This is a genomic window from Streptomyces sp. NEAU-YJ-81, assembly GCF_017592595.1.
In the GTDB taxonomy this organism is placed as follows: domain Bacteria; phylum Actinomycetota; class Actinomycetes; order Streptomycetales; family Streptomycetaceae; genus Streptomyces; species Streptomyces hygroscopicus_B.
This window is the reverse complement of record NZ_JAGFNO010000031.1, coordinates 57,672-114,728: the sequence shown is the minus strand read 5'-3', so window position 1 is coordinate 114,728 and position 57,057 is coordinate 57,672. Positions and strand designations below refer to the sequence as shown.

Genomic DNA, 57,057 nt, shown 5'->3' with positions numbered 1-57,057 from the left:
GGCGATGGGGCGGGCTTTGCGGCCCGCCCCATCGCCGTGTCAGATCACCTGTAGAAGACGGCGACGCCATCGTGATGCGAGCACGCGCCCTGGTGGTGGGCGGCGTAGGAGTAGGTGCCGTCGTTGCAGAGTGCCGTGGCACCGCTGCTCGATCCGCCCGTGCTGCTGGACGAGGAGCTGCCGGACGACCCGCCGCCCCCGGAGCCCGACGAGGACGATCCGCCGGATGACGAGCTGACACCACCGGTGGAGGAGGACGAGTCGTCCTCAGTACTCTTCGTCGCCTTGGGTGCGGGCTTCGGCTTCGGCTTCGGCTTCGCCGTGACGGTCTTGGTGACCGTCACGGTGGGTGTCGGTTCGGCGGTGTCCTTCACCCGGGCGGGCTTGGCCGTGACGGTGACCGTCACCTTGGGCGTGGGCTTGTCGCCGTCCGCCGCCTTCGCGTCCTCGCCCCGGGCCGACCCTATGCCGACTCCGGCGAAGAGCAGGATGGCCGCGACCGGGATGGCGACGCGCTTGCGTGCCCATCCGGGGCGTCTCGGTGTCGGTGATGGCTGGTTATTCCCGGACATGGTCCCCCCTTGAGTGATACGTGAGGAACCGACCCTAGCCACGCTGATTGAAAAGTGAAGAGGTTGTGTGTGCTTGGTGTTCATATTGTGACCGGGCGTCACGGGCCCGTGAGCGCATAGATTGGGGCTCACCCACCGAACGACGAAGGCGGTTGATCCCATGAGCCTGTACGACATTCCCCTGCACACCCTTACCGGCGAGGCGACCTCTCTCGGTGAGCATCGGGGTGCGGCGCTGCTGGTGGTCAATGTGGCGTCCAAGTGCGGTCTCACCCCGCAGTACGAGGGGCTCGAGCGGCTGCAGCAGCGTTATGCCGAGCGCGGGTTCACCGTGCTGGGGGTTCCGTGCAATCAGTTCGCCGGGCAGGAGCCGGGGACGAGCGACGAGATCCAGACGTTCTGCTCGACGACCTACGGCGTGTCCTTCCCGCTGCTGGAGAAGATCGATGTCAACGGCGAGCAGCGGCATCCGCTCTACGCCGAGCTGACGCGGACGTCGGACGCGCAGGGCGAGGCGGGGGATGTGCAGTGGAACTTCGAGAAGTTCCTGATCTCGCCGGACGGTGAGGTCGTGGGCCGGTTCCGGCCGCGGACCGAGCCGGAGGCGGACGACGTCGTCGCCGCGATCGAGGCGCAGCTGCCCCGGTGAAAGCGACGGCGGGCGAGGGGCCGGTGGCCCCTCGCCCGCCGGGTCGATCGCGTACCCCGGTTCAGCCGCGTTCCGCGGCAAACGCGGTCAGCCACGCCAGCGGTGCGTTCCAGTTGATCGCCACCTCATTGGTGGAGTACGAGCCGATGTCGTCGATGTAGCACGCCGCGGGCGCGCAGCCCGGGAGCTTCTCCTGTGCCACCGGATCCTGCAGCCCCGCGTTGGCGCCGCCCGCGATGGATCCGGCGGGCGGGTTCGGCAGCGAGGCGTCGTACTGGTGCGCCCAGAAGCGGTGGTGCTGGTTCTGCGCGGCGCGCTCGCCGTAGCCGGTGATGTACGACTGGCCGAGCGCGTTGCGGCCGAGCAGATAGTCCAGCGTCTCCAGCGCCCCGGTGCGGTAGCGGCGCTGCTTGGTGAGTTCGTAGGCGACGGCCATGACGGTCCCGTTGTTGGCCACCTGGCCGTTGGAGCCCCACACATAGCCGTCCGCCGGCAGCGGCACCGCATAGCCCTGGCCGGCCATCGTGCTCAGCCGTGCGTCGGCGGCGGAGACCACGGAGGCGCGGACGCGGGCGAGGTCGCTGGCGGGCAGGCCGTTGGGCACCGTGGCCAGGACGAGCCGCCCGAGGGACCCGGTGGCCTGCCAGCTGAAGCCGAACGGCGTGAACACATCGCTCGCGGTGTGGTACGGCGAGGAGGTGACCGCGTCCCGGTACCGCGCCTCCCCGGTGGTCGCGTACAGCTCCGCCGCCGCCCAGTAGAACTCGTCGCCCACCTCGCTGTCGTCGTACGCCCCGCCGCCGGTGGAGTCGGCACCCGGCGCGAGCACATCGGGATTCGCCTGCGCGGCGGCCCAGGCGCGGCGCGCGGAGTCCAGGCAGCGGGCGGCGAAGGCGGTGTCGTACGGTGCGTAGACCCGGGCGCACTGCGCCGCCGCGGCGGCCAGATTGAGGGTCGCGGCGGTGGACGGCGCGTGCAGCTCGCGCGGCTCGGCGTCCTGCTCCGGACGGGTGGGCAGCCCGGTCCAGGCGGCGTCATGGACCTTGTGGAAGGCCATCCCCGCCCGTGGCTTGCCCTCCGGGATCTGCATGCGCATCAGGAACTCCAGCTCCCAGCGCCCCTCGTCGAGCACATCGGGCATCCCGTTGCCGCGCTCGGGGACGCGCAGCGTGGAGTCCCCGAGCGCCGCCGCGTGCCCCGTGCGCTTCGCGCGCTCGAAGGAGTTGACGAGCTGCCAGACCGCGAGCCCGCCGTTGACCACGTATTTTCCCTGGTCACCGGCGTCGTACCAGCCGCCGCGCACATCCCGGGTGTAGTCGCACACCCCGCTGACGCAGGGCACGGCGGTGTCGCCCCGATTGGGGGCGACCCCCAGATGGCCCGCCGGGCGTGCGTATGCCGTACCGGCCAGGGACGCCTCGATGGGGATACCGCTGCGCTGCTGGTAGAAGAAGGACATCGCGTCCGCGCGCAGCCCGTCGTAGAGGTTCGCGCGGATGTCGAAGGGATGGCTGGTCCGGCCGTCCACGCTGAGCGTGTAGCCGGTGCCCGTCCCCTGGTACGAGGAGAAGTCCACCAGATGGGCCGACTGCCCGGAGGCGGCGTCCGCGCCCCGCACGGTGGTGGTGCCCGAGGCGGCGGTGCGGCCCGCCGCGTCGCGCAGTTGCCAGGGCAGGGCGGTGGCGCTCGCGCTCACGACGGTGGCGCGTTTGGGGCCGTCCGGCAGATACCCGAGCTGATTGACCTGGACGGCGGACGGCGCGGCGGAGGCAGCGGTCGGGGGTGCGGGTGCCGCGGGGGAGTCCGCTCCGGCGGGCGCGGACTGGGCGGCGATCAGCAGCAGTGCGCCGGTCAGCAGCGCGGTGGCGGTCCGCGCACCGCGCGGACGGGGTAACAGGGGCATGGGCATGACGGACCCTCCTTGGGGAGGCGTGGAAGATGTGGGAGATGTGGGAGCGCTCCCAATTTGTGTAATGATGTGATCGCAGTGCGTCAAGGGACTGGACGGGTGCACGGGCCCGCACAAAACATTTCCGTCCCCTCCGTCACATCGCACCCGGCCCATCCGTCAGCACGGTGTGGCCTGCGACGGTGTGGCCTGCGACGGTGCGGTCTGCGACAAGGGGATGTGACCGATGAACGAGAACCACCTTCTGGCGGAGGGCTTCGAGGCCCACCGCGGTCATCTGCGGGCGGTGGCCTACCGCATGCTCGGCTCGCTGAGCGAGGCGGACGACGCCGTCCAGGAAGCATGGCTGAGGCTCAGCCGCTCCGACACCGCCGCGGTGGAGAACCTGGGCGGCTGGCTGACCACCGTCGTCGGCCGGGTCTGCCTGGACATGCTGCGCTCGCGCACCGCCCGGCGCGAGGAGCCCCTGGGGGTGCACCTCCCCGACCCGGTCATCAGCGGTGAGACCGGGCCCGGCCCCGAGGACCAGGCGCTGCTCGCCGACTCGGTCGGCCTCGCCCTGCTGGTCGTCCTGGAGACGCTGGCCCCCGCCGAACGGCTGGCCTTCGTACTGCACGATCTGTTCGCCGTGCCGTTCGACGAGATCGCCCCCATCGTCGACCGCACCCCGGCCGCCGCCCGTCAGCTCGCCAGCCGCGCCCGCCGCCGGGTGCGGGGAGCGGCCCCGGTCCCCGACGCGGACCTGGCCCGGCAGCGCGAGGTCGTGGGCGCCTTCCTCGCCGCCGCGCGGGACGGCGACTTCGAGGGGCTGATCTCCGTACTCGACCCGGATGTCGTCCTGCGCGCCGACTACGGCTCCGCGCCTGCCCCGGCCCCGCGCGAGGTACATGGCGCGGCGGCCGTGGCGGACCAGGCGCTCACCTTCTCCCGCCTCAGCGGCGCGGGCCTCCTCGCCCGGCCCGCGCTCGTCAACGGGGCGGTGGGTGTGGTCAGCTCCCGGGAGGGGCGGCCGTTCTCGGTGCTGGCCTTCACGGTCACGGACGGCAGGATCGTGGCGATCGACATCCTGGCCGACCCCGAGCGGCTGAGCGGGCTCGATCTGACGGTTCTGGACTGACGCCACCAGAGGCACATAGCCGCACGAGCCCCATAGCCGCCTGACGCCGAGTCGGGCAGGCGGCGTCAGGTTCGGTCGATTGGGAGCGCGTAAGCGGTCGGGGTCGAGGGCCTTCGTTGTTTTCGGGGCCATCGGGCTGTCAGGCGCGCAGGTAGGTGAGAACAGCGAGGACGCGCCGGTGTCCCTGGCCGTCCACGCGGAGGTCGAGTTTCTGGAGGATGCTGCTGACATGCTTGTTGACCGCGGCCTCGGTGACATAGAGGTCGCGGGCGATCTCGCCATTGGAGCGTCCCTCGGCCATGAGGGAAAGGACCTCGCGCTCCCGGGGGGTGAGCTGTCGCAGGGGGTCATGCCGTCGGCGCAGGAGCTGGCGCACGACTTCGGGGTCCATGACCGTCGCACCGGCGGTCACCTCCTCGACCGCGCTCGCGAACTGGGTGACGGCACTGACCCGGTCCTTGAGCAGATAGCCGATGCCGGTCTCGCTGCCCAGGTCGAGCAGATGAGTGGCGTAGGACTGCTCGATGTACTGGCTGAGCACCAGAATGGGCAGGGTGGCGCGGTGATCGCGTAGCGCGACCGCGGCGCGGAGGCCGTCGTCGGCGTTGCCCGGTGGCATCCGTACATCGGTGATGACGATGTCGGGGTCGTGCTCGTGGACCGCGGCGATCAGCGCGTCGGCGTCGCCGACAGCCGCCGACACCTGGTGGCCGACCCGGGTCAGCACGCTGACCAGGCCGTCCCGCAACAGCGGTGAGTCTTCGGCGAGCACGATGTTCAGCGGCACGGGAGCTCCACGCGCAGCAGTGTAGGGCCGCCCGCCGGGCTGGATATCCGCAGTCTGCCGTCCGCCGCGGCTACGCGGTCGGCCAGGCCGACCAGCCCGGTGCCCGCGGCCGGATCCGCCCCGCCGACGCCGTTGTCGCGGACCGTCAGCGTCAGGACATCCGCTTCCAGCCGGGCGTGGACCTCGGCCCGAGTGGCCCGGCTGTGCTTGGTGGTGTTGGCCAGGGCCTCGGCGGCGACGAAGTACCCCGTGCTCTCCACGGCCATGGGCAAGCGGTACGGAAGCCGGATGTCGACGGTGACCGGCAGGGCGGAGCGGGTGGTGAGGTTGCCGACGGCCGCGGCGAGTCCGTGGTCGGTGAGGGCCTTGGGGCGCACGCCTCGGCTGAGCTCACGCAACTCGCCCACGGCGAGGGTGACTTCGCTCTGGGCCAGCGCGAGTTGCCGAGCGACCGGCGAGCCCGGCTCGGCGTCCAGCCCGGCCGAGCATGACATTGGTGACTCCACCCACGCGTAACCGCGCGGGCTTCCTGGATCGCTGGCTAAGCAGCGTCGCAGAGGACCAGCCCGGCCCTGTCGAGGACATTCGTTGCGCCGACGTGGTCCGCGTGCGCGGTGAAGCCGCACGCCGTGCATTCGAACTTGGCTTGGGTGACGCGGTTCTCCTTCGCGACGTGCCCGCAGCCTCCGAGGCTGGGCGGGCACGTACGGGAGGTGTTGCGCGCGTCCACCGCGACCACGAGGCGACCGGCGCTCTCAGCCTTGTTCGCCAGGATCGTCAGGAACTGCGCCCAACCCGCGTCGAGGATGCTGCGGTTCAAGCCCGCCTTGGCTGCGGCGCCATTCGGCAGGAAGGTGCCGGGCGCGTCGGGGTCGGGCTTGGGTTTGGGGGCGCGGGTCATGCCCGCCGTGTTCAGCTTCTCGTGGGCGATCACGTCGTGGTCCCGCACAAGGGTGAGCGCGGTCTTGTGCGCGTGGTCCAGGCGCTGGCGCCGGATCCTCGCGTACAGCTTCGCCACGCGGCGGGCGGCGGCCCTGTGCGCCTTGGTGCGCCGCCGGGTGCGCTTGGGGAACGTCGCGAGGTGCCGCTGCGCTTCGGCGAGTTCGTCGGCGGCCTGGTCGAGGAAGCGGGGGCCTGCGACGTGTGCGCCGTCGGAGGTGGTCAAAAAGTGCGTGGTACCCATGTCGACCCCGACGACCGCGCCCATGGCGGGCAGGGGTTCGGCTGGTACGTCGTCGCAGGAGAGGACGACGTACCAGCGGTTCCCCTCCCGCTTCACCGAGATCGTCTTGACACGGCCGCGTACGGGCCGGTGCTGGTGGACGCGGACGTGACCGATGCCCTGGAGGCGTACGCGGGTCTGTGGGTCGTGGGGGGTGGAGTCCCAGCGGCACCCGTCCCCGTCCTTGGGGAAGGTCACAGTGTCGAAGTGGCCGACGCCCTTGAACCTGGGGTATCCCGGCTTCTGACCGGCCTTGACGCGGCGGAAGAACGCTTGGAATGCCTTGTCCAAGCGGCGCAGGGTGGCCTGCTGGGAGGAGAACGACCAGTGGCCTTGACGCTCGGAGTCGAACGCCCGGATCTCCTTGAGCTGGGCAGACTGGTCGCCGTACTTGATGCTCGTCCTGGAGGCGTGCCGGTAGGCGTCGCGGCGTTCCTGCAAGGCTCCGTTGTACAGCGAGCAGTGATCCCGCAGCATCTCGCCCAGCGCGACCGTCTGACGGGCCGTAGGGCGCAGCAGGAACTTATACGCACGCAACAAAACGCAGCCGCCCCCTCACTCGTTTCCCCAGGTCAAAGCAGATGTGGTCACTCTACCGGCCGTCACTGACAACGCAGTGGACTCCGCCGCTTCGCGGCTCCGGCCCAAGGATTCGATTCCTCCCTCGGCCAAAGCCAAGGGTCCCCTCGGAAGAAGGTCTGATGGCACTCCCGTCCGGCGGTATCGCTTCTTCTCTCGGTGCCTATCACTGCGGATCGCGGTGAAACTTATCGGCCGTTGCCAGCCTGACGCTCCGAGCGCGCAGAGGGCAGGCGCGATAGGGGGGCGGCTCCCCCGGAGCGGGGTTCGGTGAGGAGCCCCGGTTTCGGTGAGCCTCGATGCTCGTAAGTAAGTGTTCTGGAGCATACAGGCAGGTCAGCGGGTATGGAGGCGGGAGGCTGAGTGCGTCCACTCTGCGTGGGCGCGTCTGCCCATCGGGCTCGGGGCTTGTCCGGTCGGGAGCGCCGCCGATCCCGCGCGGCCGGAGGCTACGGGGGTGGATCCCCGGCCGTGCGGGCGTCGTCAGCAGCTCAGCCGGTGTCCTGGCCGACTCCGATGAGGTAGCCGCCGAGTCCGGCGGCCACGATGAACGTGGTCAGGACCAGCGGCCCGGCGAATCGCCCCAGCCACGCCACGGTGCGCCGGCAGGCGCCCCAGCGTCCGGGGGCGCGGTGCGTGGCGAGGTTCCGGTCGGCGGTGCTGGCGCTGCGGGTCTGGGGCAGCGTGGCCGTGCCGTGTCCGTCCCGGGGGCGTATGGGGTCCACGCGCCCAGTGACGCTCAACGGTCACGAGGAACTGACCATGGTTCAGCCCGTGTTGCTGGGTGTGGAGGATGGCCCAGCGCGCGACGGGACCGGGGTCGCTGCCCACCCGCCCCGACGTGGCGGGGCAGGTCATGCACTCGGCGTGATAGATCCCGTCCGGCGCTCCCTGCGCGCGTTCGGCGCTGAGTACCAGGTCCGTGCCTTTAAGGATGGTTCGTGTCACTGCCACGCTCCCGGTTCGAACCGGCAGGGGCGGGTGTTGATCTCCCGGTAGGTGAAGTGCTCCGGGTTCGCCTTCAGGTGGCCGGTCGCCCACGCGTGCGCGGCTGCCTGCTCGTCGCTGGGCTGTCCGGTCTGCTGGCACACCGCGCACTGCATGGCGAACGTGATCGGTTCGGCGTCGGGGATGAGCTGGAACTCACGGAAACGGTACGTGGCCCGGTTCATGCCCGCTCCCTTCCAGAGAGAGCGCTCCTCTTGTTGTGGTCGGGGTGGCGCTTGAGTAACACGGCACAGTCGGTGACCTTGCTCAGGTCCCCCGCCTGACGCGCCGCTTCCTTTTCGCGCTCCAGACGGGCGCGGGCATCACAGGCTGCCTTCCCGGGGGTCATGATGACTCCGCCTTTCGGAACGCTTCTTCCAGCCGTCGCCCCATCGGGCACGACCGCTTGCGGGTGCACTGTCGGCATTCCTGGCGGTGCATCAGGTAGGCCGCCTGAAGCTGCTCGATGTCAGCTACTCGGGGGGCCTCGGGGACCTCGTCCGTCATCCCGTTGCCTGCCCCTCGTGGATCGGGCACGGACAGGGATCGAAGCGGTACGTGGCGAGTACCTGCGCACGCCGACACTGTTCCTCCCGCTGCCGCTCGTACGCCGTCACGTAGGGCCGGACCTCGCTCACCTCACCGCCCCGTGTGCGCAGCACCAGAGACATCAGTAATTCGAAGACCCACCCGATAGCGTGGTGCACGTCGTCAACCTCCACGGGGTTGGTGGCCATGCCCCCGGACCGTCGCCACGGTCGCGGGGGTCTCGTGTCCCCAAGACCCTTCCGGGCTACCCTCTGTCGCTCCCATCCCATGGCCCTATAGAGCCGCCCTATATTGGAGGTATGGGAGAGAGTCCCGAGAACCTGTGGTCCCATCCCCAGCTAGTAGCGGCGGTTACCAGTGAGGATTGGGGCGCCGTCTTCCGCACGTACCGGAAGCTCACCGGTCTGAGTCAGATGAAGCTGGGGGAACGTGTCGGGCTTGTTCAACCCGACGTATCCGACATCGAGCGGGGCCGTCGCCGGGTGACCTCTATGGAGGTGCGGCAACGCATTGTGGCGGGGATCAACGTTCCTCTTGATCTGCAAGCCACAGCGGCGCAACTGGCAATGGACACAGCCCCGGTCGCGGGACTGGCCCTCCCTGGAGCTGCTCCGGACGAAGACTTGTTGACTCGGGTGACGAGCGTCGTGAACGAATCACATCGCGTGGACGCCGCAACCCTCGATTGGCTTGACCGCTTGCTTGCCGAGCATCGCAGGGCTGAGGACCGGATTGGATCAAGGCCGCTTGTCGATGTGATGCGTCAGCAGCTCCATACCGTCGTCAACTCGTACGCGGGTGCTCGTGGCCGGCTGACGGGTCGTGTTGTACGGCTCGCCTCCGAACATGCGCAGTTCCTCGCGTGGATGGCACAGGACCAGGCACAGACGGCCTCCGCACTGGCGTGGTACGGCCGCTCTCATGAATGGGCGCTGGAAGCTGGGGATGCCAACATGGCCGCAACGACGCTCAGCATGAAGGCACACATGGCATGGTCGGGCGGGCGTGGAACCCGGTGCGTACGTTTGGCCGAGGCCGCTCGCTGGTCGGCCCCCGGTACGTCTCTCGGCGTACAGGGCATGGCCGCGCAGATGGCCGCCCGAGGACACGCGCTTGAAGGTGAGGCGGACGACGCCCGCCGCCTCCTCGACGAAGCGCAGGCGCTCATCACCCGGGCGTCCGAGCGCCCCGAGGACGAGCCTGTGTGGATGTACTTCTACGACGAGACATGGTTCACCCTGCAACGTGGCATGGCGGCGCTGCACCTACGCGACTGGCGTGAGGCGGTGGATCACCTCACGGTCGGTCTTGGTGCGCTGCCGGACGAGTACCGCCGTGACAAGACCTGGTATCGCGCTTGCCTGGCGCACGCGTTCGCCGGGGCGGGTGAGTCGACGCAAGCCGTGTCGGTGGCTGTGGCGAGCATTCCTGATGCCTCCGCCCTGGGGCGTCCGCACTCATGGAATGAGCTGCATACCGCTGCCGCCGTACTCATGCGACGAGGCGCGAAGGAAGGTCGCCAGTTGGTCACGGCACTCCGTGAGTACGACTGATGTTCTCGGACAGCCCCGTTGCGGTCGGGGGCGTTGCTTTGTTCGACGCCGGTACCGAGCGCCGCCGCCATGTCGTCGGCCTCCCGCTGCCACTCCGGGCTGGTGGTCTCGTCCTTCCGCGCTGACAGCCGGATGCACCGGACCTCGCGCAGGGTCCCAGGCGGCGCCGCCCCCTACCGTCGTATTCGTCTTCATGCCCCGGAGGAAGCGCAAGGGGTGCGAGACTGCTTTGACCTGCTGCGTTACCGCCACTGTCGATCACTCCAGGACTACCTGTCCGGAGCATCGGGAAGGGGCGGGGTGGGGCAACTCCCGCGGCCGTCGTACGGACAGGGGCCCACCGTCACCCCCACCGTGGCGGCCCAGGACTCACCCCCCACCGTGGCGGGACAGGGTGTGGCGGGCCGTTGCCGCCATCGCCTCGTCGACCATCCGGCCCTCGAAGAGCACCGCCCCCGCCCCCTCCGCCTGCGCCCGCTCCACCGCAGCGATCAGCCGGCCACAGCGGGCCAGTTCCTCGGCGTTCGGTGCGAACACCTCGTTGACCACCGGCACATGGGACGGGTGGATCACCGCCATCCCCTCGTACCCGAGGGCGCGGTTCTGCTCGGCGAAGCGCCGCAGCCCCGCGAGGTCCGCCACGTCCGCCCATAGCCCGGCCACCGGATGGGGGCGGTCCGCGGCGCGGGCGTCCAGCAGTGCTCGGGCCCGCAGTTCACGGGTCTCCTCGCCCTCCGGGCTCCAGCGGTAGCCGATCGCCCGCTCCACATCTCCGCCCGGGGCGGTCACCGCGCCCAGGTGGGCGATCCGGGTGGCGGCCCGGCCGATGGCGTACGCCTCGCGTAGCCCGCGCGCCGTCTCCAGCAGCGGCAGCAGGGCGAAATGGCCCTCGGGCAGGCCGTGTTCGCGCTCGCACCAGGCCAGCAGCCGGTCGGCGGTGATCGCGTCCTCGGGGCCGCTCACCTTGGGCAGCACGATGCCGTAGAGCCCGGGACGGGCCACCGCTCGCAGGTCGTCGGCGCCCTGCCAGCCCGTGGCGCGGTCCAGCGCGTTGATCCGTACGAGCAGCCGCATCGGAGCGGGCGTTCCGGCCGCCCGGCCGTCGGCCCCGGATACCGCCCGGCTGTCGGCCCCGGATACCGCCCCCTCGACGGCCCCGGCCACGGCCTCGCGTGCCGCCGCCTTGCCGTCCTCCGGGACGGCGTCCTCCAGGTCGAGGATGGCCGCGTCGGCGCCCGCCGCCTCCGCCTTGGGCAGCCAGTCGGTCCGGCTGCCGGGCACGAAGAGCAGGGAGCGCAGGGGGACGCGATGCGTCGTCACGCCCGTCACGTCCGTCATCGCACCCGTATCGCCGTCAGATGACACCCTCGGCCTCCAGTTTCGCCAGCCGTCCGTCGTCGATGCCCAGCCACTCCCCGTAGACCAGCGCGTTGTCCGCGCCGAGCGCGGGGCCGGTCCGCCACACGGCGCCGGGGGAGCGGTGGAAGCGCGGGATCACCGACTGCATTCGCACCGGGCCGAGGTCGGCGTCGTCCACCGTGATGATGTCCTCGCGTTCGGCGTAGACCGGGTCGGCGGCGATGTCGGCTGCGGTGAACACTCGCGAGGCCACCACTTCGGCCCGTTCGAACGCCGCGAGGCACTCGGCCGCAGGGCGTACCGCGACCCAGTCCCGCAGCGCCGTGTCGAGCCGCTCGCGCCCCGCGTGCTGCTGGTCCACGGTGGCGAACTCCTCGTCGGGCAGGCCCAGCAGCCGCACCACATTGCGCACCGAGCGGGTGGTGGCGGAGGTGACGGTGAGCCAGTCGCCGTCGGCGCTGCGGTAGGTGTTGATGACGGCGGCCGGGGCGACGGCCAGTTGGTTGCCCGCCCGCTCGGGGGCCGCGCCGAGCTGGTCGTACGCGATGATCTGCCACTCCACCAGGCGGTACAGCGGCTCGAACAGCGCCAGGTCGATCCACTCGCCGTCGAAGTCCGGATCGGTGTCACGGCGGTGCAGGGCGGCCAGGATCGCGAACGCGCCCATCAGCCCGGTGACCGCGTCACCGTGCGAGAAACCGGTGTGCACGGGCGGGCCGTCCGGGAAGCCGGTCAGATGGACCACACCGCTGCGGGCCTCGCCCATCTTCCCGAAGCCGGGCGCGTCGGCACGGGAAGAGGTCGCGCCGAAGCCGGAGATCTGCAGCAGGATCGCGGTGGGGTTGAGCGCGTGGACGGCCTCCCAGTCCAGGCCCCAGGCGCGCAGGCGGCCCGCCCGGAGCGTCACGATCACCACATCGGCCCAGGCGATCAGCTCCCGGGCGACCTCCCGGCCCTCCTCGTGGTGCAGATCCAGGGTCACCGAGCGCTTGTTGCGGCCCGCCACCTTGAACCAGAGCGGAACGCCGTCGCGCCGCGGCCCCATCGCCCTCGCCGCGTCACCGGAGCCCGGCGGCTCCACGTGGACGACGTCCGCCCCCTGGTCGGCGAGCATCCCCCCGGCGAGCGGGCCCGCCACCACATGGGCGAACTCCACCACCTTCAGCCCTGTGAGCTGTCCCTGCCGTGTGCTGGTCTGGTCCTCCATGCGGCCAGGCTGCGGGGTGGGGTGTATGCGCGTCCAGCAATGAAAGGGGATCAATTCATGCGGATCTCGCAAAGATCGCTGCTGGACGTCGCCGTTGAACGGCGCCCCGCGGCCTCACCACGGACCGTCGTCCGCCTCCTCCCACACCACCCCCGCCGGCAGGGCATCGGCGGCGGAGCGGAACTCCTCCAACTGGTCCAGGAAGCGGCGCGCCCCCGGCGGCAGGGTGCGGCGCGTCGGCAGGACGACATACAGCCGGCGCTCCACCACCGGCCCGACCAGCGGGCGCCGCACCAGCCGGCCCGGCACCATCAGCGGATGGACCAGGGCCGGCAGCGCGGAGACGCCGAGCCCGGCGGCCACCAGCCCGCCCACCGTGGCCACGTTCGACGCCTCGGCCGCCGGGTTCGCCTCCATACCGGCCTGGGCGAAGGCCGCGTCGGTCATCCGGCGCACGCTGGAGTCGGTGCCCACCGCGAGGAACGGCTCCCGGCCCAGCTCCTCCCAGGTCACCTCCTCCCGCTCGGCCAGCGGATGGTGCTCCGGGAGCACCGCGTCGAAGCGGTCGCGCACCAGCGGCCGCAGCCGTACGCCCGGGGCGCGCCGGGCCACCGTGCTGACCGCGAAGTCGGCGTCCCCGTCGACCACCCGCTCCAGCACCGAGCGCTCCAGCCCGTCCAGCAGCCGTACGGTCATCTCCGGGCGCCGCGCGCGGAAGGCGGAGATCACCGGCGGCAGCAGCACGGCCGCGACCGACGGCAGGGCCGCCAGGGCCACGGCACCACGCTCACCGGCCCCGTAGCGCCCCAGCTCGGCCAGGCCCGCGCGGTGCGCGGAGAGGATCTGGTCGGCGATCCGCAGCGCCTCGGCGCCCGCCGGGGTGAGCCGCACATTGCGGGTGTCCCGCTCCAGCAGCCGCATCCTCAGCGTCCGCTCCAGATCGGCGACCGCACGGCTCAGCGACGACTGGGACACATGCAGTTCGGCGGCGGCCGCGGTGAAGCTCACGGCGCGCGCGACCGCCGCGTACGCGGTCAGCTGGCGCAGGGTGACGTCCATGGTCCGTGAGCGTAGGCGTGGTGGCCGCGCGGCGGAACTGTTGCGCAGATCGCATGGATAGATCTGTGTTCAATGCTGGACGCGGATCTTTCCCCGCTCGGAAACTCTTCGGCAGCACCCGACCGGACGAGGAAGCGAGCGGCCATGCTGGCAGCACTGGGATTCTGCACGATCGGCGGCTTCCTGCTGCTGACCATGTTCAAACGGGTCTCGGTGCTGGTCGCCCTCGTCCTCATGCCCGTGGTCACCGCGGTCATCGGCGGATACGGCGATGATCTGGGCCCGATGGCGCTCGACGGGCTGTCCAAGGTCGCCCCGACCGGCATCATGATCGCCTTCGCGGTGCTCTACTTCAGCCTGATGATCGACGCGGGCCTCTTCGAACCGCTGATCCGCGGCATTCTGCGCGCCGCCAAGAACGACCCGGTACGGATCACCGTCGGCACCGCCGTGCTGACCGTGTGCGTCGGGCTCGACGGCGACGGCGCCTCGACCTTCCTCATCAGCATCTCCGCGATGCTTCCCGTCTATCAGCGGCTCGGGATGAGCCGGCTGGTCCTCGCCGGGGTCGTCGGCCTCGGCGCGGGCGTGATGAACATGATTCCGTGGGGCGGGCCGACGGCCCGCGCCGCCGCGGCCCTGAAGATCGACACGTCCGACATCATCACGCCGCTGCTGCCCGCCCTCGTCGCCGGAATCGCCTGGGTGCTCCTGGCCGCCTACCTCATCGGACGCCGTGAGCGCCGGCGGCTCGAAGCCATCGAGCCCGCCCCGCCGGCCGAGGTGGCGGTCGGGGACGGCCCCGGCACACCCCGGGTCGCCGCCCGCCCCGGCCTCGCGCTCACCGCCTTCAACCTGCTGCTCACCGTCGCGCTGCTGGTCTGCCTGGTGCTGGAGGCCATGCCGCTGCCCGTGCTCTTCGTCTTCGCCTTCGTCCTCGCGCTGCTGGTCAACCACCCCCGCTGGGAGGACCAGCAGGAGTTGCTGGAGAAGCACGGCAAGAGCGTGGTGCTCGTCATCACCATGATCTTCGCGGCCGGGGTGTTCACCGGCATCCTCGGTGGCACGGGAATGATCGGGAAGATGGCCGAGGCGCTGGTCGACGTCATTCCCGACGGGCTCGGCGGGCATCTGCCGGTGCTCGTGGCCGTCACCAGCATGCCGTTGAGCCTCGTCCTCACCCCGGACGCCTACTACTTCGGCGTTCTGCCGGTGCTCGCCGGGACCGCCGACGCCTTCGGCACCGACCACGCCGAGATCGCCCGCGCCGCCGTCCTCGGCCAGATGACCACCGGCTTCCCGCTGAGCCCGCTCACCGCCGCGACCTTCATTCTCCTCAGCATGAGCGGCGTCCAGCTCGGGGAGCACCAGCGCTTCCTCTTCCGCTGGGCGTTCGGCACCACGCTCGTGATGACCGCCGCCGCCCTCGCGACGGGCGCCGTGCCGCTCTGACCCGGACCGCCCACGCCTTTTCAGAGGCTCGGTTCGCCTCCGGGGCGCTCAAGCCTCCCCCAGCTACCGCTGGGAGGGTGCCCCCTGCCGACCGACGGTCGACCGTGCTCGGCTCCTTCGTTCCCCAGGGCCTGGGCGCGCTCTCCCTTTCGACAGCGACGCGCCCCTCGGCTCACTCGCCGGAACCATCGCCGGCCGTTCCGGCGGCGGGGGCGGGGCGGGGGCGGGAGCCGGGGGACCAGCGGGACGGTGTGAGGGCCGCGCCGGGGCGGTCCGTCAGCCTCCGGTCAGCGCCGGGGCGGTCCGTCAGTTCCCGGTGAGCGGCGGGCGGTGCGGTTCGATGACGGTGACCCCGCCTCTGGCCCCGGAGGCCATCGTGGACAGCGCCTCCGGGACCGCGTCCAGCCCGATGACATCGGTGACCAGCAGATCCGGCCGCAGCGAACCGGCCTCGACCATCTCCATCATCGGGCCGTAGGCATGGGCGGCCATGCCGTGGCTGCCCAGCAGGCGCAGCTCCTGCGCGATGACCCGGTCCATCGGGATCATCGGGGTCCCGGCGGCCGGTGGCAGCAGCCCGACCTGGACATGGCGGCCGTGGCGGCGCAGGCTCTTGATGGACGCCGCACAGGTCCGCGGGGAGCCCAGCGCGTCGAGCGAGACATGCGCGCCGCCGCCCGTGGCGTCCGCGACCGCCTCCGCCACCGAGCCCAGCGTGGACGCCACGTCCACGCACACCGCCGCGCCGAACCGGGCCGCGAGGGCGAGCGCTTCCGGTGAGATGTCCACCGCCACCACCCGGGCCCCGGCCGCGGCGGCGATCATCACCGCGGACAGCCCCACCCCGCCGCAGCCGTGCACCGCGACCCACTCGCCCGGGGCGACCTGGCCCTGGGCGACGACGGCGCGGAAGGCGGTGGCGAAGCGGCAGCCCAGACCGGCGGCCGTGGTGAACGACAGCTCGTTGCGTATCCCGACCAGGTTCACATCGGCGTTCTCGATCGCGACGTATTCGGCGAACGAGCCCCAGTGGGTGAACCCCGGCTGCGTCTGCCGCTCGCACACCTGCTGGGCGCCTTCCGCGCAGGCGGCACAGCGCCCGCAGGCGCACACGAAGGGCACGGTGACCCGTTGCCCCGGGCGCCAGTTGAGGACGTCGGGCCCGACCGCCTCTATCACCCCCGCCAGCTCATGGCCGGGGACGTGCGGCAGCCGGATGTCCGGGTCGTGCCCCATCCAGCCGTGCCAGTCGCTGCGGCACAGCCCGGTCGCCTCGACGCGGATCACCACGCCGCGCGGGGAGGGAGCGGGGTCCTCGACGCTCCGGACCTCGGGCCGGCGCCCGAAGTCGTCGAACACCACAGCACGCATGGACACCCGCTCCCTCGCTCGACCACACCCCCCAGGCCCGTGTGTCCAGGCGGGCCCTAGAACCTACACCACAACCGGCCGGTATCAGCCCTTGCGGGTGGCGCCCACCGACGGCGGCTCCGCGCCCGGGCCGGTGCCCCAGGACGACGGCTCGGTGGACAGCCGGTGGGCCAGTTTCCCGCCGTGGGCGACCTGGTCCCAGTCCAGCCAGGTCCGCGCCACGTTACGGCCGCCCAGCGAGACGCTGCGGACATACCGCTTGGCGTCGCTCGCGCCCGGTGCGGCGACCGTCAGCGTGCCGCCCTGCCGGGCGCCGTACCGCCCGATGCGGACCACGGCCGAGGCGAACTGCGGGCTGGACAGGGCGAGGAAGTCCCCGCCGCTCATCGTCGGGTACAGGCCCAGCGAGGAGAAGACGTACCAGGCCGACATCGTGCCGAGGTCGTCATTGCCGGTCATCCCGTCCGGCCCGGTGGTGAACAGGGTCATCGCCGCCCGTACCGCGGTCGCCGCCTTCGCGGGCGCGCCCGCCCACAGATACATGTACGGGGCGTGCAGATCGGGCTCGTTGTTGGGGTTGTACGTGGGCTTGCCGTAGTAGTCGTACGGGGCGGAGATCCAGTCATTGCGGGCCGTGCCCGCCGGGTCGGTGAGCAGCTTGTCGTAGGCGAAGAAGTCGTCCAGCCGCTTCTCGGCCGCGCGCCTGCCGCCCATCAGCTCCACCAGACCGGCCGGGTCCTGCGGCACCAGCCACTGGTACTGGTAGGCGCCGCCCTCGTGGAACTGCTTACCCGCCTCCACCGGGTCGTACGGGGTCACCCACGCGCCGTCGGCCGTGCGCGGCCGGAAGTGGCCGATCGACGGGTCCCACAGCGTGCGGAAGGTCTGGCCGCGCTCGGCGAACATCCGGGCGTCGGCGCGGTGTCCGAGCCCGCGCGCCATCAGGGCGAGCGCGGCGTCCGCGGCGGAGTACTCCAGGGTGGCCGAGGCGGGGTGGACGCAGTCGTTGTCACCGCCCTTGTCGGCGCAGTCGGTGCCGAGCTTCAGCCCCGAGGGGACGTAGCCCAGCTTGCGGTAATAGTCCACTCCGGAGCGGCCGTTGTAGGGGGAGTCGGCGGGCGGGGTGCTGGTCGCATTCTTCTTCAGCAGTGCGTACGTCTCGTCCTCGTGCCCGGCCAGCAGCCCCTTGGACCACGCCTCCACGAGGAACGGGGTCACCGGGTCGCCCGTCATGATGTTGGTCTCGCTGTTGGCCAGCGCCCAGCGCGGCAGCCAGCCGCCGTCCCGGCCGATGGCGACGACCGACAGCGCGACATCGCGGGCCACCCCCGGCTCCAGCAGCTCCAGGAGCTGGTTCTGCGGCCGGTAGGTGTCCCACAGCGAGAAGTTCTGGTACGGCGTATAGCCGGAGGCGGTGTGGGTCGCGCCGTCGAAACCGGTGTAGCGGCCGTCCACGTCGCCCGCCACATTGGGGTGCAGTTGGGCGTGGTACAGCGCGGTGTAGAAGGCGCGTTGCCGCTCCTCGGTGCCGCCGCCGACCCGGATCGCGTCGAGCTTCTCGCGCCAGGTGTCGTGCAGCGCGGCGCGGGTGGCGTCGAAGTCGTAGGAGTCCCCGGTCTCGGCCGCGAGGTTCTTACGGGCGCCTTCCGGCCCGGTGTACGACAGCCCGACCTTGACCACCACATCCCGGTCCTGACTCGCGTCGAAGCTGGCCCAGGCGCCGTTGCCGCCCTCTCCGGCCGCCTCGCGGGAGCCGGGGGAGGGGGTCGTGCCGCGCCAGGTGCCGTAGGAGGCGAAGGGGCGGTCGAAGGTGGCGGTGAAATAGACGGTGTGCCGGTCCTTTCCGGCGCAGAAGTTCCCGGCCTCCACCCGGCCCTCGACGGTCCGGTCCCCGACCACGCGGATCTCGGAGCCGAAGACGTTCTGATTGGCCTTGCCGGTGTTGAACAGCACATTGGCCGCGCCGGTGGCCGGGAAGGTGTAGCGCTGCCAGCCGGTGCGCTGGGTCGCGGTCAGCTCGGCGTCTATGCCGTAGCTCTTCAGGCCCACCCGGTAGTAGCCCGGGGTGGCCTCTTCGTCGTCATGGCTGTAGGTGGAGCGGTAGTGGTCCGGGTCGACGTCGGTGACCGCGCCGGTCGTCGGCATGATGGGCAGCTCGCCCGCCACCCCGCAGCCGACCCCTGAGAGATGGGTCTGGCTGAAGCCGTGGATGGCGTTCTGGTCGTAGTCGTAGCCGCCCTGACCGCCGGTGTCCGGGCTGACCTGGACCATGCCGAACGGGGCGCTCGCGCCGGGGAAGGTGTTGCCGAAGTTCTCGGTGCCCACGAAGGGATGGACCAGCGAGGTGGGGTCGGCCGGAGGGTCCCCGGCCGCGGAGGCGGCCGTCGCCCCCGGCGGTCCCAGCAGACCGCCGCCCAGCAGCGCCGCCGTCAACACGCCCGTGACCGTGCCCGCTATGCGCGCACGGATTCCACCGATCAGCGACCGCATGGGACGCACCTCCGCTTGACAACGTTGTCCGGCCAGGGTCGCGAAACTTTGGCATGGGGGCCGGGCGGTGTCAATGACCCGTGCGCGGACGGTCTTTGACACCGCCCGCGCACCAGGCCGTGGCGCTAGCGCTTGCCGCGCTGACCGTCGGCGAGCTGACGGGACGTCTCCCCGGCGCCCGCGCCCCGCTGGGCCCGCTCGGCGAGGGTCGGGAACAGCCCGCCGAGGGCGCTGCCCAGGCGCAGCTCCAGCGGGGCCACGTTCACCTCGGCCCGGTTCCGCTCGATGGCCCGGATGGTCGCGACCGCCACCCGGCGGCTGGAGATCGTACGGACCCCGGTGGGGAGGGACGTGCCCGCGTCGGCGAACATCCCGGCGTCGCCCACGAATCCGGGCTGCACCAGCGAAACCCCCACCCCCGTGCCATGCAGGTCCTGCCGCAGCCCGAGGGTGAAGCCGCGCAACCCGAACTTGGCCGCGTTGTAGAGCGCGGCGCCGGGGGAGGCCGTACGGCCCGACAGCGAGCCGATCATCACCAGCTGACCGGAGCCCGACTCCACCATGCGCGGTGCCATCAGCCGCGCCAGCAGCATCGGCGCGCGCAGATTGACGTCGAGGGCGCGGTCCAGCTCCTCGGGCCGGTAGTCCAGGACCGGGCCGCTGGAGGGCAGCGCGGCGTTGGCGATGAGGATCCGGGCGTCCGCCGCCTCCTCGACCAGGCGCTCCAGATCGGATCGTTCGGCCAGATCGGCGACGATCACCCGGCCGCCCAGCCGCTCTGCGAGCGGCCGCAGCACCTCCTCACGGCGCCCGGTGAGCAGCAGCTTGGCACCCTTGGCCGCGAGCGCGTGGGCCAGTGTCTGCCCGATGCCGCCGGTGGCCCCGGTGAGCAGGACGGTCGTGCCGCCGATCCGCATGCGATCTCCTCCGGTTACGGTCGAGTACGTTCCGGCACGGTACTGCGTATGCGCTCCGCGCCGGGCAGGGACCTCGTTCCCCGTACGTGCGCGGCTCGGAGCGACGGCGTGCCATCGTCGCTCCGGTCGGCCGTCGCCTCCGGGCACAGGGGTTGGAGCCCCGGTCGGCCGCCGGGCTGGGGTTGGTTCGTTTCGGCGTGCCGGCCGACCTCCTCGGCCGCGAGCGCGTCGCCGAGTCCGAGTGCCGGGGCCCGCTGACCGCCCCTCACCGCGTCGCTTCCACCGGCTCCCCGATCCGCTATGTGCTGGACCCGCGAGTTGAGCTTCAGATTCACCGTAGGGGGACGTCAACTGAACTCAGTTCCATGTTGCCCTGTGTATCCAGCGGTTGGTCGGCGCCCATGACGCGGCTGCACAGTCGGCGATTTGACGGCACCGCGACCGTTGTCACCAACGTCATGCATCTGGTAACTGAACTAAACTCACTTTGACATCTGGATGTAACAGAGCTACCCTGCTGGCCGTGACTGCGAATCGGAGATGGTTTGCGAATACCGCTGTCGTAGGCCTGGGTGTAACGGCCATGGGAAAGATCTATGGACGCACAGCGGCGGACTTCGCCGCTGAGGCGATCGCCTTGGCCCTGGAAGACGCCGGCCTCCAGAAGTCCGATGTCGATGGTCTGTTGCTCAACGGCAACGGAAACCTGGACATGGACCCGCGGCTGCAGTTCTCGCTCGGGTTCGAGGACCTGTCCGTGATGAACTCGATGAGGGCGTACGGGTCGACTGTCGGGTCGATGGTCCAGTACGCGAGCTTGGCCCTCGAAGCAGGCTTGGTGAAATATGTGGTGCTGGTCTACGCAGACACCCCATTGAAGCCGGCGGTCGGTGCCGGGGCCGCCTATGCGGCACGGGGGGTCTGGGACGGAATGAACGTGCTCAAGGCGGTGTACGGCGAGTTCGGTGGCAACGTGCCGTATGCCTTGGCCGCACGTCGCCACATGGAGCTGTACGGCACGACGAGCGAGCAGCTCGGTGCGATCGCCGTTGCTCAGCGCGAGTGGGCGCTGTTGAACCCTCGTGCGCAGATGAAGAAGCCCATGACGATCGAGGACCACCAGTCCTCGCGCATGGTGGCCGACCCGTTCCACCTGTTCGACTGCTGCATCGTCTCCAACGGTGCCGTCGCCGTGGTGATGACGACGGCCGAACGCGCGAAGGACCTACGGCAGCCGCCCGTCTACCTCAAGGCGGCTACGCAGGCGGCCCCCGGAGACAACCAGACAGTGGGACACGAGCCGGGGATCGTCACCGGTGCGAAGCAAGCGGGCGAACAGGCTTTCGCTCTGGCCGGCCTGAGCCACGATGACGTCGACATCCTCGAGCTCTACGACTGCTACACCTACACGGTCTTGGTGACCCTCGAGGACTACGGCTTCTGTGAGAAGGGCGACGGCGGCGCCTTCGTTGCCGACGGCAAGCTCGGACCCGGTGGCTCGCTTCCCACCAACACCGGAGGCGGCCAGCTCTCCGGGTACTACATGTGGGGCTTCACGCCGCTGTCGGAAGCGATCACCCAGGCACGAGGACAGGCCGGCGAGCGTCAGGTGGTCAAGAACGACGTCGTCCTTGCCAGCGGCAACGGCGGTGTCCTCAACTTCCACTCGACCACGATCTGGAGCAAGCATGCCGACTGATGGGCTTGAACTTGCTTATGACGAAGCCAGCGCCCCGTTCTTCGAGGGTGCCGCCGGCGGAGAGCTGCTGCTGCAGTTCTGTGAGTCGTGCGCGAAGTACATGTGGCCGGTGAAGTACCGCTGCATTCACTGTTTCGCTCCGGCCGTCGTGTGGCGTGCGGCCAGCGGTCGGGCACGGCTGTACAGCTTGTCGGTCGTCCACCAGGCATATCCGGGGTTCCCCAGCCCCTACGTGGTCGCAACCGTCGAGACGGAGGAGGGTGTGCGGTTCAATACCTCGCTCGTCGGCGAGGAGGTCGAGGGCACAGCGATCGGCGCCGAGCTTGTTGCGGTGTTCGAGAGTGAAGAGAAGCCGTTCACCGTTCCGAGATTCCGGAGAGCCGCATGAGCTACGAGTTCGTCAGGTATGAGAAGCGAGACCATGTCGCGGTCGTGACCCTCAACCGGCCCGACAGGATGAACGCCCTCCACTTGGAGGCGCACCTCGAGCTCAAGGAGGTCTGGGAAGACTTCCGCGACGACCCCGAGATGTGGGTGGCGATTCTCACCGGCGCCGGTGACCGTGCGTTCTGTGCCGGGAACGACCTCAAGGTCACGGCCGAACGGACCGCGGAGGGTGGTGACCTGCAGGGCGAGAAGCGGCCCCCGTTCGGTCGCATCACCCGCGACTTCGACTGCCCGAAGCCCATCATCGCGGCTGTCAACGGTGTCGCGGCCGGTGGTGGTCTCGAGCTCGTCCTGGCTTGCGACATTGTCGTAGCGGCCGATCACGCCCGCTTGGGACTTCCTGAGCCGAAGGTCGGCCTCTTCGCCGGTGCCGGCGGCGCTCACCGGCTTGCGCGACAGATTCCCTTCAAAGTCGCCATGGGGATGCTCCTGACCGGCGATCTGGTCGAGGCCCACGAGGCGCATCGGATCGGACTGGTCAACGAGGTCGTCCCCGCGGATGAGCTGATGTCGACGGCGCGGTCCTGGGCCGACCGGATCACCCGGTGCTCACCGCTGTCGGTGAAGCTCACCAAGGAGGCGGTCTTCGACGCCCAGTTCGTGAGCATCGACGAGGCCTTTCGCAAGGACGACGACCGTCGTGAGCGGCTGCTCGCTTCCCACGACTTCGTGGAGGGCCCGCGAGCCTTCGCCGAGAAGAGAGCACCGCAGTGGACAGGTCGCTGAACGACATGGCCGCAGGCCCCATCCTCAGTTCGCTGCTCGCGCCGCGCAATGTCGTCATAGTCGGCGCTTCGGAGCGCTCGGCCTGGTCGCAAGGATCGTTCTCGAACTTCGAACGGCTGGGTTTCGAGGGCAGGGTGCACCTGGTCAACCGCAACGGTGGCACAGTCCATGGGCAGACCGCCCATACCTCGTGCACTGAGCTCGGTGGGCCGGTGGACCTGGCCCTTTTGCTCGTTGGTGCCCGCGCCGTTCCGGATGCGTTGCGCGACATCGCCGCCGCCGGGGTCCGCTCCGCGGTAGTGCTCGCCGCTGGGTTCAGTGAGATCGGTGAAGTGGGTCAGGCCCTGCAAAGGCAGGTCACGGATCTCGCGGGCGAGCTCGGCGTGACATGCGTGGGGCCGAACTGTCTCGGCTTCATCAACCTCGTCGACAGGGTGCCCGCCTGGTCCGGCCGGATGGCCGAGCTGACGCCGGGTGGCATGGCTGTGGTGTCACAGAGCGGGGCGACAGCACACACGATCGCCGCGTTCGCGGCAGAACAGAACATCGGGGTCAGCCACGTCGTCTCGACGGGCAACGAGTCGATGGTCGACACGACCACGGTGGCCGCCCTGCTCATCGAGGACGAGCGGGTCCGCTCCGTCGCGATGTTCATGGAGTCGATTCGCGATGTGGGCATGTTCCGGTCGCTGGCGCGTCGAGCGGCCGAGCTCGGCAAGCCGGTCGTGGCGCTCAAGGTCGGTTCGAGCGAGCTCGCTGCGGACATCGCTCGGAGCCACACCGGTGCACTCGTCGGCGACGACGGTTTGGTCGATGCCGCGCTGCGCCAGTTCGGGATTATTCGGGTGCGGTCGTTGGAGCAGCTCGTCGTGACCGCCGGACTGTTGTCCCGCACAGGTCCGTTGGGCCCTGGCGGCCTCGGAGTGGTTTCCATGTCAGGTGGCGCTTGCGACCTGGTCGCCGATCGCGCCGAGGCGTCGGGTGTGAGCCTCCCTCCCTTGGCCGACGCCACGAGAGCGCGGCTCGCCGAGTTCCTCCCGGAGTTCTGCACGTTGCGCAACCCGCTCGATGCGACAGGTGCCGCATCAGCGCGGCCGGAGCTCTTCCGCGACTCCATCTCCGCGATCGCCGATGATCCCTCGATCGCGATCGTCGCCGCGATCCACGTTCTTCCCACGGATGAACGAGGAGAGTCGATCAAGGAGCGTCTGCGGATCGATGCGCCGGCACTCGCGGATTCCGCTACTCCAGCGGTGCTTGTCGACCAGACGATCTCGACGATCGAGCCCGCGACCGTCCGCAGTCTCGAGCGGCTGGGCATCCCGCTTGCCATGACCGGTCTCGACCACTTCGTCGAAGCTGCAGGTCACGCCATCCGGTGGTCGCAATGGCTTCGACAGGACCGAACACCCACGGACACCGCGGTCGACGTGCTCGAGGTCGCGGACACCGATCGGGTCTGGAGTGAGGCCGAGTCGCTGGACCTGCTCGTCCAGCACGGGGTCGCTGCGGCGCCCTATGCCCAGGTGACGAACGAGGAGGGCGCCATCGAGGCGGCCGACCGTATGGGCTTGCCCGTTGTGGTCAAGGTCGTGTCGCGCGACATCGTCCACAAGAGTGACGTCGGGGGAGTGGTTCTCAACCTTGGTTCGCCCGAGGCCGTCCGGCGGGCGTACCAGCGGGTCCAGGCCGCGGCCAAGGCAGTTCCCGGCGCCCGGTTCGAGGGTGCCCTGGTGTCGTCGATGCGACCGACTGGTGTGGAGATGATAGTCGGGGTGGTGCGCGACGAGCAGTGGGGGCTGACCCTGGCGGTCGGGTTCGGCGGTGTCCTCGTGCACGTCATGGACGACACCGCACTGCGGCCGCTTCCGGTGAGCGACAACGACGTCCGACAGATGCTGGCCGAGCTGCGTGGCAAGGCGTTGCTCGATGGTGTGCGTGGATCCAAACCTGTCGATCAGGACGCCTTGGTGGCGATGATCCTCAAGGTCGCCCGACTGGCCGAGCGGCTCGGCGACTCGCTCGAGTCACTCGAGATCAACCCCTTCCGGGTGGCGGAGTCGACTGTCGAAGCACTCGACGCATCCATCATCTGGACGTCTCAGCCTGCGGCATCGTGATACGGCGTCCATCGGAAACGAACATGGGCACCCTATCGCCAGGTGAACTCGCCGACTTCACAGCCTCGGTTGACAAGTCCCTCCGCAAAGTGTGGCAGAAGCCCACAGTGGCCGGGGATGCCGATGCGCATCAGCGGGTCGCCGACGCGTGGGACGTCGCCGTCGAGCAGGGCTTGACCTCGCTTGCGGGTGAACGCGCCCTTGACGCCGCGTTGGCTGCGGTCAGCGTCACCGGTCTCCTCTGCCTGCCGGTGCCCCTCATGGATGGCTTCGTGGCCCACATGCTGGCGTCGTCCCGTCCCGATCTGCAAGAACGGATCGAGAGAGGCGAGATCCGTCCCGTCATCTGTCCCGACGGCGACCACGGCCGGCGCTTCGCCGAGGCGGCTGGTGCGGCAACGCATGTCCTGCAGCTCGCCCTCGACGGCGCGGCCGCGGTTCTGTCGTCCGTCGCCTCCGTGGTCTACTGCGAGGGCATCGCCAAGCCTGATTGGGCGGACGTCGCCGTCAACGAGACCGGCTCCGAGACCATGAGGCTCGAGCCCCAGGCGAAGGAAGAGGCGATCGGCCTCCTGCGCCTCGGTCTGGTCGCCCGCGGACTGGCTGCGGCGGAGTTCGCTCTGAAGCTCTCTGTTGAGCACGCCAACAACCGCACGGCGTTCGGCAAGCCGATCGGCACCTTCCAGGCCGTCTCCCATCGGGCCGCGAACGGTGCCACCGCTGTCACCGCCGCGCGACTGCTCGTTGAGGAGGCGGCTCGTGCGTGGGTCGAGCGGCGACCGGACTGGAACCTCTCGGTCACGAGGCGCCCTGGCTCTTTCGACGGCTCAACGCCGACATCGCTCGACTGGGTCTGTTCGAACCGGTCTGCGGAGGCGTGGCGGAGCTGCTCATTGAGGGGGGTCGAGACATGCCGACCCCCCGGCTCGGTGACGACGCGGAGAGGCTCCGCGCGGAGATCCGCGAGCTGCTCGATGAGTGCGGGGTCACGCGGGTCGTCGACGAAAAACGCGCGGGTCGTCGAGGGCGCGAAACAGCGCGGCTACGTCACCTTGGCGTGGCCACCGCGGTACGGCGGCAAGGGCGCATCGATCGAGCAGGAGATCGTCCTCGCGGAGGAGTTCAAGTACGCCCGCGTTCCCTTCGCCGGCAAGACCGCGGCCGACCTCCTCGGACCGACGATCATCAAGTTCGGCACCGAGGAGCAAAAGGAACGCTTCCTGCCCATGCTCGCCTCCGGGGAGTTTCCGTTTTACCTCGGCTATTCCGAGCCGGAGGTCGGGTCGGACCTGGCGAACCTCCGGACCCGAGCGGTCCGCGACGAGAACGAGTGGGTGATCGACGGACAGAAGTCGTGGGGCACGAAGGCCGACATCGCCGAGTGGGTCTGGCTGGCTGCGCGCACGGACCCCCATGCCAGCCGTCCCCACGCGGGCATCACGGTGTTCCTGACCCGAACGGACCGGCCGGGATTCTCCCTGCAGAAGCATCGGGCGCTCTCGGGCGACATCAACTGCACGACGTTCTTCGACAGCTATCGCGTCCCCGACACTGACCGCGTCGGAGAGGTCAACGGCGGCTGGCGCGCGATCACTCACGCGCTCACCAAGGAACGGGTCATGATGTCGACCGCGGCCGCTGACGTGCTGCGGCTGCTCGACGATCTCCTGGCCGAGGTCCGTACGGCCCCGCTCCGCTTTGTTGGCAGCCCCGGTTCGCACAAGCGGGCGCTGCTCGCGCAATATGCCGCCAGACTGCAGGCGGCTCGCCTGTTGGTCTACGCGGCCGCGCGTGCGGTCATGGCGGGCCACATCGAGAGCGCTGCTGCCTCGATGGCGAAGGTCATCGCGACACCCTTGCAGGAAGACTTCTGTACCGGTGCCATCCAGATCCTCGGTCCCGTCGCGACGCTCGGCGGATCTGCCGCAGGCACGATCAGCGATGGCGCTTTCGACTACAACCTGCGCAACTCCATCAAGCAGGTGGTCGGCGGGGGCACGATCGACATCCAGCGCAACCTGATCGCTCGTTCGCTCGGACTGCCCCGTTAGCACCGACAGACCAGAGCATCCGCGTTCCCGAGTGAGGAGCCGAATGGCAGCCCCATAACGTGAGAATGGGGCACCCCCCCTCACGCTCGTGACCGTCTCTGGCACGTTCATACGGCCCACCATCATGACCAACCCCCCTCGTGGGCACATTCCCGGGGCCGTCGTTCAGATATGCCGAACGTTCGATCCAAAGCGTGCCGAGTTTTCCGCTGCACGACCCTTGATGCACGTGTAGGGCGGCCATATATTCAGAGCAATCTGAACCCACTTCACTTTGGTTGCGGGGTATTGAGGAGCAGGCACCCATGACGACATCGAAGCGACTGGGCTTCCTGGCGGCAGGAGCCGCCTGTGCCGCTCTCGCCCTGGCCGGCTGCGGCGGCGTGACAGGAAAGACCCCGCAGCTCGCGGGTAACTGGGACGAGATCGTGGCCGCCGCCGACAAGGAGGGTGAGGTCACGCTCTACTCGACAACCTCGCCGGACAACCTGGAGGCGCTGAAGAAGGCGTTCGAGGCCAAGTACTCACACATAAAGCTGACCTATGTCCGCGGTACGGATGCCGACTTGCTGCCGAAGGTGGAGGTCGAGAATCAGACCGGTCGTGGCACGGCGGATGTGCACATGACGACAGACGCCGGTTGGATCCACCGCGCCGTCCAATCCGGCGAGTACTCAACCGACCTCGCCGGCCCCGACTTCAAGGCCAAGAAGTACGACCCTGCGGACAGCGTCATCGCCGACAAGTTCTTCCTCACAAGTGCGATGGTGTTCGGTCTCGGATGGAACACCGACAAGCTCCCCCAGGGACTCAAGACCCCGGAGGATGTCCTCAACCCCAAGCTGAAGGGCAAGATCGGTATCCCGAATCCATCGGGCATCCCCACCTATGTCGACATGTACCGTGTGATCGACCAGAAATACGGTGGCAACTACGTGGAGCGGCTGGCCGACGCCCAGCCCCAGATCTATCCAAGTGCCGTTGCCGTCACACAGGCGCTGGCTTCTGGTGAGGTGTGGGCGTCTCCTACGACCGGCCAGACGGTCATTGCTGAAGCGAAGGCCGGTGCGCCCGTGAAGTTCGCGCTGCCGGAGAAGCCGTGGGGCGTCCCCTGGTACGGCCACGCCCTGTCGTCGGCGCCCCACCCGAACGCCGCTCAGGTGCTCGCGGACTTCCTGGTCACCGAGGAGGGGCAGGCGGCGATCGCGGCAAACAACGTTGCCGCGCTTCCCGATGTCCCCGGCACCGGTGTAAAGGGTGCGGCCGTCCGAGCACAGGACATTCCCCTGGCAGACCCCTCGTCGCTGGAATCCGAGGCCGTGCAGCGGTACCAGGCCAAGTGGGAGAAGCTCTTCATCGGCTGAGCCGCCCTCGAGGGGCACACCTCGGCGATGGCCTACGCGGATCACGGTAGGGGCGGACCACCGCGGCCTTGCGGGTGCTTTCGTAAATGACGTGAAGTGAATTTGGTTTGACTCGGTCGTCGCACTCGATGGCGACTGGACGTATCGACCCAGAGGTGAACCGTGACGTCGCAGTTCCGATCCTTCCGGCGTGCATGATGGCCCTGCCCCGTGTGCTCGACCGACCCCTCATGGACGCCCGTGCCTGGCGCAGCCGTCTTGGCTACGGCGCTCTCATCATCGTGCTCGGCTACCTGATCGTCCTGCCTCTGTATCGTCTCCAGACCCTCGCCTTCGAGGACGGCGCGGCGGGTTACCGGGCACAGTTCACTCGCCACGACATCTGGCAGACCTTGCAGACGACAGTGGTCCTGGCCGTGGTGTCGTTGGTGATCGCCATGGTGATGGGCACCGTTTTGGCGTTCGCCACGAGCAGGCTGCCCCGTCGGCTCGGCTTCCTGCGGATCATCCCGGTGCTGCCGATCGTGATGCCGTCGGTCGCCAACGTCGTGGGATGGGCCTTCCTGCTGTCACCCGGGCCGGGTTACCTGAACGTCGTCATGCGAAAGCTCCCATGGTGGGACCACCTGGACTCTGGCCCCGTCAACGTCTACAGCTCAACGTGGATCATCATCATCACCGGTTTCGGACTGACCTCCTTCGTCTACCTCTTCGTCAGCGCGGGCATGAAGAACATCAGTTCCGAGCATCTCGAGGCAGCTCAGGCCAGCGGGTCGTCCACTATCGGTGTCTTCTTCCGGGTGGTGCTGCCGCTGCTGCGGCCCTCGCTCGTGTACTGCGGTGGGGTGGCCCTTCTGCTCGGACTCGGACAGTTCACTGCGCCACTCCTTCTCGGCGCTAACAAGGGCGTGAAGGTGCTCACCACGGAGATGTACCTCCGCGCCTCGGAATCACCAACCGACTTCGCCGCCGCCGCGGCCGCAGGTTCGCCGCTGGTGATCCTCGGGCTGATCATCGTCCTCGGGCAGAGGTTCCTTCTCGGTAACCAGAGCCGCTTCGTCACGCACGGCGGAAAAGCCTTCGTGCCCACTGGCGGACGGTCGGCATGGGCGGCTGCGCTGGTCTGCCTCTACGGCATCGTGGCGCTGCTGCTGCCCCTGCTTGGGGTGATCATCGTGTCCCTGACGCCATTCTGGTCGGGCAACCTGACCTGGGACTTGCTCACGCTGGACAACTATCGCGACCTCTTCGTGACCCCGGGCATTGTCGAGTCGGTCACGACGAGCGTCGTGACCTCTCTGGTAGCGGTGGCGATCTGTGTGCCGATCGGCTTCTTCACCGCGACCCTGCTCGTGCGGGGTCGCGGCATTCCGATACTGCGCACGGTCGGCGACGTCGTCAGCGCTCTGCCGCTTGGCGTCCCGGCGGTCATCTTTGGCGTCGGGTTCCTCCATACGTACACGCAGCCGCCCCTGATCCTGTACGGAACGAAGGTGATAATCGTCCTGGTGTACGTCGTCCTGATGATCCCCTTCGCGACGCGCATGCAGCTGACCGCCCTGATCTCGATGGGTAATTCCTACTCCGAGGCCTCTGCGGTCAGTGGTGCGAGTCCGCTCATCACGAATCTGCGCGTGACGCTGCCGATGATGAAGCCGGCGGTGCTGAGTGCGGTCGCGTTGATGTTCATCCTTCTGACGCACGAATTCGCCGCGTCGCTCCTCGTGCGGTCGGCAACGACTCAGGTGATGGGCACAGTGCTGTACGACCACTGGAGCAACGGCTCCTACACCCTCGTAGCCGCGATGGCGATCTTGATGTCAGTCGTGACCAGCGCCGGAGTCGCGATCGCCATGCTGATCGGTGGGCGGAACGTGCTCGACAACCTCTGAGCCCGATAGCCACAGAATAGTGAGCCCGTGGCGGACTGCCTGGCATTTGTACCCTGTTTAGCGTGAAGTGAATTAAGTTCCATAACGTCGGCGGATGTGCGGCGGCTCTATCGAGAGGTGAACCGTGGCTTCGAAGTTCCGAGTTTCTGGGCTGACCAAGTCGTATGGTCCACATGTCATTGTCGATAACCTCGAACTCGACATCGACGAAGGCGAGTTCCTGGTGCTTCTGGGCCCCAGTGGCTGCGGGAAGACCACGACGCTCCGCTGCCTTGCGGGTCTCGAGACGCCCGAGGTAGGAAGCATCACGTTCACGGACCAGACGGTCTTCGACTCGAGCAAGCGCGTGAACGTGCCGGCGTACAAGCGCAAGATCGGCATGGTGTTCCAGTCGTACGCGCTGTGGCCCAACATGACCGTCCGGAAGAACATCGCCTACCCCCTCAGGGCGCGCAAGATGCGTGACGCCCTGGCCGGGGGGCGGGTAGAGGAAGCGGCGGACATGGTCGACTGCGGACACCTCCTCGATCGGTACCCCGCGCAGCTCAGCGGCGGGCAGCAGCAGCGCATCGCCCTCGCGCGTGGACTCGTGGCGCGGCCCGACCTGGTGCTGTTCGACGAGCCCCTCAGCAACCTGGACGCCAGACTCAGAAACCAGGTGCGCACCGAGATCCACCGCTTGCACGAAAGCCTCGGCTTCAGCGCGGTGTTCGTCACCCACGACCAGTCCGAGGCCTTCGCTCTTGGGGACAAGTTGGCAATCATGAAGGCGGGCAAGATCGAGCAGCTCGATACTCCACAAGCCGTCTTCGACAACCCGGCTAGCGACTACGTCGCCGAGTTCATCGGGATGTCGAACCGTCTTGAGCTCCACCGCGTCGGCACCGGCTGGCGCACGAAGGCCGGGGTCGACGTCACCATCGAGCGGCAGCTCCCCGACGTACCGGCGATCGTCATGCGCCTGTGGCCCGACGACGTCCAGCTGCATCACGACATGACCGGGGTGCAGCCGCATGCTGTGGCCATCAGTGCGCACCTACTCTCCTCCGAGTTCGGCGGCCGGTACTACGACGTGACGGTGGCCGCCGGTCCCGAGGAGTTCCGCCTGCGTGCCGACGCCGCCCTGCACGGCAGCTGGTTGCGCAGCGCGGTCGAGGGGGCGCCCGTCGTGATCAGCTTCCGCCCCGAGGACATGCGGGCCTACTCGATGAACGACTCCGAGGCTGAGCGGGGCGTGCTTGTCGGGACGCCGTAGACGAGTGCAGTCAAGGATCCAGCGCGCATTCGTTGATCCACTGGTCCACCACATGAGGGGAAAATGCACGATGAATGAAACCATCGACGGACGTTCGGTCTGAGGAGCAGCATGGGCGTCGTCAGTGCTCAGTTGCAGGTCATCGCCTATCCGCAGGGCGAAGTTCGATCGACCGGCTTCGAGGTGGTCGAGGTCGAACTCCCAGCGCTCCAACCGGAACAGGTGCTCGTACGGAACACGTGGACGTCCGTCGATCCAGGTCTGCGCCTGCGTCTGCGCGAGACCGCACCGGCCGGGTACTTCACGTCCTTCCCGTTGCACACACCCATGGACGGCATCCTCACCATCGGCGAAGTCGTGGAGTCACGGGCGAAGGGCTTCACAGTGGGGGACACGGTGTGGCACGCCCAGGGTTGGCGCCAGTACGCGGTTGTTGACGCCGGTGTCGAGCAGATGAACGGGCTCGGGACGTTGAAGATCCTCGACACCGCCGGTACCCCACCCCAATGGTATCTGGGACCCCTGGGCGGCATGGGGTTGACGGCCTACGCGGGGCTCTCCGCGGTGCGGGCCCTCGACGGGGGCGAGCACGTCTGGGTTTCGGCGGCCGCAGGTGCGGTGGGAGCACTCGTGGCGCAGATCGCAGTCGAGCTGGGACACCGAGTCGTGGCAAGTGCCGGTTCAGCCCAGAAAGTGTCGTGGCTTCTCGACGAGGTGGGGGTCGAAGGCGCCTTCAATTACCGGGAAGAGTCCCCGCGTGCGGCGCTCGCGAGACTTGCCCCCGAGGGAATCGACGTGTACTTCGACAACGTGGGTGGGGAGCACCTCGAGGCGGCGCTTGACGCGATGCGCCCCTTCGGACGCATCGCCTTGTGCGGATCGGTATCGGACTACGAATCGGCTCCAGTTGGCCCGCGTAACCTGTTTCTCGCCACGGCCAAGAACCTCACACTTGCCGGATTCCGCGGGGGCGCTCACGTTCATCTGCTGGACGAGATGCAGAACCTTCTCGGAGCGTGGTTGCGTGAGGGAAGAATGACCTATCGCGAGACCGTCTACTCAGGGCTGGAGACCGCGCCGATCGCAATGAGAGACATGCTGGCCGGCCGGACGATCGGGAAAACGCTGATTCGGCTTTAACCTCGATCGTCGATGAGTCCCCGTCAGTTCGCTGACGGGGACTCCGTGTTTGCGTGGTGCGTCTTTTCGGGGCTGGGGCAGGCAGAAGGCCCGGTCTTGCCGCGGCGACGGCGTGTCCGGCAAGGACGCCGGGGCTGCAAGCGCGACGCGGCGCGGCCAGTCTCGCTGTGTACCTCACGGGCGCTCCAACCGCCGCGGTCGGCCCGAGAGGAGACGACCGCGGCACCGGTGCCGGGCGCGCCTTCGTAACCCGGACAACCCCCACCGCCAGGTCCGAACAGAAGGATCCTGGACGACCTACGGGTTCTTGGCGCCCTCGACGTTGGAGATCATCCTGCGCAGCACCTTGAGCGCGGCCACGTACTCCTCGTCGCTGATGCCGTCGTGGACCACAGCACGAAGTTCGGTTACCAGCTCGCGCAGCCGCATCCTGGCCGCTTCTCCCGCGTCGGTGAGGTGCAGACGATGTCCGGCGTCGGTCCGCAGCCAGCCGCGGTGGAGCAACTGGGCGACGGCACGGGGGGTCTCGTGTTGCCCGTCTGCGAGGGGCAACAGCTGGGCGGCTATCTCGTCGCGGCTCGGCGCCGCGGGCCAGTACTTGACGCTGTTGAGTACCCAGTACTGCGGCTGCGTGACGTCGATCCCAGCCATGGCGTCACGCAGATGCCGGGTAACGACCGCGTGAGCCTGACCACTCCAGTAGCCGATGGGCTGGCCGGCCAGCATGTCGTCGGCGGCAGCTGGATCGGCCGGCGCCTGGTCGGTGGTGGTGCCAGTCAGGAAGTCCATGATCACGACGGTACAACCCCGGCTGATCAACGACCCCCCGTCCCTACGGCCGGCAGCACCGACCGGAGACGTGGAACCCGGCGCCCATCCGACGCGACAGCCGGTCCACCAGCCTGCCCACAACCCGCCCGACAAGCCGAAAACGGCCCACCGGAAGAACCGACGGACCCGTCACGAAGCTTCGAGGCCGGCGCCTGCCGCTCTTTCCGGCCATTGCGGTCCCGCCCCAGGAAATCGGTGGGCGGGACCGTGTGCTCCCTGCGTACGCGGTGCCCCGACCGTGCGGGACGCGCGCCGCACGGGGCGGGTGATGTGCGCGGGGACGTCCGTCGAGGGCTGCGCCATACGGGGTAATTCGGGCGCCTTGCTCTGGCGTTGACCGCGAGTCGCGCACCTACTGGTGCTATAGACCGGTGGGTTCCACCTCCGCCGGGGGACGGTGACGCGGGCAACCCTCCAGCGGGCACGACTCGGCGTCGATCTCCGTACGTGTACATCCCCTGGCCCCCGATGCGCCGCCGCGCCCTGATCAGGCGTCGCATGGCGAGCAACGGCCCACCGAACCACACGATACGGCCCGCCGAACCACACGATTCGGAGGGCCCCTCATGGCTTCCCCCACTATCACCCTGGTGACGGTGACCCCGAACCCGTCGGTGCTCGGACAGTCGGTCACGCTCAGCGCCACGGTCACGGCCAACCCGCCCGCGACAGGCACCCCGACCGGCACGGTGACCTTCACCGTCACCGGTCCCGGCGGTACGGTCACCGGTTCCGGGACGTTGTCGGGCGGTGTGGCGACCTTCACCACCAGCGCCCTCGACGCCAACGACATCGCGTACACCGTGACCGCCGTCTACAACCCCGACACCGCCACCTTCCTCACCTCGACGGGAACCGACACCCACACGGTGAACAGGGCGGACGCGGAGATCGCCATCACCGTCATCCCCAACCCCGCCACGGCGGGAGAGACGGTCAGCTACATCGCCTTCGTGGAAGCCGTGCCCCCCGGAGCGGGCGTCCCCACCGGCACCGTCGCCACGGCCATCGACAAGGATGGCAACACCATCTACGGCACACAGGTGGCCCTGGACGACAACGGCTTCACCCTCTTGACCACCAACTTTTCAGCCGGTGAGTACACCGTCTACAGCCAGTACGAAGGAGATAACAACTTCAACCAGTCGCCGTTCGACACCGTCATCCACACCATCAATCCGTGACCCACACACCCTCCGCCTTGCGATGCTCCCCCACCTACCGCTGGGAGGTGCCCCCCGCACCAGACGCCGCGGGGCAGCCGCTGATGTCACAGGCGCGAAGACCCGCCGGACATGCCTAGCCTTTGCGGGGAGCCGGGGTGCCGAGGCCGTAGACGCGGCGGGCGTTGTCCGCGCCCAGCAGCGCCGCCACCCGGCGGGCGTCGCGGCGCGACCAGGCGCCGTCCGCGACCCAGTGGGTCAGCAGTCCGGTCAGCGCCTCCCGGAAGAGCCGCGCCCCCACCACATACAGTTCCGGCAGCCCATAGGCGTCGGTCGAGAAGAGCACCTTGCCGAACGGGGCGAGCTCCAGCATCTCGGCGAGCACGGCCCCGGCCCGCGCCCCGGTGTGCGACAGGGCCAGTCCCACATCGGTGTAGACATGCGGGAAGACGGCGGCCAGATAGGCGGCGCCGCGGTGGTACGGATAGCCGTGCAACAGGATCAGCGTGCAGCCCGTGGGGCGCACCGCGCGGATGAAGTCGGTGAGGGCGAGCGGATCGCAGCGGTCCAGCCGCAGATCGGGATCGCCGAATCCGGTGTGCAGTTGCAGCGGCAGTCCGGTGTACGCCGCCGACCACAGCAGATGGCGCAGCAGTACGGGGTCGGTGATCCGGGCGGCGGCGGTGCCGCCCTGACCGCGCCGGGCGAGCCAGTGTCCGGCGGCGGTGTGGACGGCGCCGGGGCCCGGCGGATCGGGCTCGAAGTCCAGTCCGTAGCGGTAGGCGGCGACCGACTTGAAACCGGCCGCCGTACGGGCCGCTTCCCGGATCCCGTCCGCGACCCCGGCCAGGAAGTCGTCGGCGGTCAGTGAGGTGTCGGCGATCCGCTCCGCCAACTGCTCCAGGCGGACGATCTCATGGGCGGTGCCGCCTGCCACGAGGGCCAGCTCCTGAGGGGTGGTCAGATTGCCCGGCAGCCCGGTGTCCACCAGGAACTCGCTGATCCCGGCGGCGATCAGCAGCCGCCGGGTCACCTCCCGCGGGCCCAACTCGCGCCGCCTGGCGAGGTAGTGGGCGGGCGGGCAGTGCGGTTCGAGGCCCAGCAGCGGAGGACACCAGCGGCGCACCGCGAACCCGAGCTGGCTGTCGAAGAAGGTGGTGCCGAGCGCGGCGGGCGCGTCGGATTCGGTCAGGAACGCCTCGAATGCGGCCGAGCTCAGCTCGGAGCGGACCACCCCATGGCAGTGGTGGTCCACCAGGGGCGGCAGCGGCGGCTCGGTCGGATCCGTCTGCTCGGCGGCCTCCATCGGTCAGTACCGCCTCCGGGTCGCGACGGCGATCTCCCGCGGGGACGACTTCTCGAACAGGGCGGCCTCCGCCCGGCGCACCGCGGCGATCGACTCGAAGAGCGGATCGCCCAGCGCCTCGCGCAGCACCGTCGAGTCCTCGAAGTGCTCCAGCGCCGTCAGCAGCGAGGTGGGCAGCCGCCGCTCGCGCCCCTCGACCGCGGGGTCCCCGCAGACGGGTGGCGGCAGGGAGAGCCCGGAGTCCAGCCCGCCGAGGCCCGCGGCGATGACCGCGCCCGCCACCAGATAGGGATTGGCGGCCGGGTCGAAGGATTTGATCTCGGCGTTGGCCGCCCCCGGGTCGTCCGGTGCGCCGGTGATGAAGCGCACCGCGGCCTCGCGGTTCTCCAGGCCCCAGCACTGGTACGCCCCGGCCCAGCGCGAGGGTTCGAGACGGAGGTAGCTCGCGGGGGAGGGGGCGCCGATGGCGAGCAGGGCGGGCAGTTCGCGCAGTACCCCGGCGAGGAACGCCTCGGCCGTCGCGGTCATGCCGTTGGGCCCGTCGCCGTCCCGGCACAGATTGCGGTCTCCCTGCCACAGGCTCAGATGGACATGGGCGCCGTTGCCGACCCCGTCCGGGTCCACCACCGGGCCGAACATCGGGTTGAGCCCGGCGCGCCCGGAGCACGCCCGGACCGTCTCCCGCACCAGCACGGCGAGATCGGCGGCGCCGACCGGGTCGGCCGGTGCCAGGGACACCTCGAACTGCCCGGGGGAGTATTCCGGGTGGAGCTGAAGCACCTCGGTGTGCTGTGCGTCCAGCGCCCCGAGCAGCTCGGCGAGGTAGTCGGCGAGGTCGGCCACGCGCGCCATGCCGTAGGCGGGACCGGCGGAGGGGTAGTGCGGCGGGTCCTGGTCCGGGTCGCCGGTGGTGACGACCCACTCGGTCTCGAACCCCATGCGTACGCTCAGCCCCCGCTCCCGCGCCCGCTCGGCCATCCGCCGGGCGAACAGCCGCTGGCAGACGGGGTGCGCCCGGCCCTGCTGGTCGTACCGGTCGACCGGGGCCCAGGCCCAGCCGGGCTGGGCGGCCAGCGGGGTGAGCCGGTCCAGGTCGGGGATGAGCCGCAGATCCCCGTCGGGGCCGCCGACATGGCGGCTGGTGGTCATGGAGTCGTCCACGAGAAAGACGTCGAAGACGGGGGACATCCCGACCCCGCGCCGCGTGGCATGGGGCAGCCGTGCGGTGGGCACGGATTTCGCCCGGGTCACCCCCGCGTTGTCCACCCAGGTCAGCGCGATGCCCTGGATTCCGCTCGCGGTGAGCCGCTCGGCCTCCTGCCGAGCCCGTGCGTATGCCTGCTCACGATCGCCGGTCCCCATGGGCGCCTCCTTAAGCCACGTCCTGTACGCCGAGACTATTGCCTGAGGACGGTCTTGTGGTGACGCGTTGTCCCGATCGCATACGGGGTGTGACGGTGGCTTATGCCGGTCGGAGGTTGACACGGCCGGGCGGGGCGTCGAGGGGCCCGGCCCGCCGGTCGAGGGGTTCGGTTTCGGCCATACGGGACGCCCGTATGGGACGCCCCGAGTCACCGCCCGAGGTGTCCGGCATCAGCGCCCGAGGTTTCGGTGTCAGTGCCAGAAGTGTCCGGTGTCAGCGCCCGAGGCGCTCGGTGATGTCGCGCAGGACGACCCGGGCGGCGGTGGGCCCGGCGTTGAGGTACCAGGGGTCGTCATCGACCTTGACGGTGTGTCCGGCGCGGACCGCGCCCAGCTTCTTCCACAGCGGATTGGACAGATACGTGGCGGCGTCGGTCTTCCCGGGGCGGCCCTGGATGGAGTAGAAGATCCAGTCGCCGTCCATCTGCGGGATCCGCTCACCGCTGAGGTCCTGTGAGATGTCGTCGAAGCGCTGGGACTCGGGGCGGCCGAGCCCCATGTCGTCGGCGATGGTGCCGGTGAACGACTTCTTCCCGAACATCCGCACCCGGTCGGGGTTGAAGCGCACCATCGACAGCGCCGTGTGCTCGCCGCCCAGCTTCTCGCCCTGGTCGGCGGCGTCCTTCTCGAAGCGGGTGAGGAGGGTGCGGGCCCGCTCGCGCTTGCCCACCGCGTCGGCGACGGTCAGCAGATCCTTCTTCCAGTTCACCCCGCGGCCCTTGGTGACCACGGTCGGGGCGATGGCGGACAGGGTGGCGTAGAGATTGCCCTGGGTGCTGTTGACCAGGATCAGATCGGGCTTGGCGGCGGCCAGCTTCTCCATGTTGGGGGAGGTGCGGGTGCCGATGTCCGCCATCGCGCCGAGCGCCTTGGACTGCCGGGGGAAGGCCGTGCGCAGATAGGTGGGGACGAGTCCGGCGTAGTCGGCGCGGGTGGTGGCCACCGGTACGACGCCGAGGGTGAGCAGATCGTCGAGCTGCCCGGTGCTGATCGCGGCGATGCGCTTCGGCTCGGCCTTCAGCGGCGTACCGCCCTGCTCATGGGCGACGGTGCGGGGGAAGGCGCCGTCCGCCGCTCGGGACTCCGGGGCTTTCGAGGACGTCGAGGACGACGCGGCGTCCGAGGAGCCGCAGCCGGTGAGGACGGTGACGGCGAGGGCGGCCGAGAGCAGGGGGAACAGGCGGTGGGGGCGCACGGACAACTCCGGTGGGTAAGGTCAGGCTTACCTTACCTTGTCCTGAGTGGCGCTCTCCTGGAGGATGTCGGTCAGGCAGGCGAGATACATCTCGATGGCCTGGGCCGGCTCCCGCACCTGTCTCCCCGACAACTTTCCGATCTTCTCCAGCCGGTACAGGAGTGTGTTCCGGTGGATGTGCAGCCGCTCGGCGACCCGCACCAGATGAAAACCCCCCTCCGCCCAGCCGATCAGCGTCTCCCGCAGGGTCGGCCAGTCGGGCTGTCCGGGCAGCGCCCCCAGCACGGCGTCGGCGAACCGCGCCCGAGCCTGCCGCGGAGCGGCGCCCAGCAGATGCGGTATCCGCAGGTCGGCGGCGGTGAAAACGCGGTCGCCCGGGAAGACGGCCGGTCCGGTGCGCAGCGCGGTGGCGGCGTCGCGATAGGAGTGGTGCATCCCGGTGGTGCCCGCGCCCGGTTCGCCGACGGCCATCCGGCCGTCCAGACCGTGCCGGTCGTACAGCAGCGAGAGCAGATGGCCGCAGGCGTCGGCGAGCCGTCCCGGTGCCGTCCGCTCGCCGTGCGCGGCGGCCAGCACCACATACCGCCCGGCCGCCTGGACGCCCGCCACGTCCTGCCGGTCCCGGAACACCTCCCGTACGGTCCGCAGCACCGTGATCCGGGAGACCGCTGCCGCGCCCTCGTCCGCCGGGCTCACCTCCAGCAGCACCGCGGCCCGGGCCAGCCCGGGGGTCAGGCCCAGCTCCACCGCCCGGGCGTCCACCGCTCCGGCGTCGACCACCTCGGGGTCGTAGAGCGCGATGTCCCGTACGAAGTCGTCGACCGCCCGCTCGTGGAGCAGCCGCGAGCGCAGCAGCGCCGCCTCCTCCAGGAGGATCTCCGTCTGCCGCCGTACCACCAGGCCGAAGCGGTGCACCTCCGCCGGTACCCCGGTCAGGCAGACCGTGCCGATCACCTCCTCCCCAACGGTGATCGGCAGGCTCATCCCGGGCCGCACCCCGCGCATCCGGCCCGCCTGCTGGGCGGTGTGGGTGGCGGGCCGCCCGGTGCGCACCACCTCCAGGGACGCCTCGTGGACGGTGCCGACGCGCTCGAGGTCGCCGCAGCCGATGACAACCGCCGCGGGGTCGGTGATCAGCACATTGAAGCCGGTGATCCGGCCGATGTCCTGGGCGATCTCCTGAGCCAGCTCCGGGGTCAGGACGGGACGGCCGCTCATGGGATCGATCGAGGGGTCCATGGACGGATCGTACAAGCGTGGGCTTCCAGGTGGCGATCGGTTCGTACGATTCCAACGATGACCGACCGCCGGATGCTGCCTACCGTCTTCGGACATCAGCACCGGGCGCCTCGCGACCGCCCGGCCATCCGTCCTCCTCCTCCCCAGGAGCATCTCCTCAGGAGACGGCCATGAGCACAGCATCCCTGGAGAAATCCCGTCCCACCCGCACCCACTGGCTCATCACGCTCTACGCCGGCGGTGGTGAGTTCTGCGACGGCTACATCCTCAGCATCATCGGCGTCGCGCTTCCGCTTCTCGCCGCCGACTACCACCTCAACTCCTTCGACTCCGGAGTGGTCGGCTCAGCCTCCCTGGTCGGTATGTTCGCCGGCGGCCTGGTCTTCGGCTATGTCACCGACCGGGTCGGGCGGCAGAAGGTCTATCTCTTCGACATCGCCGCCTTCATCCTGCTCTCCGCGGCCCAGTTCTTCGTCAGCGACCCCTGGCAGCTCACCGTGCTGCGTTTCCTCATGGGCATCGCCATCGGCGCCGACTTCGCCATCGCGGGCACCATCGCCTCCGAGTTCGCGCCCCGCAACTCCCGGGGCCCGCTGCTGGTCATCATGGTCACCATGTGGTCGGTCGGCGCCGCCGTCGCCTACGTCGTCGGCTGGGCGATGATGTCCTCCGGCCATGACAACTGGCGCTGGATGCTCGCGAGCAGCGCCATCCCCGCCGTCCTCATCCTCCTGTTGCGCTTCGGCACCCCCGAGTCGCCGCGCTGGCTGCTCAGCAAGGGCCGCAACCAGGAGGCGGAGGCCGTGCTGAAGCAGATGCTCGGCCCGGACGCGACCCTGGCCGACCTGGAGGCGGACACCGCCTCGCGCACCCGCTACACCGATATCTTCCGCGGCGCCTATCTGCGCCGGACCATTTTCGTCAGCGTCTTCTGGGCCTGCCAGCTCCTGCCGATCTACGCCATCACCACCTACGAACCCACCATCCTGTCCTCCTTCGGACTGGCCGACGGCAACGACTCCTACCTGGGCTCGGTCGTGGTGCAGATCTTCTTCGTGCTCGGCTCGCTCTCCGGGATCCTGGTCATCAACAAGGGGCGGCGCACCCTGCTCCTGTGGAGCTTCGGCCTCTCCGCGATCCCCCTGCTCTGCCTCGCGGCCCTCGCCCGCCCCGCACCGGCCGTCGTGGTGGTCCTGTTCGCGGCCTTCGGCGTGGCGGCCTTCTCCAGCCAGTGCCTGCAGGCCATCTACCCCTCCGAGCTGTTCCCGACCGGAGTGCGGGCCACCGCCAACGGCTTCGCCACCGGCATCAGCCGGGTCGGCGCCGCGATCGGCACCTGGGGAGCCCGTCGTCCTCGACCACAGCACCCGGTTGGCCATGCTGCTCGGCGCGGTGATCTGCGTCATCGGCTGGGGCACGTCGTACGTCCTCGCGCCGGAGACCAGCGGGCTCACCCTCGCCGACGCCAGCGCGGCGGACGCGGACTACAGCCCCCGCGGGCGTCTTCGTGCCCGCCGTGACACCTCTACGACCACACCGTCCCCCGCGGTGAAGGAGCCTTCATGACCTCCCCGGACACCCCGCCCGCCACGGTCACGATCGTCGGCGGCGGAGTCGTCGGCCTGGCCTGTGCCCACTATCTCAGCGCCGCCGGGCTGCGGGTCACCGTCCTCGAACGCGACCGGCTGGGCAGCGGCGCGTCCCGCGGCAACGCCGGGGAGGTCTGCCCCGACCTGGTCGAACCGCTGGCCGCGCCCGGTGTTATCGGTACGGCGCTGCGCGGGCTGCACCGTCCGGACAGCGCGCTTGCCATCCATCCCCCGGCCGGTGCCGAACTGCTGCGGTTCCTGGTCCGGTTCGGGCTGCGGGCCACCTCGCGCCACTACGCGCGGGGGGCCGCCGCCCTCGGCGCGCTCGCGAGCGGCACCTTCGGGCTCTTCGAGGAGCTGGAGGCGGCCGGTGTCGACGGGGAGGCGCACAAGGACGGGTTCCTGTTCGCCTTCCCCTCCCGCGAGTACGCCGCCGAGGCGCTGGCCGCCTTCCGCCGGCTGGACGCCCCCATCGCGCCCGGCGGGGTGCTGGAGGGGGCCCGGCTCGCGGAGGCGGAGCCCTCGCTCACCGACGGCGCGCGGGCGGGGTTCGTGGTGGAGCGCCAGTGGTCGCTCGACCCCTCGCTCTTCGTGGACCGGCTCGCCGAGCGGCTGCGGGGCCAGGGTGTCGAACTGGTCGAGGGCGCCCGGGTGTCGGCCGTCACGGACCGGGGCGGCCGCACCGAGGTGCGCACCTCGGCGGGGACGTACCGGAGCGACGCGGTGGTCATCGCCGCGGGCGTCTGGTCGCGCGAGCTGGTCCGCGGGCTCGGCCTGGACGTCGACCTGGTGGCGGGCAAGGGGTACAGCTTCTCCGTGGCGGCCGAGCCGCCGCCCTCCCGCCTGGTCCACCTCGGCGCGGCCAAGGTGGTGCTCACGCCGATGGGCAAGCGGGTCCGGGTCGCCGGGACGATGGAGTTCGAGCGCGACGCCGACCGGTTCCGGCAGCGGCGCATCGATGCCATCGTCGCCGCCGCGCGCCCGTATCTGCGCCATGCCGACTGGGACGACCGCCAGGAGGAGTGGGTGGGGCCGCGGCCCATGACCCCCGACGGGCTGCCGCTGATCGGCCCGGTGCCCGGCCATCCCCGGGTGCTGCTGGCGACCGGTCACAACATGCTGGGGCTGATGCTCGCCCCCGCCACCGGTCGGCTGGTGGCCGGACTACTGACGGGTACGGCGGATTCTGGTCTTTCCTCCGCTTTTGCTCCGGTACGGAACGTTCGCCGATATTCTTGGCGTGTACATGGCGTCCAGTAGGGCGCCCTGACACCCAAGGAGATTCCAGTGATCAGTCGCAGAACCCTGCTCACGAGCACACTGGGCATCACCGGCGGCCTTCTCCTCCCGACGGCGGGCGCCGGCGCGGCGCCCGCCGACTGGTCCCGGGCGGTGGTGGACTCCACCATCGCCCGCTACCCCGACCCCGCCTCGCTCGGCGGCTGGGGCTACACCCGGGGGCTGTTCCTGCTCGGCGCCCACCGCGTCTACCAGCGGGTCAAGGAGCCCTCGTACCTGGCGTACATCAAGCGCTGGGTGGACAACTTCGTCGACGCCGACGGCCATATGAGCCGGACCTTCGACAACCTCGACGCGATGCAGTCCGGCAATCTGCTGCTGGTCCTCCACCAGGAGACCGGCGACCCCCGCTACCGGACCGCCGCCGACCAGATCCGGAACCGGATCACCACCTATCCGCGCACCGCCGACGGCGGGATGTGGCACGCCACCGGCAAGACCAACGAACTGTGGGGCGACGGCGTCTTCATGGCCCAGCCCTTCCTGCTGCGCTACGGCATCGCCTACGGCGACCAGGCGTACGCGTACGAGGAGGTCACCAGGAACCTCTCGGTGTACTTCCGCCACCTCAAGGCGTCCAACGGGCTGCTCTACCACGCCTTTGACGCCGACGGCGACGCCCCGTGGAAGCCCGATCCCGCCACCGGCACCTCCGGCTACTTCTGGGCACGGGCCATCGGCTGGACCGCGATGACCCATGTGGAGGTGCTGGAAACGCTCCCCGCGAACCACCCGCGCCGCGCCGAACTGATCGGCAACGTACGGCACTTGGCGAAGGGCTTCGTGCGCTACCAGGACGCGGCCACCGGCCGCTGGTTCCAGGTCGTCGACAAGGCGAGCGACCCCGGCAACTGGACCGAGACCTCCGCCTCCAGCATGTACACCCTGATGCTGCACGCGGCCCTGAAACACGGCTGGATCAGCGGCGGCGGCTACGCCTCGGCGGCACGCAGGGGCTATCAGGGCGTGCTGCGGAAGGTGTCGGTCGGCTCCGACGGGCTGACGAACATCTCCGACATCAGCGAGGGCACCAACGTCGGAGACCTGGCCTACTACCTCAACCGGCCGCGCAATACGAACGACCTCCACGGTCTGGGCGCCTTCCTGCTCATGAACGAGCGGCTCGCACACTGACACGGACGTAGGGGTGCGACACGGACGTACGGGCGCGGTCCGCGGACCGCGCCCGTACGCTCACCCGCGAAGGCGCTACTTCAACTCAACCTGGAACACCTTGTCCGCACCGTCCGGCTCCCCGCCGTTGTTGTCGGCGTTGGTCGTGGACAGCCACAGCGTGTTCTTGCCCGGCACGGTCTCCACGGTGCGCAGCCGCCCGTAGGAGCTGGTGTAGTACGCCTTGGGGGTGCCCGCGCTCGTCCCGTCCACCGGGATCCGCCACAGCCGCTCACCGCGCAGCGCCGCCAGGTACATCGCGCCGTCGGCGTAGGTGACCCCGCTGGGCGAGGCGTCGCCGGTCGGCCACTGGCGCTTGGGGCTGGTCATCCCCGAGGTGGAGCACTCGCCCTCGCAGATCGGCCAGCCGTAGTTCTTGCCCGCTTCGATGAGGTTGAGCTCGTCGTACTTGCTGTCGCCGAACTCGGCCTCCCACAGCCTCCCCTGCGGATCCCAGGTGATGCCCTGCGGATTGCGGTGGCCGTAGGAGTAGACGAGCGTGCCGAACGGATTGCCCGGGGCGGGCTTGCCGTCCGTGGTCATCCGGAGGATCTTGCCGTTCAGGGAGTTCTTGTCCTGGGCGAGATCGGGGGTCTGGGCCTCCCCGGTGGTGGCGTACAGATAGCCGTCCGGGCCGAACTTCAGGCGTCCGCCGTTGTGGTACTTGTTCTTCTTGATGCCGGTGACGAGCGCCTTGTAGCCGCTGAGCGAGGAGCCGTCGTAGGTCATCCGGGCGATGCGGTTGCCGTCGGAGGCGGTGTGCATCAGATAGACGGCGTGGTCGCTGTTCCAGTTCGGGGAGACCGCGATGCCCAGCAGCCCGCCCTCACCGCCGGTGGTCACCACGTTGGGCACGGTGCCCACCTTGGTCCTGGTGCCCGACTGGGTGAGCTTGTAGAGGAGATACGAATCGCGCTCGGTGATCAGGGCCGAGCCGTCGGGCAGCCAGCTCAGCCCCCAGGGGATCGACCAGCCGGACGAAACGGTCTTGATGTCCGAGGGGGCCGAATCGGCCGCCGAGGTCGCGGCGCTGCCGGTGCCGGTCTGGGTGAGCAGCAGCCCCGCGGTGAGTGCGGTGGTGGCGGCCGCGGCCACCAGGGTCTTCCGATAGCTCTTCATCGCGCGCCCTCCTACTGGAGCTTGTATGCCTTGAAGTTCCGGGTGAGCAGATATGTGGTCTGGAGGCCGGTGCTGTTCAGGCTCCGGTAGATGCCCCACTTGGGACGCAGATAGTTCTTGCCGCGCCACAGGTCCAGGCCGGTGCGCTTGTACGAGGCGACTTGTCTGCCGTCGGTGGTCACCGACCAGTCGGCGTACGCGCCCGAGTCGGCCGCCTTGACCTCGACCGACACATCGCTCCACGTGCCCTGGAGCGGCTTCATGTCGGCGGCCCCGGCTTCGGTGAGGTTGTCGTCGTCGTCCGACGTCCGGATCTCGACCTTCGGGCCGTCGCTGTGCTGGTGCAGCGACATGGTGAACAGCGGGGCGGCCACGTCCCCCACCTTGATCTGCATGATGTGGGTGAAGCTGGTGGTCGCGTCGAGAGTGTCCGGCACATACATCTGGTACTGGATCCGCCAGGTCTCGTTCTTGAGGATCTTGACGGCGGAGCCGTTCTGCTCCATGCCCCTGACCTCTTGGCGCTGGCGGTCGGTGCTGGTGTCGACGTCCTTGGGGTAGTGGATGTCGGTACGGAAACCGCCCTGGTAGGGGTAGATGTGGGTGACACCGGGATGGGAGTCGGCGCGGTCGTCCTCGGCGCCCTCGAAGGCGTCGGCCACGCTCGCCCCCGATGCGGGGCTCCACTTCAGACTCCAGGACGCGGCCGGCGTCTGCGGGGACCGCTCGGCACCGTAGGCGACCGCGGCCGGAGCGATCAGTGCCGCCGTCGCCGCGAGGGCGAGGGCGGTGCGCGGTAAGAGCGGTGAACGCTCCATCAAGGATTCTCCTGTCTGATCCTTGTTCACATGGGGGGACTGTAAGGAAGGCTTCCTAATGCGTCAACAGGTCAGCCACGGTCAGCCGCGGGAGACCCGGTAGACGACCGTGCCGTGCGCGGGCACCGAGGCGCTGATCGAGCCGCTCGTGGTGGAGGTGGCCTTCGACCACAGGTCCTTCAGGCGGTACGAGGACGAGCCGCCGAGGCCGATCGCGCTCGCCGTCGTCGAGATGGTCTTGCTGGACGAGTTCTCGTTGAGCAGCGCCACCGCGCGGTCGCCGTTGGCCAGTTGCTTGGTGTACACGGTCTTCCCGCCACTGGAGGAGACGATGGTGGCCTGCTTGCCCAGAGTGTCCTGGTCGAGCGCGATGATGTCGGTGTTCTTCAGGATCGACTGGGTGGTCGCGGAGGCGTTCCGGATGTCGCTGCCGATCAGCAGCGGCGCCGCCATCATCGCCCACAGGCTGAAGTGGGTGCGGTACTCGGTGGCCGTCATCCCGCCGTTGCCGACCTCCAGCATGTCGGGGTCGTTCCAGTGGCCGGGGCCCGCGTACTGCGCCAGATCGTCGTTGATGTGCAGCTTGTCGATCATGCTGGACCACTTGTCGCTGATGTCGCCGGTGGTGCGCCAGGAGTTGCCGACCGGCTCGCCCCAGGTCCACACCTTGGGCGTGGTCTGGCCCCATTCGCACAGCGAGTAGAGGATCGGGCGGCCGGTGGCGGCGAGCGCGTCGCGCATGGCCTTGTAGCGCTTCTGGGCGTCGACGCCCTGGTTGTTGCAGTTGTCGTACTTGAGGTAGTCCACGCCCCAGGAGGCGAACTGCTTGGCGTCCTGCTTCTCGTGGTCCAGCCCGCCCGGGAAGCCGTTCGCCGCGTTGCAGGTCTTGGTGCCGGCGCTGGTGTAGATCCCGAACTTCAGCCCCTTGGCGTGCACATAGTCCGCCACGGCCTTGATGCCGTTCGGGAAGCGGGTGTGGTGGGGCACCAGATTGCCGCTCGCGTCCCGGCTGGGCTCGGCCCAGCAGTCGTCGATGTTGACGTAGGTGTAGCCCACGTCCTTGAGGCCGAGTGAGACGAACGCGTCGGCGACGCCTTTGACCATGGACTCGTTGAACGAGGCGTCGCAGTGGGTGGCGTTCCAGTTGTTGAAGCCCATCGGGGGCGTACGGGCCAGGCCGTTGTCCAGCGCGACGGCCTGCGGCGCCGCGGTGGTGAGGCTCACGGTGAGGGCGCCGGCGGCGACCGTGGTGGCCGCGGTGACGGCCGCGAGGCAGGAGCGAAGACCGCGTGATCGTGTGGATCTTTGCATGATCATCTCCTTTGAGCGCGGACAGTGCATCGCGGAAGGTAGGAGGTGTGGTGCGATGAGTCAAGGAATGGTGTGGACCAAGGGGGTGGTGGTGTGGGTGGCGGTCGGCGGAAAATGGCCAACTACCAGCAGGTTCCGCTTGTTTCCTGGCGTCGCACAGGGAATGTGCAGCCGGAGAGGTCGGAGGATTTTTGACGCACGCTTCTTGACCGGACCCCAACAGCCGGTGACGCTGCAACAGAACGGCACATGACCGTACGCCCCCGAGAAGGAGCCCTCATGGGCCGCAGATCGTGCCGGCGCCTCGGCGCCTGGCTGGCAGCCGTGCTGTCGCTCGTCGCCACCCTCGCCCTGACCGGTCCCGCCCCGGCGCGGGCCGATGTGGTCAACCCCCGCCAGCAGTGGCTGCGCGACTCCCAGGCGGGCCTCTTCCTGCACTGGGGCATGCGCACCTCACCCGGCTACACGAGCTGCTCCGCCTGGGAGAAGGCCGTCACCGACGGCGGCTGGAAGGCCGACTACTGGGTGGCCGAGGCGAAAAAGCTGCACGCCTCCTACCTGGTGCTGGCCTCCTTCCACAGCCGTCTGGGCTACGCCCGGGCCTGGCCGTCCGCCGTGCCCGGAAGCTGCTCCACCAAGCGGGACTTCCTCGGCGAGCTGATCGACGCGGCGAACGCCCAGGGGCTGAAGGTCATGCTCTATATGACCGACGATCCGCAGTGGCATGCCGAGGGCGGCCATGAATGGCTCGACTCGGCGGCCTACTCGGCCTACAAGGGCCATGACGTCGACCTGACCACGCGCGACGGCTTCGGCGAATACTCCTACGACAACTTCGTGGAAGTGATGCGGAAGTACCCGAAGTTGTCCGGGTTCTGGATCGACAACGACAACGACTACTGGATCGACCACGGGCTCTACGAGAAGATCCGCGCCGACCGTCCCGGCTGGCTGCTGAGCAACAACAACGAAGACACGCCGATCATGGACACGGTCAGCAATGAGCAGAAGACCGGGATGACCCCGGCCTACGACTATCCCCAGGCCATCTGGACCCCGCAGCCCCGGCTCACCGAAGCCTGCTTCAAGCTGCCCAGCAGCGGGGCCTGGTGGTACAGCGGCACCGACTCGGCGGTGGACCACGGACTCACCCTCGGCCGGCTGATCAGCAACTCCGGATCCTCCGTCAAATCGCTCATGGCCGAAACCGCCCAGGTGAACGGGCGGTTCCCGAGCAAGCAGGAAGCCTTCAACGACTACGCCAAGAGCTATCTCGACAAGATCTGGGGGTCGCTGGGCGGCACCGAGGGCGGTGGCTACTCCTACGGCGGACTGCGGCCCGGCGCCTGGAACGACGGCGCCCACGGGGTGACCACGGTGAGCAAGACCGACCCCGACCGCCACTTCGTCCACGTCCTCACCAGGCCCTCGGGCGCCACGCTGACCGTGCGGGACAACGGCTACAAGGCGACCGGCGTCACCGACTTCCGCACCGGCAAGAAGCTGAACTTCCGCCAGAGCGACGGCAGGATCACCATCTCCGGCATCACCACCTGGGATCCGTACGACACCGTCCTCGCGGTCCGCACCGACGGCCGCCAGGGTGTCGTTCCGGCCAGTTCGATCACTGCGAGCGCCAGCGTCTCCGCGAGCGGCCACCCCGCCTCCGCCGTGCTCGACGGCGATCCGGAGACCTACTGGGACAACAACACCACCCTGCCCGCCTCGGTCACCTTCGATCTGCGGTCCGCCAAGAGCCTGCGCTATCTGGCGGTGAACCAGCGGGAGTGGTCGGTCTCCTACGCCCGCTCCGACACCGAGCAGTCCGCCCGCATCCGCGACTACCAGGTGCAGGTCTCCGGCGACGGGCGCGACTGGGGCAGCCCGGTGGCGAGCGGAACGCTGCCCAGCGCCCGCGGGGTGGCGTTCATCGACATCCCCGCCACCACCAAGCGCTATGTCCGGCTCACGGTGAACAGCACCTGGGCGGCGGCCACCGACACCAAGCACTACCGCAAGCTGCTGCTCGACGAGGTGCGCATCGGAACCGCCTACCCCGGCAGCGGCTCATGACCCCGTGCCCGACGACGACGCCATCGACCATCGCGGACGACGGCACCACCCCCGACGGCGGGGCGCTGCGGATCCTTCACCGCCGACCAACGGCCCGACTGACGGTCCGTCCCGTCCCGTTGACCAATCCCCACCCAGATGGAAGGCAGGTCGAAGCCATGAACGACACCACACCGCACACGGCTCCCGAGGCGACGGACCGGACCCGTACGGACGCCGGGGAAACCGCCTGGCAGACGCCCGACTACGTGGTCGTGGAGACCGCGCTGGAGGTCACCGCCTACTCGCTGAACGCTCGCTGAGCTCCCCGCCATGCGCGTGCGCGTGCTCGGCACCGCGGCGGGTGGCGGCGTACCCCAGTGGAACTGCGCGTGCCCCGGATGTTCCGGGGCACGCGCCCACCCGGGGTGGCGCCGCCGCCATGCCTCGCTCGCCGTCGAGGCCGCCGAAGGCCGCTGGTATCTGGTCAACGCCACCCCCGACCTCGGCGAACAGGTCGAGGACTGCCCCGAGTTGCACCCCGGACCCGAACCGCGCCGGACCCCGCTGGCCGGGGTGATCCTCACCGACGCCGAACTCGACCACACCCTCGGCATCGCCCGGCTGCGCGAGGCGGACGGCATCGAGATCGTGGCCACCGCCCCGGTGCGCCACGCCCTGCTGACCGGACTCCACCTGGGCGAGGTCCTCACCCCGTACGCCCGGCTGGACTGGCGTCCCCTCGGCCCCGAGGACCGGCCGCTCGCCGAGGACTCCCGCCTCGTCGTCGGCGCCGTCCCCGTCTCCGCCAAACGCCCCCGCTACGCGACCGGACTCGACGCCCCGGACGACGACGCCCCGGACGACGACGCCTGGGTGGTCGCCCTGCGGCTGACCGACCGCACCACCGGCCGCACCCTCCTCTACGCCCCCGCGCTCGCCGCCTGGCCCGACGCCTTCCAGCGCGCCGCCGAGAGCGCCGACCACGTCATTGTCGACGGCACGTTCTGGTCCGACGACGAGCCCCTCACCAGCGGATTCGGCTCGCGTACCGCCACCGCCATGGGGCATCTGCCGATCGACGGACCGGACGGCACGGCGCGGCGGCTCGCCGCACTCGAAGCGCGCACCCTGTACACCCACCTCAACAACACCAACCCCCTCAACGACCCGGCCGCGCCCCAGCACACGGTGCTGCGCGAGCTGGGCGTCGAGGTGGCCGCCGACGGGATGGTGATCGACCTGTGAGCACCCCACGGACACGTCTTGAGGAGCGGTTGCGCGCGGTCGCGCAGGAGCGCTACCACGACCGACACCCCTTCAACGTACGGATGCACGCGGGCGAGCTCACCCCCGCCGAACTGCGCCGCTGGATCCTCAACCGCTTCCACTACCAGCGCCACATCCCCATCAAGGACGCGCTGATCACCGCCAAACTCGACACCGCACGGCTGCGCCGGATGTGGCTGCGGCGCATCCAGGACCACGACGGCGCCGCCGACGGCGAGGGCGGCATCGAGCGATGGCTGCGGCTCGGCGAGGCCGCCGGCCTGGACCGGGACCGGCTGCTGTCCGGCGCCGAGGTGGTGCCCGGGGTACGGCTCGCGGTCGACGGCTACGTCAACTTCTGCCGGTTGCGCGGCCCGCTGGAAGCCGTCGCCGCCTCGCTCACCGAGCTGTCCGCGCCCGGCATCATGCTCACCCGTATCGACGCCTTCGAGCGGTACTACCCCTGGATCGAGCGCGAGGGCCTGGCCTACTTCCGCAACCGGGTCGACCAGGGGCGCCGGGACAGCACCGAGGCGCTCGACCTGGTCCTGACCTGGGCGCGGACCCCCGAGGACGAGGACCGCGCGGTGGCGGCGCTCGCCTTCAAATGCGATGTGCTGTGGTCGCTGCTGGACGCGGTCGAGCACGCCGACACCAAGGACGGCCCCGGGGAGGGGGCATGACCGCCGCCGACACCCCGCCCGCCCCGGATGCCCCGCCCGCGCCGGACACCTCACCCGCCCCGGATACCCCGCCCGTCCCGCCCGCCCCGGCCGGATGGCGGCCCGCGCTGGCCCCCGCCGTGAGCCTGCGCCATGACCGGGTGCGTGACGCCGATCTGCTGGTGCTGCCCGAGCGGGTGGTGGTGCTGCGGGGCAGCGCCGCCCGGATCCTGCGGCTGTGCGACGGCGCCCGCGACCTCGACGCCATCGTGGCGGAGCTCACGAGCCGCTTCCCCGGCGCGCCCGTGGCCGAGGACGTGCCCGCTTTCCTCGGCCGGATGCGTACGGAGGGCTGGGTCCGATGACCGCCGCGCCCCGCCCCTGGGCCCTGCTCGCCGAGCTCACCCACGGCTGCCCGCTGCACTGCCCCTACTGCTCCAACCCGCTGGAGCTGGTCCGCCGCTCGCGTGAGCTGTCCACCGCCGAGTGGACGCAGGTGATGCGCCAGGCCGGGGAGTTCGGCGTGGTGCACACCCATCTCTCCGGCGGGGAACCGCTGTTGCGCCGCGATCTGGCCGAGATCGTCACCGCCGCCGAGTCCGCCGGGATCTACACCCAGCTCGTCACCAGCGGTGTGGGCCTGGACGAGCCCCGGCTGGCCGCCCTGATCGCCGCCGGGCTGCGCAGTGTCCAGCTCTCCCTGCAGCACGCCGACCCGGCCGCCTCCGACCGGATCGCCGGGTACCGCTCGTTCGCCGCCAAGGAGCGGGCCGCCGCCCTGGTGCGCGAGGCCGGTCTGCCGCTCGGGATCAATGTCGTCCTGCACCGCGACAACCTCGACGCGCTCGACGCCATCATCCAGCGCGGCCTGGACTGGGGCGCCGACCGGATCGAGCTGGCCAACACCCAGTTCTACGGCTGGGCGCTGCGCAACCGCGACGTCCTGCTGCCCACCCGCGACCAGCTCGCCCGGGCGCGGGAGACGGTCGAGCGCCGGCGGCAGGGGCTGGGCGGCACCGTCGACCTGGTGTGGGTCGTGCCCGACTACTTCGACGGCGTCGCCAAGCCCTGCATGGGCGGCTGGGGCGCGGTCTCGCTGACCGTCGCGCCCGACGGCACCGCGCTGCCCTGCCCCGCCGCCGCGAGCCTGCCGGACCTGGACCCGCCCAATGTGCGCGACCACACCCTGGAGTGGATCTGGGACCACTCCACCGCCTTCAACCGCTACCGGGGCGAGGAGTGGATGCGGGAGCCGTGCCGCACCTGCTCCCGCCGCACCGAGGACTTCGGCGGCTGCCGCTGCCAGGCGTACGCCCTGACCGGCGACGCCGCCCGTACCGACCCGGCCTGTGCGCTGGCCCCGGACCACGGCGTGATCCGCGCGCTGACGGACGCCGGGCACCCGGCCGGAGCACAGGCCCCGGCGCGGACCGGCGGCTATGCCTACCGCAAGCCCGGAGGAGGGTGAGGACGGGCGCGGTTTGGCGCATACGCCTCCGCTTCCGTAAAGTTTCGCCGTTGTCCAGGGGAACAGGCGAACCAGAAAGCGGCAGCGGCGATGACGGTGATAGACGAAGGCCGGGCCGAACAGGCGGCGGCCGAGGAGCCGGGCATCGACCCGGAGCGGCTGGCGACCTGTCTGAGCGTCCTCGAGGAACTCGACCGGCTGCCGGTCGACCACCCCGACGCGATCATGGTCCGCCGGGCCACCTCCGGCATCTACCGCAGCGTGAAGCAGCGCAGGCGCCAGGAGCGGCGGGCCGCGAAGACCGCGCATGACAAGGCCGTGACCGAGGCCACCGCCACCGGGGCCGCCGACCGGATCGACGACGAGACGCTGGGCCGCGCGCTCAGCAGCTCCGTCTCCACCGAGATCGCGGGCATCCTGGCGCGCGCCCGCTCCTGCTATGTCTGCAAGACCCGGTTCGTCGAGGTCGACGCCTTCTATCACCAGCTGTGCCGCGACTGCGCCGCCGAGAACCGGGCCCGCCGCGACGCCCGCACCGACCTCACCGGGCGCCGTGCCCTGCTCACCGGCGGCCGGGCGAAGATCGGCATGTACATCGCGCTGCGGCTGCTGCGCGACGGCGCGCACACCACCGTCACCACCCGCTTCCCGGGCGACGCCATCCGCCGCTTCAAGGCCATGCCGGACAGCGGGGAGTGGCTGCACCGGCTCAAGGTCGTCGGCATCGATCTGCGCGACCCCGCCCAGGTCATCGCGCTGGCCGACGAGGTCAGCGCCGCGGGCCCGCTGGACATACTGATCAACAACGCCGCCCAGACCGTCCGCCGCACACCCCAGGCGTACGCGGAGCTGATAGCGGGCGAGTCGGCGCCGCTCCCCGCCGGGGAACTCCCCGAGTCCCTGGTCCTCGGCGCCTTCGGCAGCGGCGCCCAGGCGGCCCTTCCGGCGCCCCGCACGCCACAGGACGGCGCCCTCACCCCGCAGGACCTCACCGCCCTCGCCCTCACCAGCGGCTCCGCCTCACCGGCCCGGATCGAGGCCGGGACCGCGATCGACGCGGGCGGGCTGGTCCCGGACCTGGACCCGACCAACACCTGGGTGCAGCGGGTCAACGAGGTGGACCCGGTCGAGATGCTCGAGGTCCAGCTCTGCAATGAGACGGCGCCGTTCATCCTGGTGAGCCGGCTGCGCCCGGCGATGGCCGCCTCGCCCGCCCGGCGCAAGTACGTGGTCAACGTCTCCGCGATGGAGGGCAAGTTCGGCCGGGGCTACAAGGGCGCGGGCCATCCGCACACCAACATGGCCAAGGCCGCGCTGAACATGCTGACCCGCACCAGCGCACGGGAGATGTTCGAGGCCGACGCCATCCTGATGACGAGCGTCGACACCGGATGGATCACCGACGAGCGCCCGCACCCGGAAAAGATGCGGCTGGCGGCCGAGGGCTTCCACGCCCCCCTCGACCTGGTGGACGGCGCGGCCCGGGTCTACGACCCGATCGTCCGGGGCGAGAGTGGCGAGGACCTCTTCGGCTGCTTCCTGAAGGACTACGCCCCGACGTCCTGGTAACGCCGGGGCGCCGCCCAGGCCCTGTCCGGCGGATCGTCGCGGGCCCGTGACGCCTGGCACGCGCCTCCGCGTCGGGGGCGCGCGGCAGGGTGACGCCCCCGGCGGGCGCGGCCAGGCTGGACCACGGCATGGGCCACCGCCACCACGGCGAGCCAGGGCACCTCGCGGGGCGGCTCCGCGACCCCGGCCGTAGCGTTTACGGGCGCGCCCGCGCCTCGTCCGGCGCGGTCCGCCGTGGGGTCAGGCGCTCGCCTTTCCGCCCGCCGCCGGGGTGCGGCGGGCGGGGGAGATGCCGAAGCGGCGGGCCAGGCGCCGCAGGCGGGCACGGGCGGCGGCCCGGCCGCGCTCCCAGAAGCGGGCGAACCGGCTCGCGCGCAGCTCCTCGAAGAGCTGGTCGTAGCGCAGGGCGAGCGGCGCGGGGTCGTAGGCGCGGGAGCTCTCCAGGGCCGCCGCGGCCATCGCCTGCCGGGCCGGGGCGTCGGCCATCAGGTCCATCAGGGCGCTCGCCAGCGCCTGCGCGTCCCCGGTGGGGACGAGCCGTCCGGTGACCCCGTCCTCGATGATCTCGGCGGGGCCGAGCGGGCAGTCGGTGCTCACCACCGGCACCCCGCAGCGCATGGCCTCCACGATCGTCATCCCGAACGACTCGGCGTCCGAGGCGACCGCGACCAGCGACGCCTTCGCGAACTCCTCCTCGATGGGGGAGTAGGACCCCATCAGCTCCGCGCTCCCGGACAGGCCCAGCCGCTCGATGCGCTCCGCGAGCCGCTCCTTTTCCGCGCCGCCGCCGTAGATCCGCAGCCGCCAGGCCGGGAACTTCGCCGTGACCTCCGCGAAGGCGTCGATCAGCAGGTCGAAGCGCTTGCCGCGGACCAGTCGCCCGGCCGCCGCGATCACCGGCGTGGTGCCCTCGGAGGGGGCGACGGCCGGTTCGGGGACGCTGTTGGGTATCGCCAGGGTCTGTACCCCCGGCAACGGCATCTTCTTGCGGTAGATCGCGGCGTCCGCCTCCGTCGTGGTGACGATGGCGTCCAGCAGCCGGTAGTGCGGGGCCAGCTCCCGCCGCAGCTTCTTGCTGTGCGCTTCGTACCGCAGATGCTCCTGGGCGATGCGCAGCGCACGACGGGGGGCGAAGCGGGATATGTAGACGTTCACCCCCGGCCGAGTGCCGATGATCACATCGGCGGGGCAGTCGCGGAGATACTCCGCGGCCCGCGTGTCGATCAGGCGGTTGTACTGGTGGTGCCGCTTCTCGGCGGCCGGAAAGTCCCGGCTGGCCTCGAAGAACAGCGGGTCCTTCGCGTCCGCGCTCTCCGGACGCGAGTCCACCAGGGGGACCAGCCGCACCCGGGGGTCGAGGGCGAAACGCGGCGTCTCGCGATGCCGCATCATCGAGACGATCTCCACCTCGTGGCGGTCGGCGAGCGCCGTCGCGAGATTCATCGTCGTCCGGATCGTTCCGCCGATCCCGTAGGCGTTGTGCAGCAGGAATGCGATCTTCATGCGGTATTTTCTCCGGCCGGTTGCATCCCCGGGGCGAGTTCCCCCCGGAACGTAACGGACACCTTGTCCGGGCCCGGTAAGCCCGTCGCGTGAAGAAGGTGAGAGCGGGGTAAGAAGCCCCGCTCAGGACCCCCGCCCGCGGCAGGCACCCCGGTGGCCTTGGCAGACTCGGGGTGTGACCAACACCGTGCTGCTCGCCGAGGACGACCGTGCCATCCGCCAGGCGCTGGACCGCGCCCTGACCCTGGAGGGGTACCGCGTCACCGCCGTGCCCGACGGGATAGAGGCGCTGGCGGCCGTCCACCGCGAGCGCCCGGACGTGGTCGTCCTGGATGTGATGATGCCGGGCGTGGACGGGCTCCAGGTGTGCCGGGTGCTGCGCGCCGAGGGGGACCGCACCCCCATCCTGATGCTCACCGCGCGGGTCGAGACCGCCGACCGGATCGAGGGGCTGGACGCCGGGGCGGACGACTATGTGGCCAAGCCCTTCGAGGTCGAGGAGGTCTTCGCCCGGCTGCGCGCACTGCTGCGCCGGGCCGCCCCCGCCGAACCGCCCGCGCCGGAGGACGCCGCCATCGACGGCGTGCTGGAGGTCGCGGATCTGCACCTGGACTCCTCGGCGCGCCGGGTCTGGCGCGGCGGTACGGAGCTGGAGCTGACCCGCACCGAATTCGACCTGCTGGAGCTGCTGGCGCGCAACGCGGGCATCGTCCTGGACCACACCACCATCTACGCCCGCATCTGGGGCTACGACTTCGGCCCCGGATCGAAGAACCTCGCCGTCTACATCGGCTATCTGCGCCGCAAGGTCGATCCGGAGGGGCGCACCCCGCTGATCCATACGGTGCGCGGAGTCGGATACACCCTGCGGGAGGAGTAATGGTGCGGTTTCCACCGCTCCGCCGTGGGCGGCCCAGTCTGCGGACCACCTTCGCGCTCTCGTTCGCGGCGGCGGCCTCCGTGGTCACCCTCCTGGTCGGCGGCCTCAGCTATGACGCGGCGGCCGGGCTGGTGCGGGTCGACCAGCAGTCGGCGTTCGACGATGTGATCCGCGATCTGCGCGGCGAGGTCCGCGGCGAGAAGGTGATCCTGCGGCAGTACCCCACCGAGTCCACCGTGCCCGTCCCGTACGACCTGCGGGACGATCTGCGCCGGATCAGCCGGATGGACGTCCAGGTGATCAACGGCAACGGCACGGTCTACGACGCGGGCAAGCCCCCGCTGCCGGTGACCGGCGACGACCGGATCACCGCCGCCTCCCGTACGCCGGGCACCGTCGTACGGCGCGAGATCGACATCGGCGGAGAGCAGTACCGCATGGCCACGGTGGCCGTGGGCGACGGTACCGGCGCGGTCCAGGTGGCCCAGCAGATCAGCGACACCGAGGATCTGCTGCGAGAACTCCAGAAGCGCACCGCGCTGTTCGTGGTCGCCGTCATCCTGGCCGCCGGACTGGCCGGCTGGTGGCTGGCCGGGCGGATCACCCGGCGGCTGGTGCGGCTGACCCGGGTCGCCGAGAGCGTGGCCGCGACCGGCCGGATGCAGGTGGCGGTGCCGGTCGCGGGGGACGACGAGGTGGGCCGCCTCGGGCGGGCC

At 69.9% G+C, this 57,057-nt stretch carries 48 protein-coding genes and 1 pseudogene (1 of these 49 cut by a window edge); 26 read left to right on the top strand and 23 right to left on the bottom strand.

Features of this window, described 5'->3' with window-relative positions; translation table 11 throughout:
* Positions 1–44: 44 nt before the first annotated feature.
* Positions 45–572: a DUF3761 domain-containing protein gene (locus tag J5X86_RS41045; RefSeq protein WP_208521725.1), complete on the bottom strand. Its 528-nt coding sequence runs from the start codon at positions 570–572 to the stop codon at positions 45–47.
* Between the two features lie 160 nt (positions 573–732).
* Here J5X86_RS41045 and J5X86_RS41040 point away from each other — a divergent pair, with 160 nt between their 5' ends.
* Positions 733–1,221 (top strand): glutathione peroxidase, encoded by a 489-nt coding sequence (locus J5X86_RS41040; protein WP_208521724.1) that lies wholly within the window; start codon positions 733–735, stop codon positions 1,219–1,221.
* Between the two features lie 61 nt (positions 1,222–1,282).
* On the opposite strand, the gene J5X86_RS41035 is transcribed toward J5X86_RS41040, so the two are convergent.
* Positions 1,283–3,130: a glycoside hydrolase family 9 protein gene (locus tag J5X86_RS41035; protein ID WP_208521723.1), complete on the bottom strand. Its 1,848-nt coding sequence runs from the start codon at positions 3,128–3,130 to the stop codon at positions 1,283–1,285.
* A 226-nt stretch (positions 3,131–3,356) separates the two neighbouring features.
* Between J5X86_RS41035 and sigJ the strand changes: the two genes are divergently transcribed.
* Positions 3,357–4,247 carry an RNA polymerase sigma factor SigJ gene (sigJ, locus tag J5X86_RS41030; RefSeq protein WP_208521722.1) on the top strand — a complete coding sequence of 297 codons (891 nt, stop codon included), beginning with the start codon at positions 3,357–3,359 and terminating at the stop codon, positions 4,245–4,247.
* A gap of 139 nt (positions 4,248–4,386) precedes the next feature.
* Here the strand turns inward: sigJ and J5X86_RS41025 are convergent, their stop codons facing one another.
* The 6 genes from J5X86_RS41025 to J5X86_RS41000 all read right to left on the bottom strand — a co-directional run bounded on the left by J5X86_RS41025 (position 4,387) and on the right by J5X86_RS41000 (position 8,559).
* On the bottom strand, positions 4,387–5,034 hold the full coding sequence (locus J5X86_RS41025; RefSeq protein WP_208521721.1) for a response regulator transcription factor: 648 nt from the start codon (positions 5,032–5,034) through the stop codon (positions 4,387–4,389).
* Positions 5,025–5,528, bottom strand: coding sequence for a hypothetical protein (locus tag J5X86_RS41020; protein ID WP_243982762.1), 504 nt, complete (start codon positions 5,526–5,528; stop codon positions 5,025–5,027). Before J5X86_RS41020 ends, J5X86_RS41025 begins: the two co-directional genes overlap by 10 nt.
* A 47-nt stretch (positions 5,529–5,575) precedes the next feature.
* A complete protein-coding gene (locus J5X86_RS41015; protein ID WP_208521720.1) occupies positions 5,576–6,796 on the bottom strand; it encodes an RNA-guided endonuclease TnpB family protein in 1,221 nt (406 codons plus the stop codon).
* Between the two features lie 530 nt (positions 6,797–7,326).
* Positions 7,327–7,560: a hypothetical protein gene (locus tag J5X86_RS51320; protein WP_243982760.1), complete on the bottom strand. Its 234-nt coding sequence runs from the start codon at positions 7,558–7,560 to the stop codon at positions 7,327–7,329.
* Positions 7,561–7,779: 219 nt separating this feature from the next.
* Positions 7,780–8,007, bottom strand: coding sequence for a hypothetical protein (locus J5X86_RS41005; RefSeq protein WP_208521719.1), 228 nt, complete (start codon positions 8,005–8,007; stop codon positions 7,780–7,782).
* 318 nt (positions 8,008–8,325) lie between these two features.
* The gene (locus J5X86_RS41000; protein WP_208521718.1) at positions 8,326–8,559 is read right to left on the bottom strand and encodes a hypothetical protein; all 234 of its coding nucleotides are present in this window, start codon (positions 8,557–8,559) and stop codon (positions 8,326–8,328) included.
* 111 nt (positions 8,560–8,670) lie between these two features.
* On the opposite strand from J5X86_RS41000, the gene J5X86_RS40995 reads away from it, so the two are divergent.
* Entirely contained in the window at positions 8,671–9,924 is a 1,254-nt protein-coding gene (locus J5X86_RS40995) for a helix-turn-helix domain-containing protein (RefSeq protein WP_208521717.1), read from the top strand.
* A 369-nt stretch (positions 9,925–10,293) separates the two neighbouring features.
* On the opposite strand, the gene J5X86_RS40990 is transcribed toward J5X86_RS40995, so the two are convergent.
* From J5X86_RS40990 to J5X86_RS40980, 3 genes are all read right to left on the bottom strand, one after another.
* Complete coding sequence (locus J5X86_RS40990; protein ID WP_208521716.1) at positions 10,294–11,262, bottom strand: CoA ester lyase; 969 nt, start codon at positions 11,260–11,262, stop codon at positions 10,294–10,296.
* A gap of 16 nt (positions 11,263–11,278) precedes the next feature.
* A complete protein-coding gene (locus J5X86_RS40985; protein ID WP_208521715.1) occupies positions 11,279–12,490 on the bottom strand; it encodes a CaiB/BaiF CoA-transferase family protein in 1,212 nt (403 codons plus the stop codon).
* 114 nt (positions 12,491–12,604) lie between these two features.
* A complete protein-coding gene (locus J5X86_RS40980; protein WP_208521714.1) occupies positions 12,605–13,549 on the bottom strand; it encodes a LysR family transcriptional regulator in 945 nt (314 codons plus the stop codon).
* A 144-nt stretch (positions 13,550–13,693) separates the two neighbouring features.
* Between J5X86_RS40980 and J5X86_RS40975 the strand changes: the two genes are divergently transcribed.
* Complete coding sequence (locus tag J5X86_RS40975) at positions 13,694–15,001, top strand: CitMHS family transporter (protein WP_208521713.1); 1,308 nt, start codon at positions 13,694–13,696, stop codon at positions 14,999–15,001.
* 306 nt (positions 15,002–15,307) lie between these two features.
* On the opposite strand, the gene J5X86_RS40970 is transcribed toward J5X86_RS40975, so the two are convergent.
* From J5X86_RS40970 to J5X86_RS40960, 3 genes are all read right to left on the bottom strand, one after another.
* Positions 15,308–16,372, bottom strand: coding sequence for a zinc-dependent alcohol dehydrogenase family protein (locus J5X86_RS40970; RefSeq protein WP_014056890.1), 1,065 nt, complete (start codon positions 16,370–16,372; stop codon positions 15,308–15,310).
* Between the two features lie 84 nt (positions 16,373–16,456).
* Positions 16,457–18,862 (bottom strand): GH92 family glycosyl hydrolase, encoded by a 2,406-nt coding sequence (locus tag J5X86_RS40965; protein WP_243982757.1) that lies wholly within the window; start codon positions 18,860–18,862, stop codon positions 16,457–16,459.
* 125 nt (positions 18,863–18,987) lie between these two features.
* A complete protein-coding gene (locus tag J5X86_RS40960; protein ID WP_208521712.1) occupies positions 18,988–19,779 on the bottom strand; it encodes an SDR family oxidoreductase in 792 nt (263 codons plus the stop codon).
* 583 nt (positions 19,780–20,362) lie between these two features.
* Between J5X86_RS40960 and J5X86_RS40955 the strand changes: the two genes are divergently transcribed.
* The 9 genes from J5X86_RS40955 to J5X86_RS40915 all read left to right on the top strand — a co-directional run bounded on the left by J5X86_RS40955 (position 20,363) and on the right by J5X86_RS40915 (position 32,473).
* Entirely contained in the window at positions 20,363–21,478 is a 1,116-nt protein-coding gene (locus J5X86_RS40955) for a thiolase family protein (protein ID WP_243982755.1), read from the top strand.
* Complete coding sequence (locus J5X86_RS40950) at positions 21,468–21,866, top strand: Zn-ribbon domain-containing OB-fold protein (protein WP_208521710.1); 399 nt, start codon at positions 21,468–21,470, stop codon at positions 21,864–21,866. Before J5X86_RS40955 ends, J5X86_RS40950 begins: the two co-directional genes overlap by 11 nt.
* Positions 21,863–22,651, top strand: coding sequence for an enoyl-CoA hydratase-related protein (locus J5X86_RS40945; RefSeq protein WP_208521709.1), 789 nt, complete (start codon positions 21,863–21,865; stop codon positions 22,649–22,651). Before J5X86_RS40950 ends, J5X86_RS40945 begins: the two co-directional genes overlap by 4 nt.
* Complete coding sequence (locus J5X86_RS40940) at positions 22,636–24,771, top strand: acetate--CoA ligase family protein (protein WP_208521708.1); 2,136 nt, start codon at positions 22,636–22,638, stop codon at positions 24,769–24,771. Before J5X86_RS40945 ends, J5X86_RS40940 begins: the two co-directional genes overlap by 16 nt.
* Before the next feature lie 23 nt (positions 24,772–24,794).
* Positions 24,795–26,822, top strand: a complete 2,028-nt coding sequence (locus J5X86_RS40935) for an acyl-CoA dehydrogenase family protein (protein WP_208521707.1) — start codon at positions 24,795–24,797, stop codon at positions 26,820–26,822.
* 278 nt (positions 26,823–27,100) lie between these two features.
* Complete coding sequence (locus tag J5X86_RS40930) at positions 27,101–28,186, top strand: ABC transporter substrate-binding protein (protein WP_208521706.1); 1,086 nt, start codon at positions 27,101–27,103, stop codon at positions 28,184–28,186.
* A gap of 155 nt (positions 28,187–28,341) precedes the next feature.
* On the top strand, positions 28,342–30,078 hold the full coding sequence (locus J5X86_RS40925) for an iron ABC transporter permease (protein ID WP_208521705.1): 1,737 nt from the start codon (positions 28,342–28,344) through the stop codon (positions 30,076–30,078).
* A 124-nt stretch (positions 30,079–30,202) separates the two neighbouring features.
* On the top strand, positions 30,203–31,333 hold the full coding sequence (locus J5X86_RS40920; RefSeq protein WP_208521704.1) for an ABC transporter ATP-binding protein: 1,131 nt from the start codon (positions 30,203–30,205) through the stop codon (positions 31,331–31,333).
* A 111-nt stretch (positions 31,334–31,444) separates the two neighbouring features.
* On the top strand, positions 31,445–32,473 hold the full coding sequence (locus J5X86_RS40915) for an NADP-dependent oxidoreductase (RefSeq protein ID WP_208521703.1): 1,029 nt from the start codon (positions 31,445–31,447) through the stop codon (positions 32,471–32,473).
* Positions 32,474–32,770: 297 nt separating this feature from the next.
* Here J5X86_RS40915 and J5X86_RS40910 read toward each other — a convergent pair whose 3' ends face one another.
* A complete protein-coding gene (locus J5X86_RS40910) occupies positions 32,771–33,262 on the bottom strand; it encodes a MarR family winged helix-turn-helix transcriptional regulator (RefSeq protein WP_208521702.1) in 492 nt (163 codons plus the stop codon).
* Positions 33,263–33,870: 608 nt separating this feature from the next.
* On the opposite strand from J5X86_RS40910, the gene J5X86_RS40905 reads away from it, so the two are divergent.
* Positions 33,871–34,488, top strand: a complete 618-nt coding sequence (locus J5X86_RS40905; protein ID WP_208521701.1) for an Ig-like domain repeat protein — start codon at positions 33,871–33,873, stop codon at positions 34,486–34,488.
* 115 nt (positions 34,489–34,603) lie between these two features.
* On the opposite strand, the gene J5X86_RS40900 is transcribed toward J5X86_RS40905, so the two are convergent.
* From J5X86_RS40900 to J5X86_RS40885, 4 genes are all read right to left on the bottom strand, one after another.
* A complete protein-coding gene (locus tag J5X86_RS40900; protein ID WP_208521700.1) occupies positions 34,604–35,773 on the bottom strand; it encodes an amidohydrolase family protein in 1,170 nt (389 codons plus the stop codon).
* A 3-nt stretch (positions 35,774–35,776) separates the two neighbouring features.
* Entirely contained in the window at positions 35,777–37,135 is a 1,359-nt protein-coding gene (locus J5X86_RS40895) for a glutamine synthetase family protein (RefSeq protein WP_208521699.1), read from the bottom strand.
* A 274-nt stretch (positions 37,136–37,409) separates the two neighbouring features.
* The gene (locus tag J5X86_RS40890; protein WP_208521698.1) at positions 37,410–38,390 is read right to left on the bottom strand and encodes an ABC transporter substrate-binding protein; all 981 of its coding nucleotides are present in this window, start codon (positions 38,388–38,390) and stop codon (positions 37,410–37,412) included.
* 27 nt (positions 38,391–38,417) lie between these two features.
* Positions 38,418–39,629 carry a sugar diacid recognition domain-containing protein gene (locus tag J5X86_RS40885; protein ID WP_208521697.1) on the bottom strand — a complete coding sequence of 404 codons (1,212 nt, stop codon included), beginning with the start codon at positions 39,627–39,629 and terminating at the stop codon, positions 38,418–38,420.
* Between the two features lie 170 nt (positions 39,630–39,799).
* Between J5X86_RS40885 and J5X86_RS40880 the strand changes: the two genes are divergently transcribed.
* Genes J5X86_RS40880 through J5X86_RS40870 form a run of 3 tightly spaced genes read left to right on the top strand, consistent with a single transcriptional unit; the run spans position 39,800 to position 43,651 of the window.
* Positions 39,800–41,149 carry an MFS transporter gene (locus J5X86_RS40880; protein WP_243982753.1) on the top strand — a complete coding sequence of 450 codons (1,350 nt, stop codon included), beginning with the start codon at positions 39,800–39,802 and terminating at the stop codon, positions 41,147–41,149.
* A 42-nt stretch (positions 41,150–41,191) separates the two neighbouring features.
* A complete protein-coding gene (locus tag J5X86_RS40875; RefSeq protein ID WP_208521696.1) occupies positions 41,192–42,478 on the top strand; it encodes an FAD-binding oxidoreductase in 1,287 nt (428 codons plus the stop codon).
* 27 nt (positions 42,479–42,505) lie between these two features.
* Complete coding sequence (locus J5X86_RS40870) at positions 42,506–43,651, top strand: glycoside hydrolase family 105 protein (protein WP_208521695.1); 1,146 nt, start codon at positions 42,506–42,508, stop codon at positions 43,649–43,651.
* A gap of 75 nt (positions 43,652–43,726) precedes the next feature.
* Here the strand turns inward: J5X86_RS40870 and J5X86_RS40865 are convergent, their stop codons facing one another.
* The 3 genes and pseudogenes from J5X86_RS40865 to J5X86_RS40855 form a co-directional block, all read right to left on the bottom strand.
* The gene (locus J5X86_RS40865) at positions 43,727–44,809 is read right to left on the bottom strand and encodes a sorbosone dehydrogenase family protein (RefSeq protein WP_208521694.1); all 1,083 of its coding nucleotides are present in this window, start codon (positions 44,807–44,809) and stop codon (positions 43,727–43,729) included.
* Between the two features lie 11 nt (positions 44,810–44,820).
* Positions 44,821–45,627, bottom strand: a complete 807-nt coding sequence (locus tag J5X86_RS40860) for a hypothetical protein (RefSeq protein ID WP_208521693.1) — start codon at positions 45,625–45,627, stop codon at positions 44,821–44,823.
* A gap of 90 nt (positions 45,628–45,717) precedes the next feature.
* Positions 45,718–46,938 (bottom strand): annotated as a pseudogene (locus J5X86_RS40855) (glycoside hydrolase family 27 protein); the annotation flags it as partial.
* Positions 46,939–47,217: 279 nt separating this feature from the next.
* Between J5X86_RS40855 and J5X86_RS40850 the strand changes: the two are divergent.
* The 7 genes from J5X86_RS40850 to J5X86_RS40820 all read left to right on the top strand — a co-directional run bounded on the left by J5X86_RS40850 (position 47,218) and on the right by J5X86_RS40820 (position 53,958).
* Positions 47,218–49,011, top strand: a complete 1,794-nt coding sequence (locus J5X86_RS40850) for a discoidin domain-containing protein (RefSeq protein ID WP_208521691.1) — start codon at positions 47,218–47,220, stop codon at positions 49,009–49,011.
* Positions 49,012–49,169: 158 nt separating this feature from the next.
* Positions 49,170–49,313 (top strand): pyrroloquinoline quinone precursor peptide PqqA, encoded by a 144-nt coding sequence (gene pqqA / locus J5X86_RS40845; RefSeq protein ID WP_078639109.1) that lies wholly within the window; start codon positions 49,170–49,172, stop codon positions 49,311–49,313.
* A gap of 10 nt (positions 49,314–49,323) precedes the next feature.
* Positions 49,324–50,238, top strand: coding sequence for a pyrroloquinoline quinone biosynthesis protein PqqB (gene pqqB, locus J5X86_RS40840; RefSeq protein WP_208521690.1), 915 nt, complete (start codon positions 49,324–49,326; stop codon positions 50,236–50,238).
* Positions 50,235–50,942, top strand: coding sequence for a pyrroloquinoline-quinone synthase PqqC (pqqC, locus tag J5X86_RS40835; protein WP_208521689.1), 708 nt, complete (start codon positions 50,235–50,237; stop codon positions 50,940–50,942). Before pqqB ends, pqqC begins: the two co-directional genes overlap by 4 nt.
* The gene (pqqD, locus tag J5X86_RS40830) at positions 50,939–51,286 is read left to right on the top strand and encodes a pyrroloquinoline quinone biosynthesis peptide chaperone PqqD (RefSeq protein ID WP_208521688.1); all 348 of its coding nucleotides are present in this window, start codon (positions 50,939–50,941) and stop codon (positions 51,284–51,286) included. The genes pqqC and pqqD overlap by 4 nt, the downstream gene beginning before the upstream one ends.
* Positions 51,283–52,389, top strand: a complete 1,107-nt coding sequence (gene pqqE / locus J5X86_RS40825; RefSeq protein ID WP_208521687.1) for a pyrroloquinoline quinone biosynthesis protein PqqE — start codon at positions 51,283–51,285, stop codon at positions 52,387–52,389. The genes pqqD and pqqE overlap by 4 nt, the downstream gene beginning before the upstream one ends.
* Before the next feature lie 90 nt (positions 52,390–52,479).
* Positions 52,480–53,958 carry an SDR family NAD(P)-dependent oxidoreductase gene (locus J5X86_RS40820; protein ID WP_208521686.1) on the top strand — a complete coding sequence of 493 codons (1,479 nt, stop codon included), beginning with the start codon at positions 52,480–52,482 and terminating at the stop codon, positions 53,956–53,958.
* Between the two features lie 240 nt (positions 53,959–54,198).
* On the opposite strand, the gene J5X86_RS40815 is transcribed toward J5X86_RS40820, so the two are convergent.
* Positions 54,199–55,461: a glycosyltransferase family 4 protein gene (locus tag J5X86_RS40815; RefSeq protein ID WP_208521685.1), complete on the bottom strand. Its 1,263-nt coding sequence runs from the start codon at positions 55,459–55,461 to the stop codon at positions 54,199–54,201.
* 175 nt (positions 55,462–55,636) lie between these two features.
* On the opposite strand from J5X86_RS40815, the gene J5X86_RS40810 reads away from it, so the two are divergent.
* Together J5X86_RS40810 and J5X86_RS40805 are read left to right on the top strand one after the other, a co-directional pair.
* The gene (locus J5X86_RS40810) at positions 55,637–56,341 is read left to right on the top strand and encodes a response regulator transcription factor (RefSeq protein WP_208521684.1); all 705 of its coding nucleotides are present in this window, start codon (positions 55,637–55,639) and stop codon (positions 56,339–56,341) included.
* On the top strand, positions 56,341–57,057 hold the 5' portion of the coding sequence (locus tag J5X86_RS40805; protein WP_208521683.1) for a HAMP domain-containing sensor histidine kinase. 696 nt of this gene lie beyond the right edge of the window; 717 of the gene's 1,413 nt are visible here — the first part of the coding sequence; its start codon is at positions 56,341–56,343; its stop codon lies off the right edge, out of view. Before J5X86_RS40810 ends, J5X86_RS40805 begins: the two co-directional genes overlap by 1 nt.

What these genes read in the sequence shown, in the direction of transcription:
- J5X86_RS40820 (WP_208521686.1), top strand. Translation starts at nt 52,480, where the DNA reads ATGACGGTGATAGACGAAGGCCGGGCCGAACAGGCGGCGGCCGAGGAG.
- J5X86_RS41045 (WP_208521725.1), bottom strand. Translation starts at nt 572, where the DNA reads ATGTCCGGGAATAACCAGCCATCACCGACACCGAGACGCCCCGGATGG.
- J5X86_RS40985 (WP_208521715.1), bottom strand. Translation starts at nt 12,490, where the DNA reads ATGGAGGACCAGACCAGCACACGGCAGGGACAGCTCACAGGGCTGAAG.
- J5X86_RS40900 (WP_208521700.1), bottom strand. Translation starts at nt 35,773, where the DNA reads ATGGAGGCCGCCGAGCAGACGGATCCGACCGAGCCGCCGCTGCCGCCC.
- J5X86_RS40935 (WP_208521707.1), top strand. Translation starts at nt 24,795, where the DNA reads ATGGGCACCCTATCGCCAGGTGAACTCGCCGACTTCACAGCCTCGGTT.
- J5X86_RS40895 (WP_208521699.1), bottom strand. Translation starts at nt 37,135, where the DNA reads ATGGGGACCGGCGATCGTGAGCAGGCATACGCACGGGCTCGGCAGGAG.
- J5X86_RS40860 (WP_208521693.1), bottom strand. Translation starts at nt 45,627, where the DNA reads ATGGAGCGTTCACCGCTCTTACCGCGCACCGCCCTCGCCCTCGCGGCG.
- J5X86_RS40865 (WP_208521694.1), bottom strand. Translation starts at nt 44,809, where the DNA reads ATGAAGAGCTATCGGAAGACCCTGGTGGCCGCGGCCGCCACCACCGCA.
- pqqD (WP_208521688.1), top strand. Translation starts at nt 50,939, where the DNA reads ATGACCGCCGCCGACACCCCGCCCGCCCCGGATGCCCCGCCCGCGCCG.
- J5X86_RS40945 (WP_208521709.1), top strand. Translation starts at nt 21,863, where the DNA reads ATGAGCTACGAGTTCGTCAGGTATGAGAAGCGAGACCATGTCGCGGTC.
- J5X86_RS40850 (WP_208521691.1), top strand. Translation starts at nt 47,218, where the DNA reads ATGGGCCGCAGATCGTGCCGGCGCCTCGGCGCCTGGCTGGCAGCCGTG.
- J5X86_RS40960 (WP_208521712.1), bottom strand. Translation starts at nt 19,779, where the DNA reads ATGCGGATCGGCGGCACGACCGTCCTGCTCACCGGGGCCACCGGCGGC.
- sigJ (WP_208521722.1), top strand. Translation starts at nt 3,357, where the DNA reads ATGAACGAGAACCACCTTCTGGCGGAGGGCTTCGAGGCCCACCGCGGT.
- J5X86_RS41035 (WP_208521723.1), bottom strand. Translation starts at nt 3,130, where the DNA reads ATGCCCATGCCCCTGTTACCCCGTCCGCGCGGTGCGCGGACCGCCACC.
- J5X86_RS40815 (WP_208521685.1), bottom strand. Translation starts at nt 55,461, where the DNA reads ATGAAGATCGCATTCCTGCTGCACAACGCCTACGGGATCGGCGGAACG.
- J5X86_RS40910 (WP_208521702.1), bottom strand. Translation starts at nt 33,262, where the DNA reads ATGGACTTCCTGACTGGCACCACCACCGACCAGGCGCCGGCCGATCCA.
- J5X86_RS40875 (WP_208521696.1), top strand. Translation starts at nt 41,192, where the DNA reads ATGACCTCCCCGGACACCCCGCCCGCCACGGTCACGATCGTCGGCGGC.
- J5X86_RS40955 (WP_243982755.1), top strand. Translation starts at nt 20,363, where the DNA reads ATGGGAAAGATCTATGGACGCACAGCGGCGGACTTCGCCGCTGAGGCG.
- pqqA (WP_078639109.1), top strand. Translation starts at nt 49,170, where the DNA reads ATGAACGACACCACACCGCACACGGCTCCCGAGGCGACGGACCGGACC.
- J5X86_RS40995 (WP_208521717.1), top strand. Translation starts at nt 8,671, where the DNA reads ATGGGAGAGAGTCCCGAGAACCTGTGGTCCCATCCCCAGCTAGTAGCG.
- J5X86_RS40980 (WP_208521714.1), bottom strand. Translation starts at nt 13,549, where the DNA reads ATGGACGTCACCCTGCGCCAGCTGACCGCGTACGCGGCGGTCGCGCGC.
- J5X86_RS40975 (WP_208521713.1), top strand. Translation starts at nt 13,694, where the DNA reads ATGCTGGCAGCACTGGGATTCTGCACGATCGGCGGCTTCCTGCTGCTG.
- J5X86_RS40885 (WP_208521697.1), bottom strand. Translation starts at nt 39,629, where the DNA reads ATGGACCCCTCGATCGATCCCATGAGCGGCCGTCCCGTCCTGACCCCG.
- J5X86_RS41020 (WP_243982762.1), bottom strand. Translation starts at nt 5,528, where the DNA reads ATGTCATGCTCGGCCGGGCTGGACGCCGAGCCGGGCTCGCCGGTCGCT.
- pqqB (WP_208521690.1), top strand. Translation starts at nt 49,324, where the DNA reads ATGCGCGTGCGCGTGCTCGGCACCGCGGCGGGTGGCGGCGTACCCCAG.
- J5X86_RS41040 (WP_208521724.1), top strand. Translation starts at nt 733, where the DNA reads ATGAGCCTGTACGACATTCCCCTGCACACCCTTACCGGCGAGGCGACC.
- J5X86_RS40965 (WP_243982757.1), bottom strand. Translation starts at nt 18,862, where the DNA reads ATGCGGTCGCTGATCGGTGGAATCCGTGCGCGCATAGCGGGCACGGTC.
- J5X86_RS40880 (WP_243982753.1), top strand. Translation starts at nt 39,800, where the DNA reads ATGAGCACAGCATCCCTGGAGAAATCCCGTCCCACCCGCACCCACTGG.
- J5X86_RS40990 (WP_208521716.1), bottom strand. Translation starts at nt 11,262, where the DNA reads ATGACGGACGTGACGGGCGTGACGACGCATCGCGTCCCCCTGCGCTCC.
- J5X86_RS41000 (WP_208521718.1), bottom strand. Translation starts at nt 8,559, where the DNA reads ATGGCCACCAACCCCGTGGAGGTTGACGACGTGCACCACGCTATCGGG.
- J5X86_RS40915 (WP_208521703.1), top strand. Translation starts at nt 31,445, where the DNA reads ATGGGCGTCGTCAGTGCTCAGTTGCAGGTCATCGCCTATCCGCAGGGC.
- J5X86_RS40950 (WP_208521710.1), top strand. Translation starts at nt 21,468, where the DNA reads ATGCCGACTGATGGGCTTGAACTTGCTTATGACGAAGCCAGCGCCCCG.
- J5X86_RS41005 (WP_208521719.1), bottom strand. Translation starts at nt 8,007, where the DNA reads ATGAACCGGGCCACGTACCGTTTCCGTGAGTTCCAGCTCATCCCCGAC.
- J5X86_RS40905 (WP_208521701.1), top strand. Translation starts at nt 33,871, where the DNA reads ATGGCTTCCCCCACTATCACCCTGGTGACGGTGACCCCGAACCCGTCG.
- pqqE (WP_208521687.1), top strand. Translation starts at nt 51,283, where the DNA reads ATGACCGCCGCGCCCCGCCCCTGGGCCCTGCTCGCCGAGCTCACCCAC.
- J5X86_RS40970 (WP_014056890.1), bottom strand. Translation starts at nt 16,372, where the DNA reads ATGCGTGCTGTGGTGTTCGACGACTTCGGGCGCCGGCCCGAGGTCCGG.